The 57,671-nt window shown below is 67.4% G+C and carries 53 protein-coding genes and 2 pseudogenes (1 of these 55 only partly in view); 29 read left to right on the top strand and 26 right to left on the bottom strand.

All coding sequences use genetic code 11. The annotated features are described in order from the left end of the window. Window positions 1-550, bottom strand: partial view of a chromosomal replication initiator protein DnaA gene (gene dnaA / locus G6N07_RS18975; protein WP_085192548.1) — the 5' end (the start) only. Its footprint begins 938 nt before the window's first position; the window shows 550 of its 1,488 coding nt (coding positions 1-550); its start codon is at window positions 548-550; its stop codon lies beyond the left edge, outside the window. A gap of 550 nt (window positions 551-1,100) precedes the next feature. Between dnaA and rpmH the strand changes: the two genes are divergently transcribed. The 9 genes from rpmH (at window position 1,101) to G6N07_RS18930 (ending at window position 7,317) form a co-directional block, all read left to right on the top strand. Further along, window positions 1,101-1,244 (top strand): 50S ribosomal protein L34, encoded by a 144-nt coding sequence (gene rpmH / locus G6N07_RS18970; protein ID WP_005142265.1) that lies wholly within the window; start codon window positions 1,101-1,103, stop codon window positions 1,242-1,244. A gap of 21 nt (window positions 1,245-1,265) precedes the next feature. Continuing rightward, the gene (gene rnpA, locus G6N07_RS18965; protein ID WP_085192511.1) at window positions 1,266-1,622 is read left to right on the top strand and encodes a ribonuclease P protein component; all 357 of its coding nucleotides are present in this window, start codon (window positions 1,266-1,268) and stop codon (window positions 1,620-1,622) included. Window positions 1,623-1,702: 80 nt separating this feature from the next. Continuing rightward, window positions 1,703-1,957, top strand: coding sequence for a membrane protein insertion efficiency factor YidD (gene yidD / locus G6N07_RS18960; RefSeq protein ID WP_235849929.1), 255 nt, complete (start codon window positions 1,703-1,705; stop codon window positions 1,955-1,957). Then, window positions 1,950-3,044, top strand: a complete 1,095-nt coding sequence (gene yidC, locus G6N07_RS18955; RefSeq protein ID WP_085192509.1) for a membrane protein insertase YidC — start codon at window positions 1,950-1,952, stop codon at window positions 3,042-3,044. Before yidD ends, yidC begins: the two co-directional genes overlap by 8 nt. Before the next feature lie 35 nt (window positions 3,045-3,079). Continuing rightward, window positions 3,080-3,625: a Jag family protein gene (locus G6N07_RS18950; protein ID WP_085192547.1), complete on the top strand. Its 546-nt coding sequence runs from the start codon at window positions 3,080-3,082 to the stop codon at window positions 3,623-3,625. 61 nt (window positions 3,626-3,686) lie between these two features. Beyond that, complete coding sequence (rsmG, locus tag G6N07_RS18945) at window positions 3,687-4,364, top strand: 16S rRNA (guanine(527)-N(7))-methyltransferase RsmG (protein ID WP_085192546.1); 678 nt, start codon at window positions 3,687-3,689, stop codon at window positions 4,362-4,364. A gap of 2 nt (window positions 4,365-4,366) precedes the next feature. Beyond that, window positions 4,367-5,371, top strand: a complete 1,005-nt coding sequence (locus tag G6N07_RS18940) for a ParA family protein (RefSeq protein ID WP_372507553.1) — start codon at window positions 4,367-4,369, stop codon at window positions 5,369-5,371. 27 nt (window positions 5,372-5,398) lie between these two features. Next, window positions 5,399-6,391 (top strand): ParB/RepB/Spo0J family partition protein, encoded by a 993-nt coding sequence (locus tag G6N07_RS18935; RefSeq protein WP_085192545.1) that lies wholly within the window; start codon window positions 5,399-5,401, stop codon window positions 6,389-6,391. Window positions 6,392-6,567: 176 nt separating this feature from the next. Next, window positions 6,568-7,317: an acetyltransferase gene (locus G6N07_RS18930; RefSeq protein WP_085192507.1), complete on the top strand. Its 750-nt coding sequence runs from the start codon at window positions 6,568-6,570 to the stop codon at window positions 7,315-7,317. Between the two features lie 14 nt (window positions 7,318-7,331). Here G6N07_RS18930 and G6N07_RS18925 read toward each other — a convergent pair whose 3' ends face one another. The 7 genes from G6N07_RS18925 to G6N07_RS18895 all read right to left on the bottom strand — a co-directional run bounded on the left by G6N07_RS18925 (window position 7,332) and on the right by G6N07_RS18895 (window position 17,837). Next, window positions 7,332-8,528, bottom strand: coding sequence for an N-acetylmuramoyl-L-alanine amidase (locus G6N07_RS18925; protein WP_085192506.1), 1,197 nt, complete (start codon window positions 8,526-8,528; stop codon window positions 7,332-7,334). Window positions 8,529-8,671: 143 nt separating this feature from the next. After that, window positions 8,672-8,998 carry a thioredoxin gene (gene trxA, locus G6N07_RS18920; protein ID WP_085192505.1) on the bottom strand — a complete coding sequence of 109 codons (327 nt, stop codon included), beginning with the start codon at window positions 8,996-8,998 and terminating at the stop codon, window positions 8,672-8,674. A gap of 26 nt (window positions 8,999-9,024) precedes the next feature. Then, the gene (gene trxB / locus G6N07_RS18915) at window positions 9,025-9,996 is read right to left on the bottom strand and encodes a thioredoxin-disulfide reductase (protein WP_085192504.1); all 972 of its coding nucleotides are present in this window, start codon (window positions 9,994-9,996) and stop codon (window positions 9,025-9,027) included. A gap of 86 nt (window positions 9,997-10,082) precedes the next feature. Next, a complete protein-coding gene (gene sigM, locus G6N07_RS18910) occupies window positions 10,083-10,754 on the bottom strand; it encodes an RNA polymerase sigma factor SigM (protein ID WP_085192503.1) in 672 nt (223 codons plus the stop codon). Between the two features lie 98 nt (window positions 10,755-10,852). Then, entirely contained in the window at window positions 10,853-14,620 is a 3,768-nt protein-coding gene (gene murJ / locus G6N07_RS18905; protein ID WP_179960007.1) for a murein biosynthesis integral membrane protein MurJ, read from the bottom strand. Continuing rightward, window positions 14,617-17,058: a hypothetical protein gene (locus tag G6N07_RS18900; protein WP_235849925.1), complete on the bottom strand. Its 2,442-nt coding sequence runs from the start codon at window positions 17,056-17,058 to the stop codon at window positions 14,617-14,619. Before G6N07_RS18900 ends, murJ begins: the two co-directional genes overlap by 4 nt. Further along, window positions 17,040-17,837 (bottom strand): NUDIX hydrolase, encoded by a 798-nt coding sequence (locus tag G6N07_RS18895; RefSeq protein WP_179960006.1) that lies wholly within the window; start codon window positions 17,835-17,837, stop codon window positions 17,040-17,042. Before G6N07_RS18895 ends, G6N07_RS18900 begins: the two co-directional genes overlap by 19 nt. Before the next feature lie 85 nt (window positions 17,838-17,922). Between G6N07_RS18895 and G6N07_RS18890 the strand changes: the two genes are divergently transcribed. From G6N07_RS18890 to G6N07_RS18880, 3 genes are read left to right on the top strand one after another with little or no spacing between them, the layout of a single operon-like run. Beyond that, window positions 17,923-19,395, top strand: a complete 1,473-nt coding sequence (locus G6N07_RS18890; RefSeq protein ID WP_085192501.1) for a CCA tRNA nucleotidyltransferase — start codon at window positions 17,923-17,925, stop codon at window positions 19,393-19,395. Between the two features lie 18 nt (window positions 19,396-19,413). Next, window positions 19,414-19,911: a pullulanase gene (locus G6N07_RS18885; protein ID WP_085192500.1), complete on the top strand. Its 498-nt coding sequence runs from the start codon at window positions 19,414-19,416 to the stop codon at window positions 19,909-19,911. A gap of 51 nt (window positions 19,912-19,962) precedes the next feature. Beyond that, complete coding sequence (locus tag G6N07_RS18880; protein ID WP_085192499.1) at window positions 19,963-21,141, top strand: serine/threonine-protein kinase; 1,179 nt, start codon at window positions 19,963-19,965, stop codon at window positions 21,139-21,141. Between the two features lies 1 nt (window position 21,142). Here the strand turns inward: G6N07_RS18880 and G6N07_RS18875 are convergent, their stop codons facing one another. Then, window positions 21,143-22,411: an MFS transporter gene (locus G6N07_RS18875; protein WP_085192498.1), complete on the bottom strand. Its 1,269-nt coding sequence runs from the start codon at window positions 22,409-22,411 to the stop codon at window positions 21,143-21,145. A 137-nt stretch (window positions 22,412-22,548) separates the two neighbouring features. On the opposite strand from G6N07_RS18875, the gene G6N07_RS18870 reads away from it, so the two are divergent. Then, entirely contained in the window at window positions 22,549-23,163 is a 615-nt protein-coding gene (locus G6N07_RS18870; protein WP_179960054.1) for a YqgE/AlgH family protein, read from the top strand. Here G6N07_RS18870 and G6N07_RS18865 read toward each other — a convergent pair. Both G6N07_RS18865 and G6N07_RS18860 read right to left on the bottom strand, forming a co-directional pair. After that, entirely contained in the window at window positions 23,113-23,511 is a 399-nt protein-coding gene (locus tag G6N07_RS18865; protein WP_085192497.1) for a hypothetical protein, read from the bottom strand. The genes G6N07_RS18870 and G6N07_RS18865 overlap by 51 nt on opposite strands. Before the next feature lie 70 nt (window positions 23,512-23,581). After that, complete coding sequence (locus G6N07_RS18860) at window positions 23,582-24,484, bottom strand: LpqN/LpqT family lipoprotein (protein ID WP_085192496.1); 903 nt, start codon at window positions 24,482-24,484, stop codon at window positions 23,582-23,584. Window positions 24,485-24,705: 221 nt separating this feature from the next. Here G6N07_RS18860 and leuS point away from each other — a divergent pair, with 221 nt between their 5' ends. Next, complete coding sequence (gene leuS / locus G6N07_RS18855; protein WP_099050292.1) at window positions 24,706-27,561, top strand: leucine--tRNA ligase; 2,856 nt, start codon at window positions 24,706-24,708, stop codon at window positions 27,559-27,561. Between the two features lie 18 nt (window positions 27,562-27,579). Here leuS and G6N07_RS18850 read toward each other — a convergent pair whose 3' ends face one another. Then, window positions 27,580-28,248: an SDR family oxidoreductase gene (locus G6N07_RS18850; protein WP_085192494.1), complete on the bottom strand. Its 669-nt coding sequence runs from the start codon at window positions 28,246-28,248 to the stop codon at window positions 27,580-27,582. A gap of 54 nt (window positions 28,249-28,302) precedes the next feature. Here G6N07_RS18850 and ggh point away from each other — a divergent pair, with 54 nt between their 5' ends. Then, complete coding sequence (ggh, locus tag G6N07_RS18845; RefSeq protein ID WP_085192541.1) at window positions 28,303-29,643, top strand: glucosylglycerate hydrolase; 1,341 nt, start codon at window positions 28,303-28,305, stop codon at window positions 29,641-29,643. 2 nt (window positions 29,644-29,645) lie between these two features. On the opposite strand, the gene G6N07_RS18840 is transcribed toward ggh, so the two are convergent. The 8 genes and pseudogenes from G6N07_RS18840 to G6N07_RS18805 all read right to left on the bottom strand — a co-directional run bounded on the left by G6N07_RS18840 (window position 29,646) and on the right by G6N07_RS18805 (window position 37,811). Next, window positions 29,646-30,098: a MarR family winged helix-turn-helix transcriptional regulator gene (locus G6N07_RS18840; protein ID WP_085192493.1), complete on the bottom strand. Its 453-nt coding sequence runs from the start codon at window positions 30,096-30,098 to the stop codon at window positions 29,646-29,648. Between the two features lie 146 nt (window positions 30,099-30,244). Further along, complete coding sequence (locus G6N07_RS18835; protein ID WP_085192492.1) at window positions 30,245-31,039, bottom strand: LLM class F420-dependent oxidoreductase; 795 nt, start codon at window positions 31,037-31,039, stop codon at window positions 30,245-30,247. A 41-nt stretch (window positions 31,040-31,080) separates the two neighbouring features. Next, window positions 31,081-32,154 (bottom strand): hypothetical protein, encoded by a 1,074-nt coding sequence (locus tag G6N07_RS18830; protein WP_085192491.1) that lies wholly within the window; start codon window positions 32,152-32,154, stop codon window positions 31,081-31,083. A 31-nt stretch (window positions 32,155-32,185) separates the two neighbouring features. Beyond that, complete coding sequence (locus G6N07_RS18825; RefSeq protein WP_085192490.1) at window positions 32,186-34,255, bottom strand: PhoX family protein; 2,070 nt, start codon at window positions 34,253-34,255, stop codon at window positions 32,186-32,188. 128 nt (window positions 34,256-34,383) lie between these two features. After that, window positions 34,384-34,979 (bottom strand): annotated as a pseudogene (locus tag G6N07_RS18820) (alpha/beta fold hydrolase); the annotation flags it as partial. Window positions 34,980-35,099: 120 nt separating this feature from the next. Continuing rightward, window positions 35,100-36,179 carry an inositol-3-phosphate synthase gene (locus G6N07_RS18815; protein WP_085192489.1) on the bottom strand — a complete coding sequence of 360 codons (1,080 nt, stop codon included), beginning with the start codon at window positions 36,177-36,179 and terminating at the stop codon, window positions 35,100-35,102. A gap of 69 nt (window positions 36,180-36,248) precedes the next feature. After that, window positions 36,249-36,794, bottom strand: a complete 546-nt coding sequence (locus G6N07_RS18810; RefSeq protein ID WP_085192540.1) for a PadR family transcriptional regulator — start codon at window positions 36,792-36,794, stop codon at window positions 36,249-36,251. A gap of 135 nt (window positions 36,795-36,929) precedes the next feature. Then, window positions 36,930-37,811 (bottom strand): DUF1707 SHOCT-like domain-containing protein, encoded by an 882-nt coding sequence (locus G6N07_RS18805; RefSeq protein ID WP_085192488.1) that lies wholly within the window; start codon window positions 37,809-37,811, stop codon window positions 36,930-36,932. 111 nt (window positions 37,812-37,922) lie between these two features. Here G6N07_RS18805 and G6N07_RS18800 point away from each other — a divergent pair, with 111 nt between their 5' ends. The 9 genes from G6N07_RS18800 (at window position 37,923) to G6N07_RS18760 (ending at window position 47,998) form a co-directional block, all read left to right on the top strand. Continuing rightward, window positions 37,923-38,348 (top strand): DUF5318 domain-containing protein, encoded by a 426-nt coding sequence (locus G6N07_RS18800; protein ID WP_085192487.1) that lies wholly within the window; start codon window positions 37,923-37,925, stop codon window positions 38,346-38,348. After that, on the top strand, window positions 38,341-40,908 hold the full coding sequence (locus G6N07_RS18795) for a transglycosylase domain-containing protein (protein WP_085192486.1): 2,568 nt from the start codon (window positions 38,341-38,343) through the stop codon (window positions 40,906-40,908). The genes G6N07_RS18800 and G6N07_RS18795 overlap by 8 nt, the downstream gene beginning before the upstream one ends. 38 nt (window positions 40,909-40,946) lie before the next feature. Beyond that, window positions 40,947-42,566, top strand: a complete 1,620-nt coding sequence (locus tag G6N07_RS18790) for a glycosyltransferase family 87 protein (protein ID WP_085192539.1) — start codon at window positions 40,947-40,949, stop codon at window positions 42,564-42,566. A 121-nt stretch (window positions 42,567-42,687) separates the two neighbouring features. Beyond that, window positions 42,688-42,978 (top strand): 30S ribosomal protein S6, encoded by a 291-nt coding sequence (gene rpsF, locus G6N07_RS18785; RefSeq protein WP_085192485.1) that lies wholly within the window; start codon window positions 42,688-42,690, stop codon window positions 42,976-42,978. Between the two features lie 75 nt (window positions 42,979-43,053). Further along, complete coding sequence (locus tag G6N07_RS18780) at window positions 43,054-43,572, top strand: single-stranded DNA-binding protein (RefSeq protein WP_085192484.1); 519 nt, start codon at window positions 43,054-43,056, stop codon at window positions 43,570-43,572. A gap of 48 nt (window positions 43,573-43,620) precedes the next feature. Beyond that, window positions 43,621-43,881 carry a 30S ribosomal protein S18 gene (gene rpsR / locus G6N07_RS18775; RefSeq protein WP_085192483.1) on the top strand — a complete coding sequence of 87 codons (261 nt, stop codon included), beginning with the start codon at window positions 43,621-43,623 and terminating at the stop codon, window positions 43,879-43,881. Between the two features lie 30 nt (window positions 43,882-43,911). After that, window positions 43,912-44,370: a 50S ribosomal protein L9 gene (gene rplI / locus G6N07_RS18770; protein ID WP_085192482.1), complete on the top strand. Its 459-nt coding sequence runs from the start codon at window positions 43,912-43,914 to the stop codon at window positions 44,368-44,370. A gap of 449 nt (window positions 44,371-44,819) precedes the next feature. Further along, window positions 44,820-47,363: a replicative DNA helicase gene (locus tag G6N07_RS18765; RefSeq protein ID WP_085192481.1), complete on the top strand. Its 2,544-nt coding sequence runs from the start codon at window positions 44,820-44,822 to the stop codon at window positions 47,361-47,363. 320 nt (window positions 47,364-47,683) lie between these two features. Further along, window positions 47,684-47,998, top strand: a complete 315-nt coding sequence (locus G6N07_RS18760; protein ID WP_197913033.1) for a TIR domain-containing protein — start codon at window positions 47,684-47,686, stop codon at window positions 47,996-47,998. Here G6N07_RS18760 and G6N07_RS18755 read toward each other — a convergent pair. After that, on the bottom strand, window positions 47,962-49,107 hold the full coding sequence (locus G6N07_RS18755; protein WP_235849924.1) for an ISAs1 family transposase: 1,146 nt from the start codon (window positions 49,105-49,107) through the stop codon (window positions 47,962-47,964). The genes G6N07_RS18760 and G6N07_RS18755 overlap by 37 nt on opposite strands. Before the next feature lie 753 nt (window positions 49,108-49,860). On the opposite strand from G6N07_RS18755, the gene ltrA reads away from it, so the two are divergent. Then, window positions 49,861-51,138: a group II intron reverse transcriptase/maturase gene (gene ltrA, locus G6N07_RS18750; RefSeq protein ID WP_197913032.1), complete on the top strand. Its 1,278-nt coding sequence runs from the start codon at window positions 49,861-49,863 to the stop codon at window positions 51,136-51,138. A 589-nt stretch (window positions 51,139-51,727) separates the two neighbouring features. Beyond that, window positions 51,728-52,546, top strand: a complete 819-nt coding sequence (locus G6N07_RS18745) for a hypothetical protein (RefSeq protein WP_133055573.1) — start codon at window positions 51,728-51,730, stop codon at window positions 52,544-52,546. A 221-nt stretch (window positions 52,547-52,767) separates the two neighbouring features. Here G6N07_RS18745 and G6N07_RS18740 read toward each other — a convergent pair whose 3' ends face one another. Then, window positions 52,768-53,028, bottom strand: a complete 261-nt coding sequence (locus G6N07_RS18740) for a helix-turn-helix domain-containing protein (protein ID WP_085192478.1) — start codon at window positions 53,026-53,028, stop codon at window positions 52,768-52,770. 60 nt (window positions 53,029-53,088) lie between these two features. Here G6N07_RS18740 and G6N07_RS18735 point away from each other — a divergent pair, with 60 nt between their 5' ends. Further along, the gene (locus G6N07_RS18735) at window positions 53,089-53,445 is read left to right on the top strand and encodes a hypothetical protein (protein WP_085192477.1); all 357 of its coding nucleotides are present in this window, start codon (window positions 53,089-53,091) and stop codon (window positions 53,443-53,445) included. Window positions 53,446-53,771: 326 nt separating this feature from the next. On the opposite strand, the gene G6N07_RS18730 is transcribed toward G6N07_RS18735, so the two are convergent. The 4 genes and pseudogenes from G6N07_RS18730 to G6N07_RS21120 all read right to left on the bottom strand — a co-directional run. Then, complete coding sequence (locus G6N07_RS18730; protein ID WP_085192476.1) at window positions 53,772-54,515, bottom strand: ATP-binding protein; 744 nt, start codon at window positions 54,513-54,515, stop codon at window positions 53,772-53,774. Next, entirely contained in the window at window positions 54,512-55,615 is a 1,104-nt protein-coding gene (istA, locus tag G6N07_RS18725) for an IS21 family transposase (protein ID WP_170301067.1), read from the bottom strand. Before istA ends, G6N07_RS18730 begins: the two co-directional genes overlap by 4 nt. Further along, window positions 55,612-55,914, bottom strand: a complete 303-nt coding sequence (locus G6N07_RS20605) for a hypothetical protein (RefSeq protein ID WP_244949038.1) — start codon at window positions 55,912-55,914, stop codon at window positions 55,612-55,614. The genes istA and G6N07_RS20605 overlap by 4 nt, the downstream gene beginning before the upstream one ends. Before the next feature lie 50 nt (window positions 55,915-55,964). After that, window positions 55,965-56,054 (bottom strand): annotated as a pseudogene (locus tag G6N07_RS21120) (helix-turn-helix domain-containing protein); the annotation flags it as partial. Between the two features lie 432 nt (window positions 56,055-56,486). Between G6N07_RS21120 and G6N07_RS20820 the strand changes: the two are divergent. Next, window positions 56,487-56,888 carry a DUF2510 domain-containing protein gene (locus tag G6N07_RS20820; protein WP_109749312.1) on the top strand — a complete coding sequence of 134 codons (402 nt, stop codon included), beginning with the start codon at window positions 56,487-56,489 and terminating at the stop codon, window positions 56,886-56,888. A gap of 95 nt (window positions 56,889-56,983) precedes the next feature. Continuing rightward, complete coding sequence (locus tag G6N07_RS18710) at window positions 56,984-57,529, top strand: hypothetical protein (protein WP_085191666.1); 546 nt, start codon at window positions 56,984-56,986, stop codon at window positions 57,527-57,529. Window positions 57,530-57,671 lie beyond the last annotated feature (142 nt).

Raw genomic sequence — 57,671 nt, 5'->3', positions numbered from 1 at the left:
CCTCGGCGATGGCCAGCGTCGCCGCGTGGGCGAACCGGTTCGAGGCGCCGATGACGAACGTGTCGAACGTGTAGCGCCGATTGAGGCTGACCGCGTTCGGATCCTCGGCGGCCGGCGTCTCGGGCGGGCGGCTGAAGTACCGCGGCCATGTCTCCTCGGCGCTCGCACGCGCTTCGGTGTCCTCGTCGACTTCGTCGACTTCGGAGCTCACCGGGGACGGTGGTGGGTCGTCCTCCCCGGGGGACGGTGTGGCGATCCGCACGCCGAGTTCCACGCGTTGGCCGAGATGGCGGCTCAACGCTGTGATGATCGGTTCGCGAAGGTGACGCTCGATCTCGTTCTGGACGAATGGCGTGGGCACCGACAGCAGAGCAAACCCCTCGGTGATCACGAGAGGTTTGACGAGCTTGAGCCAGGCTCGTTGCTGAGGTGTCAGGGCTGGCAGCGCACGGTCGCCGTTGCGCGGTCCGGTGGCCGCGGCGGCGCCGTTGAGTTCGGCCACGACGTTGTTCCAGACGGCGACGAAAGGTGGGTCGGGGTCAGCGGTCAACACTGCTACCCCCTTGCGGTCCGTCCAGAGACGACCAATCGAACGAAGACAAACTGTCCACAAAGTTATCCACAACCTGTGGAGAGAGGACGGGCGTCGGTCGTTCTGTTGTCTACCGGTTGGGACGCCACCGGGACGAGGCTCGGCACAGCGGATGGTGGGGCTGTGGGCTCGCGGCCGGTGAATCGTCCTCGTTTCGTTGTCGGCGGCCGTTCCGGGTCCGAAACGGCATTGCCAGAAGCTAACAGTTTTCTCTCGGAGTGCCAACCGTTCGACAACATTGGGAGACTTCGTCTTTCTGTCCGTCGATAGCGGTGAAGAATGTGACGGATGTCAACGATCGGCCGCCTCAGCGGCGAGGTTTGACCCCGGGAAATCTCGTCAGTACCCTCGAACAGTCGCCCGCACGTGGCGATACGGCTGCGATCCGGGGACGGAGACCGCGCCGGCAAGCACGCAAGACGCACGAGCTCAACAACGGCGACCGCGTCCATCCGTGAGTGACATGCGGACGGAATGTGGATGCCACACGTAACGAGGAGATATTGCCGTGGCCAAGGGCAAGCGGACGTTCCAGCCCAACAACCGCCGACGTGCACGGGTGCACGGGTTCCGGCTGCGGATGCGCACCCGTGCCGGCCGGGCGATCGTGACGGGCCGCCGTCGTAAGGGCCGCCGTTCTCTGACTGCGTGAGTCGACGCAGAATCTCACGCGGTGCTTCCGGCTCGGTACCGGATGACCCGGTCGACGGAGTTCAGTACCACGGTCAGTAAAGGGGTGCGCTCGGCGCAACCCGATCTGGTGCTGCATATGGCGAAAGTCATCGACGATCCCAGCGGTCCGCGCGTCGGTCTGGTGGTGGGCAAGTCGGTGGGTAACGCCGTGGTGCGCCACCGGGTTTCCCGCCGGCTCCGACACATCCTGTACCCGATGCTCGCCCAACTGCAGCCCGGACACCGACTGGTGATCCGCGCGCTGCCGGGCGCGGGCACGGCGACATCTGCAAGCCTGGCGCACCAACTCTCCGTGGCGCTGCGCCGAGCCCGGGCGCGTGCCGAGGCCTCGGCGTGAATACCCGACGACGAGTGAGCATCTCGGCCACTTCCATCCCACTGAGGGCTGTTGTGTACGCCATCCAGCTCTACCGCCACATGATCTCTCCGCTTCGCTACCCGTCGTGCCGGTTCACGCCGACCTGCAGTCAGTACGCGGTGGAGGCGCTGACCGAGTACGGGTTGATACGAGGCGGGTGGCTCTCGGTCGTGCGGCTGGCGAAGTGCGGCCCGTGGCATCGGGGAGGATGGGATCCGATCCCCGAACGGCCGGACGCGGCGAGCGCGCCGCCCCAAGAACGACGCGGTGCAGATGTCACCGCCGACCCCGTCAGGAGCAAGTCGCGTGTTTAACTGGTTCAGCCTCGACATCATCTACTATCCGGTCTCGGCGATTATGTGGGTCTGGTACAAGGCGTTCGCCTTCCTCCTGGGTCCCGACAATTTCTTCGCTTGGGCACTGTCGGTGATGTTTCTGGTCTTCACCCTGCGCGCGATCCTCTACAAGCCGTTCGTTCGGCAGATCCGCACCACGCGACAGATGCAGGAACTGCAGCCGCAGATCAAGGCACTGCAGAAGAAGTACGGCAAGGACCGCCAGCGGATGGCGCTGGAGATGCAGAAGCTCCAGAAGGAGCACGGATTCAACCCGATCCTCGGGTGCTTGCCGATGCTCGCCCAGATCCCGGTGTTCCTCGGTCTCTACCACGTCCTCATGTCCTTCAACCGGACGCAGACGGGTATCGGACGGCTGGGCCTTTCGGTGGAGGAGAACCGCAGCCTCCCGAACTATGTGTTCAGCGCGACCGACGTTGCACACTTCCTGGACGCCAACCTTTTCGGGGCGCCGCTGGGCGCGACGATGATCCAGCAGCACGGTTTGGAGGCGTTCACGGAGTTCAACCGGGTAGCGGTGGTGGTCGTCGGTGTGCCGATCATGCTGCTGGCCGGCATCGCGACGCACTTCAACAGCCGCGCGTCGGTGGCTCGTCAGACGCCGGAGGCGGCGGCCAACCCGCAGACCGCGTTGATGAACAAGCTGGCGCTGTATGTCTTTCCGCTCGGCGTGGTCGTGGGCGGCCCGTTCCTGCCGCTCGCGGTGATCATGTACTGGCTCGCCAACAACATCTGGACCTACGGTCAGCAGCACTACGTGTTCGGCAAGATCGAGAAGGAAGAAGAGGCGAAGAAGGCCGAAGAGTTGGAGCGCCGCGCCGCGAACGCGCCCGCACCCGGTGCCAAGCCGAAGCGCGCGCGCAAGGCGCAGGCCGCGAGCGAGGCCGGCGCGGAGGCGGTCGAGGGTTTGGCGAGTGGTGCCGACGGTGCGGCGAGTGGGTCCGCGGCGAAGGCGAGCGGGAACGGGGCCGCGAATCCGACAGGTGGACAGGCGCAGAGCCGAACACCGAAGCCGGGAGCCCGGCCCAAGAAGCGCAAGCGTTGACCAGTCCGGCACTGGCGGAAGAGGAAGAGGCAGAGATGACCGACGCTGATACGACCGAGCTGACCGAGGACGTCGAGACGACGGAGGGCGTGGACCCCGCGGCTTCGGAGGACGAGCTCGAGGACCAGTTGGTGACCGAAGGCGAGATCGCCGGCGACTACCTGGAGGAGTTGCTCGATCTACTGGACTTCGACGGCGACATCGATCTGGACGTCGAAGGTGACCGCGCAGTGGTGAGCATCGACGGCGGGGCCGATCTGAACAAGTTGGTGGGTCGCAAGGGCGAGGTGCTCGACGCGCTACAGGAGCTGACGCGGTTGGCCGTTCACCAGAAGACGGGGGAGCGCAGCCGGCTCATGCTGGACATCGCTCGGTGGCGCCGCCGCCGCCGCGACGAGCTTGCCGCGTTGGGCGAGAAGGTCGCGCGCCGCGTCCTGGAGACCGGTGAGCGCGAGGAGCTCGCGCCGATGACGCCGTTCGAACGAAAGATCGTCCACGACGCCGTTGCGGCGGTGGACGGAGTGCACAGCGAGAGTCGGGGCGTGGAGCCGTCTCGCCGTGTAGTCGTGCTCGTCGACTGAACGAGTTACATCGATGTAGTTCAGCCGAAGCTGGTTCGCCGATAGGCAGGGGATGTTTCACGTGAAACACGTAACGCCGCCGCCGACCGCCGAGGCAGTCTTCGGGCATCGCCTACAGGCAGCACAGCGCTACGCCGACTTCTTGGTTACCGTCGGCGTCGACCGCGGGATGATCGGCCCACGGGAGACGGACCGCGTCTGGGATCGGCACATACTGAACAGCGCGGCGCTCGGCGAATTGATCTTGCCGGGCGAGCGGATCGCCGACATCGGCAGCGGAGCCGGACTACCCGGGATACCGTTGGCACTGGCCCGACCCGACGTCCAGGTCACACTTATCGAGTCGATGCAGCGCCGCTGCGAGTTTCTCACCGAGGTGGTGGACGTCCTCGGTCTCGCCGTCACGGTGGTACGGGGTCGGGCAGAGGATTCGGGAGTGCAGCGGGAAGTGGGGGAGATGGATGTCGTCACGTCCCGAGCGGTCGGATCACTCGACAAGCTGGCAACCTGGGGGATGGGCATGCTCCGCGACGGCGGCCGGATGTTGGCACTTAAGGGGGCCCGAGCCGAGGCGGAGGTCGAAGAAAGCCGTCGGGTACTTGCCCGGGTTGGTGTCGTCGATGTCAGGGTGTTGAGATGTGGGGCGGACTATTTGGACCCAGCAGCCATCGTCGTCGAGGCGCGACGGGCGATGCCGGTGAAGGGCCCCGGCCGGCCGAGGAGATCGGGCAGGAGATGAGCATGAGCGAGGGTCCTGGCGGGACGCGGGGAGCAACTGGCGGCGCGGGTGTTTCACGTGAAACATGGCCGGCGGTGCCCAAGGGTGTGGCGGCCGAGCCCCCCTCGGATTGGCAGAGCGATGCGGTGATCGACACTCCGATCGCAGCCGAGGCGGAGCGGGCGGTGCGCCTACTGCACTCGGCGTCGCGGGGCGGGCTGCCGCGTCCGACCCGCCAGCGGGTGTTCACCATCGCCAATCAGAAGGGCGGGGTCGGTAAGACGACCACCGCCGTCAACATCGCTGCGGCGCTCGCCCGGCAAGGCCTGAAGATTCTGGTCATCGACCTCGATCCGCAGGGCAATGCCAGCACGGCGCTCGGTATCGAACACCGACCCGGCACGGCTTCGTCGTACGAGGTGTTGATCGGGGACATCCCCGTACAGGAGGCTGTCCAGCAGAGTCCGCACAGCGAGCGGTTGTACTGCGTCCCGGCGACCATCGATCTCGCGGGGGCGGAGATCGAACTCGTCAGCATGGTCGCCCGGGAGGGCAGGCTGCGCACGGCGCTCGCAGAACTGAAGCAGTACGACTTCGACTACGTCTTCATCGACTGCCCTCCGTCGCTCGGGCTCCTCACTATCAACGCGTTGGTGGCCGCACCGGAGGTGCTGATCCCGATTCAATGCGAGTACTACGCGCTCGAGGGTGTAGGCCAGTTGCTCCGCAACATCGAGATGGTGAAGTCGCACCTCAATCCGGAACTCACCGTCTCGACCGTCATCCTCACGATGTACGACGGCCGCACGCGGTTGGCCGATCAGGTTGCCCAGGATGTGCGCGCCCACTTCGGCGAAAAGGTGCTGCGCACGGTCATCCCGCGCAGCGTGAAGATCTCGGAGGCACCCGGATACGGCATGACGATCCTCGACTACGACCCCGGTTCCCGGGGCGCAATGAGCTACCTCGACGCCAGCCGTGAGCTCGCGGAGCGGGGTGCACCCCATGACGACGGCGCCGCAAGATGACCGTCTGTGCGCGAAGGAGAGAAGGACATGACGCAGCCCACTCGTAAGCGCAGCGGTCTCGGCCGCGGCTTGGCCTCCCTCATCCCGACCGGACCCACCGAGGATGGCAACCACGGTGCGCTGGGCGGCCCTCGGATGGGCAGCGCCGCGGCCGATGTCGTCATCGGTGGCGGGCCGACGGCAGCGCCGCCCCGCGCCGACGTCGGCGCCGTCTACCGGGAGATCGACCCGTCGGCGATCGAACCGAACCCCCGACAGCCGCGACAGGTGTTCGACGACGAGGCGCTCTCCGAGCTCGTGCACTCGATTCGCGAGTTCGGCCTCATGCAGCCGATCGTCGTCCGCGCGCTCGAGGCCGGCGGTACCAGTCCTCGCTACCAACTCGTCATGGGGGAGCGGAGGTGGCGTGCCGCGCAGCAAGCCGGCCTCACCGCCATCCCGGCTATCGTGCGCGAGACCGCCGACGACAGCATGCTGCGCGACGCCCTGCTGGAGAACATCCACCGGGTTCAGCTCAACCCGCTGGAGGAAGCGGCGGCATATCAGCAGCTGCTCGACGAATTCGGCGTCACCCACGATGAACTGGCGTCGCGGATCGGCCGTTCACGGCCGTTGATCACCAACATGATCCGCTTACTCCGTCTGCCGATCGCGGTGCAGCGCCGCGTTGCCGCCGGCGTTCTCTCCGCCGGGCACGCCCGCGCGCTTCTTGCGCTGGAGGGGGGTCCAGAGCGCCAGGAAGAGCTCGCGGCCCGCATCGTCGCGGAGGGCCTGTCGGTCCGGGCGACCGAGGAGGCGGTCACGCTGGCCAACCGAAGCGACCCGGCGGCTCCACCGGCGGCTCGGCGAAAGCCGATCCAGATGCCCGGCCTTCAGGACGTTGCCGAGCAGCTCTCGACAGCGTTCGACACCAGGGTCACCGTGAGCCTCGGCAAACGCAAAGGGAAGATCGTCGTCGAGTTCGGGTCGGTCGACGATCTTCAACGAATTGTCGAGCTGATGAACTCGACGAAGCCCTGACCGAGAACACGAGGGCATTACGTCACTGTGACACCACGACTTTCGGCGGACGGAGTGCTCGCGCTGGCTGAGACAGAAACGGCAGGCGCCCAAGGCATTTCGCGTATCGGGGCCGCCCTGCCTATCCTGAAGCCCGAACGGCGGTCGTCCGCAGCGCACGAGAACCGGGGAGCGTAGTGCCCGCACGTATCACGCCCTTGCGCCTGGAAGCTTTCGATCAGCTCCCCAAGCATGCGCGCCGCTGTGTCTTCTGGGAGGTCGATCCGTCGACGCTGGGTCGTCACGACCATCTGTCCGACCCTGAGTTCGAGAAGGAAGCCTGGCTGTCGATGGTCATGCTCGAGTGGGGATCGTGTGGTCAGGTTGCCGTGCTGTGCCCGGAGGCGATGAGCGACGAAGCGGCGGCGACCGACCCGTCCGCCGAGGAGCCGTGTGTGGGATACGCGTTCTACGCACCGCCGCGTGCGGTTCCACGTGCACGCCTGTTTCCGACCGGGCCGGTCAGCGCGGATGCCGTGCTGCTGACGACCGTGGGCGCGGAGCCGGGCGATGATGCCGCCGGACTCCCGCACACTCTACTGACGTCGGTTGTCGGGGATCTCGTGCGCCGAGGTGTCCGTGCGCTCGAGGCCTTCGGACGTACCGAGGCGGCGGCCGAACTCATCGATCCGCGACTGGTTCCCGGCGAACTCACCCCGGTGGTCGAGGCGCTCGGCGACTGCTCGGTGCATCGGTGCATGGTGGACGACGACTTCCTGAAACAGGTGGGCTTCACGGTGGTGTCCCCGCACCGATACTTCCCGCGCCTGCGTCTGGAACTCGAGCAGGGCCTCGGGTGGAAGGCCGACGTGGAAGCGGCGCTGGAGCGGCTGTTGGAATCAGCGCAACTGCAGCAGCCGGTCGGGGCGGACAGCGGCCGCTGTTAGCGTGGTCGCACCGGTCAGTTCGACCTCAGCCGACCGGCCTGTTCGACGGACAGTTCGTGCGCCAGTAGTTCGGCGAAGGTGAATGTCCCTGTCGGGCGGTCGTTCTTGCCGAGGAGGTAGAGGCGCTTGACCGCGGCGAGGATGCCTTCGGCGATCGCATCGCGATTGCGGTTGGACACCAACAGTTCCCGGTCATGGGGATTGGTGATGTAGCCGACATCGACCTGCACCGTGGGCATCCGGGTCAGACGCAGCAGATCCCACGTCCGGCCGTGGGTGCGGCAGTCACGCAGCCCGGTGCGGGCGACGACCTCTCGCTGAATGAAGTCGGCGAGGCTGCGCCCGATCGTGGAGACCGACCCATGCGAATTGCCGAAGTGGAACGACGCCACTCCGTTGGCCGCCGGAGTGGGCTGCGCGGCGCAGCGCAAGCTGATCATCAGATCCGCGCCCACGGTGTTGGCGGTTGCGGCACGTTCGGCGTCGGAGGGGCTGCGGTTGGTCGGCCGGGACAGGAACGTGTCCATTCCGATGGCTGTCATCCGGCCTTCGAGCCGACTGGCCAAGTCCCACAGGACGTCCGCCTCGCTGACCGGTCCCTGGGGCCCGTTCATGATGAGCCCGTGGTCACTGCCGCCGCGGCCCGGATCGATGATCACCCTCTTGCCCGACAGTCGGGGACCGGAGCGGCGGACCAGCTCTTCCTCCCGGATTGCATGCGGAGACCCGCCGGTGACCCGCGAGCCGAGGAAGTACAGCGAGCGCAGCGTCTCCGGACCGCAGATCCCGTCGGGGTACAGCCCGTACTCGCGTTGGTAGCAGGTGAGCCCGTGGTGGGTCTGCAGTCCGAAGTGGCCGTCGACCAGACCGGTGTAGAACCCGAGATCCTGAAGGCGGGCCTGGAGCGTCGCGACGTCGTCGCCGTACATCGGGGCACCGAACTGGTGCATCAACGTGCGGGCACCGAGGCGGTAGGACGCCTCTCTCAGCGCCCGGGACGTGGCCTCTCCGACGATGCCGTCGACCAGGAGACCGCGGTGCTGCTGAAAGGCACGAACCGCGCGGTCGAGGTCGTCGTCGAACAGGTCGGCCACGACGTGTCTTCCAGTGGTGAGGTCGTCGTCGGGGCTCTCCAGTAGACCAAGACCGCAGAGCGCTGCGCGGATCTCGGTGACCGCAACCCCGCGATCACCGTGACGCAGACTCCACATACTCGCCCCTTCGGCAGGCCCCAGCTATGGCTGTCAGTACCCCCGCGGCACGGACATATGCACGACGGGCCCGGAAGGCATTCTCTCAGAAGATTCCGGCAATCCGGAAAACGCCAGGCGGACCGGAATCGAGCCGAGATCCGTCAAAGCAGGTCTGCGAGTTCCCGCAGCAGCGCGGCTTTCCCCTTGGCGCCGACGATCCGCTTGACCGGTTCACCGTCCTTGAACAGGATCATCGTCGGGATCGAGACCACCTGGAAGTCGCGTGCCGTGGTCGGATTCGCGTCGACGTCGAGTTTCGCGACAGTCAGCGCACCGGCCTTCTCGCTGGCGATCTCCTCGAGGACCGGGGCGACCATCTTGCACGGGCCGCACCAGGTGGCCCAGAAGTCGACGAGTACGGGGGTGCTGCTGGTCAGCACGTCGTTCGAGAACGAGTCGTCGGTGACGGTGACGCTGTTGCCGGCCATATCTGCTCCTGGTGGTAGGTGGTGTCTCAGATCGGTGTTGAAATCTCTTGATCGCTCGGGGCGACGCCGAGTTCGGCGAGCCAGCGTTCGGCGTCGATCGCCGCCGAACAGCCGCTGCCCGCGGCGGTGATCGCCTGCCGGTAGGTGCGGTCTACGAGATCGCCTGCGGCGAAGACACCTTCGACCGATGTGTTGGTGGTGCGACCCTCGACCAGGACGTAGCCGTCCTCGTCGACGTCGACCTGCCCGCGGACGATGTCCGAGCGCGGGACGTGGCCGATGGCGACGAACACGCCGGTCACCGCAAGCTTTGACTCCTCGCCGCTGATGTTGTCGCGCAAGCGGATTCCGGTCACCTTGGGGTCGCCCTCGATCTCGGTGACCGCCGTGTTGGTCAGGAACGCGATCTTCTCGTTCGCCCGGGCGCGTTCGAGCATGATTCGGGACGCGCGGAACTCGTCGCGGCGGTGGATCACCGTCACACTGCGGGCGAAGCGGGTGAGGAACGTCGCCTCCTCCATCGCCGAGTCGCCGCCGCCGATGACCGCGATGTCCTGATCGCGGAAGAAGAAGCCGTCACACGTGGCACAGGTGCTCACTCCCATGCCCAGCAGCGCTTCCTCACCGGGGACGCCAAGGTGGCGCGCGGCCGCGCCCATGGCGAGGATCACCGCGCGGGCCCGGTGGGTCTCGTCGCCGACGGTGACTGTCTTGACGGGACCGTCGAGGGAGACCTCGTCGACGTCTTCCATCCGCAGGTCGGCGCCAAAGCGCAGCGCCTGCTCACGCATCTCGTCCATCAGTTCGGGCCCGGTGATGCCGTTGCGGAAACCGGGGTAGTTCTCCACCTCGGTGGTGGTCATCAGGGCGCCGCCGAACTGGCTGCCCTCGAAGACGAGCGGCTTGAGCTGTGCGCGCGCAGCGTACACGGCAGCCGTGTAGCCGGCCGGTCCTGAGCCGACGATGATCACGTCGTGAACCGTGGATGAGGTGGTCATGTGAGCCTTTCTGCCGTTTCGCGCCGGCACGGGTACAACACCAGCCTAGGTCCGGGTGTTCCCGCACGCCCGTTGCAGGGGCCACGCTAGGGCCGGTCGACCGGCGACCGGCCACTCGTGTGGCCTACGGTGCGGCCGGTCGCTGCGTGGCGGCGGCTGCGCGCGGACTGCGGCACCGTATGGCAGCCGCGTGCGGCGGGCAGCCGCGGTGTCATGTCGTCGAGGCCCTGCAGCGTGCCGGCCAGCTTCGCCCGCCCCCGGCTGCACCGGCTCTTGACCGTGCCTTCCGCCACACCGAGCATGCGGGCCGTCTCGGCGACCGAATAGCCCTGCATGTCGACGGCCACGATCGCGGCACGCTGTTCCACCGGCAACCGCAGCAGGGCCCGTTCGACCACGATCGCGGTGTCCACCCGAGTTGTCGGATCACCTGCCGGGCCGATGTCGTCCACAAGGGCGATGGTGACGTGGTTGCGGTTGTTGCGCAGCCGGTCCAGGCAGGCGTTGACGACGATGCGGTACAGCCAACTGCTCACCGCGGAATCGAAGCGGAAGTTCGCGGCCTTGCGGTGGGCCGAGAGCATCGCGTCCTGGAGGGCGTCGGCGGCGTCCTCGCGGTTGCTGCTGGTGATGCGGGCGAGCCGCTCGAGTTGTCGCTGGTGGCGGGAGAACAATTCGGCGAACGCGTAGCGGTCGCCAGCGACGTGATCGGCCAGTAGCTGGGCGTCGGACCGGCCGACGGTGTCGAAGCTCACCACAGCCGAAGACTAAGCGGGCGCGGAGGTGGTCGCGGACACCTAGATCGCCGACGGTGCGTCCGCACAGGTCGGAGCTCGCGACCCCTGTGGATAACCGGCTAGGTGGTGCCCCTGAGCGTGATCTCGGAGACGTCGGTGCGGCTCTCGCCGTCGACCGTGCCGAGCTTGTCGATCCACACCAACACATACGAGGTGGGGGAGGCGCCGCTGACGGTGATCGTGTTCTTGCCGCGCCGCAGCGGCGTCGACGGGGTCATCTCGGTGGTGCTGTCGAGCGAGGACGGTTCGGCCGACGGCGACGACCGGATCTGCACGGAGGTGCCGGTCGAGGAGACGTTTACGTCCACCGCGGTGATCGTGGTCGGCTCAGGCAGCTCCAGCATCAACCCGACGCCGTTCTTGAAGTTCGGGAACGGGATCGGATCGGAGTAGGTGTCGGTAGGCCACACCGTCGTCGAACTGCCGTCGATGGCGTTACCCGCCAGATCGGGGGAGTCGGCTCCGCCGTCGGGAGAGAACACCGTCGCCCGGACCGGACGCACCACGTTACCCGGGGCCGTCGTTCCGCCCTCGGACTCCGCCGAGGTGCTCGGGGCGTTGAGTCCGAGTTCGTCACCGTCGAAGCCTCCGTCGACGTCGCCGAAGACTCGGCTGAGCACGGTCGCCAGCACGACGAGCGCGACGACGACGATCGCACCGCCGACCGTGAGGCCGACCACCAGACCCCGCCTCCGGCGGGCCTGTGCCTCGGCGTCGTCGGGCCCGCCGTGGAACGGTGCCGGAGCGGCGCCGCCGTCGGGCCGGTCGACGGGTGAGATCAGGTCGGTGCGGTCGGCCACGGCGGTGGCCTGCTGCAGCAGATTCAGCAGCGTCGGTGCGCTGCGGATGCCGCCGTCGGGTTGCACGGCGCGCACCGCCGCAGCGGAGATCTGGAACGGGATCGCGCGGTCCACAGCGCGTGGTTCGACGGGATTGCCTGCGGGATCCTGGTCGGCTGGGGCGAGCCGGCTGGGCACACCGGTCTCGGGTAGCGGCCACCGGTTGACCAGCAGGGCGTAGAGCGCGGCGCCGATACCGCGGATGTCGTCCTCGGGTGTGGCGTCGGGCATCGTGGCGGGGAAGGCCAGCGCGACGTCGCCTTCGATGCTGACCCGCACGCGGCTCGGGTGGTCGATCGACAGCGCCACCCCGGAGCGGTGCGCCGCCTCGGCGGCCGCGGCCAGTGACTGCATCGCCCGCGCGCCGCCGATCGGGGAGGGGGCCGTCTCGGCGACCTCGGCCAGCGAGCCGCCGCGGATCCACTCGGAGACGATCAGGCCACCGGATCCGGTGTTGGCGACGTCGAGGACGCGGGCCACCCCCGGCATGTCGAGGCGGCTGAGCTTGAGGGTGCGCGACAGGATGTCCTGCACGCTTTCATCGGGCAGGGTGCCGTCCGGGTCGACGAAGGTCAACGCGACCTGGCGGTCGAGCGCGGTGTCGAGTGCCTGCCAAAATTGCAGGTCGGGTGGTCCGCCGTGAAACACCAGCAGCCGGTAGCGGCCGCCGCCGATTGTCGCGCCGGGGATCAGGTGGACGTCCTCGTCGGAGGTGGCCGCCTCGACCGGCGGTTCGCGCGGCGCGTCGAAGGGCAGCGATTCCCGGGTGGGGTCGCCCCCGTAGTCCGCGGGTGGACGACCGGACATGGGCATCTCGGTGGTCGCGGACTCGACGACGTCGGGATGGAAGTCGTCCGCGGCGGGCCGCGCAGGGTGATCCGCGGCGGGCCGCGCAGGGTGATCCGCGGCGGGCCGCGAGATCTTGGTGGTCGAAGCGCTGTCGGGCGCCGCTACGGAATCACCCGCGGAGTCGTCGCTCACCGCTGGTCCTCTCCACCTATCTGCCTCGGTCCCACGCACCGGAGTTCCCCGAACCGGAGACTCGTAGCGGCCGGTCGCGGGGCCCCGACTCCGCCGGACCGGACGCGCACTCCTGCCGTCAGAGTACGGGAAGGCATCGGGGAACAGCGGTTGGTGGGGACGAGATATTGACGCGGCGGGCACCGGGGCGGGCCTACCGAGACGCCTGCGCAGGAACGCGACGGCGGCTTCGGCTTCGGGAACTCGGGCCGCGAGCAACACCCCCGCGATGACCGGGATCATGATCAGGCCCATCACCGCCAGCCGTACGAGCGAGCCGGCGCCGCCGCCGGCGGCCGTCAGCGACTCCAGCCCGAGCAACTGGTCGGCGACGTGGGCGAGCAGACCAGCCAGCAGAGAAGCGGCCGTGGTCACCAAGATCGTGCGGATCACCTCGACGTCGAGCATCCGGCCGCCGGGAGGGCGCAGGCTCGACTTCAGCAGGAAGTGGCCGACCACCGCACCCGCGAGGAATCCGAGGCCGTTCGCCAGGCCGAGGTATCCGGCCACCAGTTCGGGGTCGTCGGCCAGCGCCGGCGCCGCGACCGAGGCGATCACCTTCACCATGGTGACGACGACGATCACGATGGTCGGCGTCCACGGGCGCTCACGCGCGTAGAAGACCCGAAGCTGCAGGAGCACGAGCGCGTACGGGATCAGTGTGAACGCCGACAGCGTGATCGCCATGCCCAGATACCCGGCGTCCGTCTCGCCGAAGTTGCCGTAGGCGAACAGCGCGGTGCCGATCGCCGGACCGCCCACGGTCATCACCGCGACGATCGGGATCAGCGTCACCATGGTCAGCCGGGTGGCCAACGAGAAGTCGCCGAGGACGGCACGAATGTTGTCGGCGGCGGCGTTGCGGGACAGCCGGGGCATCACCACCGTGAGGACCGTGACGCCGATGACCCCGAACGGCAACTGCAGAACCAGCCACGTGTAGTTGTAGATCGCCGGACCGGAGGCCGCCGCTCCGCTGGCGATCTGGTTACCGACGATCAGGCCGACCTGGCTGATGAGTACGTACAGCACCATCGCCGCGGCCATCGTGCCGAACTTCTTGAGGCGGTCGTCGATCCCCCACAGCGGGCGCAGGCTGATCCGCTCACGCCGAATCGCGACGAGCAGAACCGCCGTCTGTGCGAACACGCCGAGGGTGGTGCCGATTCCGAGTACCAGGAGTTTGGCGTTGCCCATCTCGACCGGGTCGATCGAGAGTTCGCCCGGCACGATGAGATACAGCCCGAGGGTGGCGATGGCGACCACGTTGTTGACCACCGGCGCCCACGCCGGCGGCCCGAACACGTTGCGCGTATTGAGGATCGCCGAGAACACCGACGCCAGGCCGTAGAAGAGCACCTGCGGTAAGAGCAGATAGGCGAACGCCGTCGTCAGCGGATTGTTGACCCGCGGGTCGTCGCCGAGCATCAGGTGGACGAGCAGAGGCGCACCCGCCACCGACAGGACCGTGGCGACCAGCAGCAGCGTGCTGGCCAAAGTCACCAGGCGGCGGACGAAGGCGGTGCCGCCGTCCGGGTCGTCGCGTTCGGCGCGGGCCAGCACCGGCACGAAGATCGCGGTGAAGGTGGCTTCGAGCACCAGCGCCGCGACGAGGTTCGGCAGCTGGTTCGCCACGGTGAACGAACTGGCGAGGGCGGCGCCGAGGATCGCGGCGAGCAGCACGACCCGCAGGAATCCGGTGATCCGGCTGACCAGCGTCGCGACCGCCATACCCCAGGAGCGGGATACGACGGCCGCGTCGGACAGTTCGGGCCGGCCCGCCCGGCGGCGGGGGGCCGGGCCCCGCGGAATGCGCTGCCGGGGCGGTGGTGGAGGTCGGCGGCGGGCCGGGTTCGGGCGTGCGGCGCCGGGCGGCGGCGGGATACGGCGTGGGGCGGGGAACGGCTGCGGCGGGGGGTCGGACGGCCGGTTCGGCGGTGGAGCCGATTCCCACCCGGTGGTGCTCATCTCTGGTCGCCGACGGGTTGGTCGCCGGGCGCGTACCGGATGGCGGTGTCGAGTGGGTCGGTCTGCAGGTGTGCTTCAGCGGCTGCTCGGTTGGGCCGGTCGAGGTCGGCCGGATCGGGTTGCCCGCGGAATCGGTGCCACAGCCGGCGGCCGGCCAGCAGCACCAGCACCGCGCCCGCGCTCATCGTGATGATGAACAGCACCTTGCCGTACGCGTTCGAGTGCACCGAGAGCCGCACCGGTTCACCCAACGGCAGCCCGTCGGCGGTGCGCAGTGCCACGTCGACCGCCACGCGCTGGGTGAAGTGCACCTCGATCGGGACCCGCAGCGGCAGGTAGCCGGGCGGCAGGCTGATCTCGCCCATCTCGTCGACCGTCATGCCAGGGGGTGCGTCGACCGCCAGGCGCACCCGGATCGGGACCGGGAGGTCGTTGCGCAGGGCGAGGGGCAGCGGACTGCGTTCGGTGGCCAGCGTGTATGCGCCGCCGGGATTCACCACCCGCACCCCGCCGAACATGTCGCCGACGGTGTCGGTGACCACCGAGAGGCGCTGCTCGGCCAGCCCGTTGCGGGCCGACGGCGGCGTGGACTGGCTCAGCGCGCGCAGCATGTCCTCGCGCAGCGGGGCGGTGTACCCGATCCCGGTCAGCCCCGTCCTTACGTCGACGCCGAGGGCGGCGGTCAGCCCGGAGAGGCGTCCGTTGGTGGCGGCGATGCCCGAGGTGACCGCATCGTCGATCCGGCCACGCGGGTTGCCGGTGTCGTCGGCCGGCCAGCCGACATCCGGCTGCGGCGGCACAGCGTCACCCTCGGCGATCACCTTGCGCAGCGGGTGGGGAAGCGCGAGACCGGCCCGGATGGCCATGCCCATCGAGGTCAGGATGGCCTGGGCGTCGTCGGGATGCGGGCTCCACACCAGCGGCGGCACGACGATCTGTGTACGCGGCTCGGTGTCGGGTTGCAGAGCCCGCCACAGCAGGGATCCGATTGCGTTCTGGCGCCGGGCCACCGGCGAGTCCTGCCGCAGCGGGATGTCGAGCGAGGGATCGAGGTAGCTGGGCGCGGTGGGGTCCGTGCCGGCCCCGGCCAGCGCCGCACCGACGGCCGGGTCGAACGGCATCGCGACGAGGTTGGGGGAGTACCGGGTGGGGGTCAGCTCGGCCATCGCGCCGAGCCCGGTGGCGTCGTCGCGGGCGCCAAGTGTCGCCGCGGTGACGGCTACCGTGCGGGCCTGCGTGGACAGCAGCCGAGCAGCCGCACCGGTGAGCGGACCGTCGCCGGTCAGTGTGATGCCGCGGGTGGAGGCGATGCCGAGGATCTGGTCGACGATGTCGGCGGCGCCGGTGGTGGCGATCGTGGTGAGCCGCGGATCACCCACCCGCTGCAGCGCGTCGAGATCGGCCTGGGCGTACGGCGTGGAGGTCACACACATCCGCTGGGCCAGCGCCTTGAGCCGGTTCAGCCAGCTGACGGCCGCCTCCTGCCCGGTGCCGGGGCGCGTCGGCGTGGTCGGGCCGGCGTCGGGCCCGTCGTTCACGGCGTATCCGGCCGTCATCGCGTTGACGGTCACCAGCAGGTCCGGGTCGACCGCCAGGCACAGGGCCCGGCCGACCTCGCCGCCCGGGTCGACGGGCGGGCTGGTCGCGAAGTCGGCCGCGGCGAGCAGCGTCTCCAGTCGGCCGCCGGATGCCAGCGAGGCGGCGAGCTCGTCGTCCACCAGCCGCGCCGGCGCCGTCCCGCCCGGAATGCCCGCAGCCAGCCGGGGTTTGTCGGCCAGCGGCCACAACATGGTCAGCCGCACCGGTCTGGACGTGTCGGGGGCGACGACGGAGGTGAGCATCTCGGCGGCCGACTCGGCGCCGGGCTCCGACGGCACTCCCAGCACCGGGAGCAGGAACCGCGCGTCGTCGAGCCGGGCCGGCGCCCCGTAGTCCGGCGTTCCGTTGACGTTGACCAGCATGGGATACACCCCGGGCTGTTCGATGCGCAGCGACGGCCCGTCCGCACCGCGGATCGGGTAGGCGAGGGTGAACGGCACCTCCTTCCCCCGGTCGAGATCGGGAGCGACGGTGATGAAGTCGGCGACCGGTTCGAACTGGTCGAGGTTGCCGGTCAGGTCGGTACGCAGACCCGACGACGAGTCGACGGCCGCTGCGTGCTCCAGGCGCAGCACCACATCGCGGACCGTGCGGTCCCCGACATTGCGCACGACACCGGACACCGTGACGACCGGATCGCTGGCAGTGGTGACGACATCGGGGGTGACCCGGTCGATGCGCAGCTGTAGGAACGGGGCGGCGCCGGGCTCACCGGCGGCGGCCTGCGGCAGTGCGGTCGAGATGGTGGTCAGCAGCAGCAGGATCAGTGCGGCCAGCAGGCGCGGCACCGCCGCCTTCGTGCGTGGCACCGCCACGGTCCTCACTGGCCTTGTCCGCATCCGTTCGTCCGCCGGCCGGGAGGGGTTTGGCTGGACTCGTCACGATGACCGTTGCGGGCGTGCGAATGGGTTTGCGGGCGTCGACGGGGCGCCGAGCGCGGCAGCGGGGGCAGGGCGGCCGGACCGTCGCGGTGCAGTTTGTCGATGAGTTCGTGGGCGACCTCAGCCAGGCGGCGTTCGTCGGCGTAGGCCAGCCGGTGCGGCAGTTCCTTCAGCGGCACCCAGGCCACCTCGGTGACCTCGACGTCCTCGTCGGACAGTTCACCACCGAGGAATCGCATCAGATAATGGTGCACGGTCTTGTGCACCCGGCGGCCCTCGGTGACGAACCAGTAGTCGATGCTGCCCAGCGCGGCGAGCACGTCGCCGCGGATGCCGGTCTCCTCGGCGACCTCACGGATCGCGGTCTGCTCGGCGGTCTCACCCATCTCGATGTGACCCTTGGGTAGCGACCACAGCATCCGGCCACGCCGGTCGACACGGCCGATCAGTGCCGCGACCTGACTGTCCTTCGGTCCGTCGATTCCGTCGATGACCAGGCCGCCCGCCGAGGTCTCGTGCACGGTGCGCAGCCGCTCCGAGGGGCGGCGAGGCCGGGTCTTGCGGGCGTGATCGGTGGGTTTGACCGTCGCCTCGGGGGTATCGGCGGTCCTGACCCCTTCGGTCGGCTCGGTGGCGGCGGTGGATCGAGCTTCGGCCGCCTGCGGGGGTCCGGCCGCGCGTCGGCCACGACGTCGCCCGCGGCGGCGTCGTGGTTTGGGCAGCTCGCCTTCCGACACCCAAGCGATAGTAGCTGCCACCCGGTTTCACTCCCGCCACACTCGCCGGTCGCTGCCGGACCGTTACCCTCTAGGCTCAACGAACGTGCCGGACGACCTAGACGCCGCCGAAGACGACACGGCAACCGACGCCGAACTGCTGGCCCGTGCCGCGGTGGCGCTCAATCGCGATGGCGAAGTCCTGCGCGATATCGGCGCGGTGTTCGCTGCGGCCGGCCATACCTTGTATCTGGTCGGTGGCAGCGTGCGGGATGCGCTGCTCGGCAGGTTGGGCAGCGACCTCGACTTCACCACCGATGCCCGCCCCGAGGAGATGCAGGCCTTCCTCCGGCCGTGGGCCGACGCGCTGTGGGATACCGGCATCGAGTTCGGCACGGTGGGCGTCGGCAAGGGCGGCCACCGCCTGGAGATCACAACGTTCCGGGCCGACCGCTACGACCAGGTGTCGCGCAATCCCGTGGTCCGCTACGGCGACCGGCTCGAAGACGATCTGGTGCGCCGGGATTTCACGGTCAACGCCATGGCGGTGGCGGTCACGGCGACCGGCCCCGGCGAGTTCCACGACCCCCTGGGCGGTTTGGCCGCGCTGCGGGCCAGGGTGCTTGACACCCCGGCGGAGCCGGCGGTGTCGTTCGGCGACGATCCGCTGCGGATGTTGCGCGCCGCGCGCTTCGCCTCGCAGCTGGGGTTCGACGTCGCGCCGCGGGTACGGACCGCGGTGACGGAGATGGCGCCGCAGCTGGCCCGCATCACCGTGGAGCGTGTCGCGGCAGAACTGGACAAGCTGCTGCTCGGTGCCGATCCGGTGACGGGGATCGACCTGATGGTGCAGACCGGACTGGGAGACGTGGTGCTGCCCGAGGTCGGGGGAATGCGGATGGCCATCGACGAACACCACCAGCACAAGGACGTCTACTGGCATTCGCTGACGGTGCTGCGCCAGGCCATCGACCTCGAGGACGACGGCCCCGATCTGGTGTTGCGCTGGGCGGCGCTGTTGCACGACATCGGCAAGCCGGCGACGCGGCGCCACGAACCCGACGGCGGGGTGAGCTTCCACCACCACGAGGTGGTCGGGGCGAAGATGGCCCGCAAGCGCCTGCGCGCGCTGAAGTACTCCAAGCAGATGGTCGACGACGTCTCGCAGCTGGTGTTCTTGCATCTGCGGTTCCATGGTTACGCGGATCAGAACGGGGCGGGCAAGTGGACCGATTCGGCGGTGCGCCGCTATGTCACCGACGCAGGTCCGCTGCTGACCCGGTTGCACAAGCTCGTCCGCGCCGACTGCACGACCCGCAACAAGCGGCGCGCCGCCCGTCTGCAGGCCAACTACGACGACCTGGAACGCCGGATCAGCGAACTGGCCGAGAGGGAGGATCTGCAGCGGGTGCGGCCGGACCTCGACGGCAATGAGATCATGACGATCCTCGGCATCCCGGCGGGTCCGCAGGTGGGGGAGGCGTGGCGTCACCTCAAAGAGCTACGTCTCGACCGGGGCCCACTGTCACACGAGGAGGCGGTCGACGAACTGGTCAAGTGGTGGAACGCGAAGCAGTGATCCGGCGTCTGAACCGGTATGGAGTACTGCCTGGGTGATGCCGACGGATCGGCGACGATGTGGACGGCGGAACCGGACACCGACACCGACGGCGACGGGGTGTTCGACGCCGTGGGTCTGGACCTCGACGGTGACGGTCGGCTCGACGACGCGCTGGCCGACCGCGACGGCGACGGGCTGGCCGAACTCGCCGCGCGCGACCTTGACGACGACGATGCCGCCGAGGCCTTCTTCGGCGACGACGGGACGGGAACCTGGATGCTGAGCGTCGACCGCACCGGTCAGGTCCGCTGGTTCGGCCTCGACGGCGTCGAGCAGACCGGCGGTCCGCTGGTCGATCTCGACGCCGACGGGCAGGTCGACGACCGGCTCGTCGACAGTGACGGCGACGGGCTGGCCGATCGGGCGCTCGGTGGCGACACCGCCCATGTGGACACCGACGGCGACGGGCGCTGGGACGTCCGGTTGTCCGACGGGGACGGAGACGGTCGCGCCGACGCGGCGGCCGAAATGTAGCGCCGACCAGCACACCGTTTACGCGACGGTGTACCGGGCTACCGCTTGCGTATGACCGGCCCCGAAGTGCTCGCCGGCCGCTACGAATTGCGCGGGGTGCTGGGCCTCGGCGGGATGGCCGAGGTCCGCGACGGATGGGATGCTCGCCTCGACCGTGCGGTCGCGATCAAGTTGCTGCACCCGGCGATGCGGGCTCAACCGGACGTGCGCAGCCGCTTTGAAGCCGAAGCCCGCTCGGCGGCCGCTCTCACACACCCGAACATCGTCGCGGTGCACGACTACGGCGAGGATGACGGCACGCCCTTCATCGTCATGGAGCGGCTGCCCGGCCGCACCCTGGGTGACGTCATCGCTGCGGGCCCAATGTCGCCCGCCCAGGTGCGCTCGATGCTCGACGAGGTGCTCGCCGCCCTTGAGGTCGCCCACGCCGCGGGCGTGCTGCACCGCGACATCAAACCGGGCAACATCCTGCTGTCGGCCGACGCGAACACCCTCAAGGTCGCCGACTTCGGCATCGCCAAGACCGGCGGCGCCGCCCTCACGATGACCGGTCAGATCATCGGGACGCTCGCCTACATGAGCCCCGAGCGGGTCAGCGGGGCCCCGGCTTCGGTGGCCGACGATCTGTACGCCGTCGGGGTGATCGCATACGAGGCGCTGTTGGCTCGGCGCGCCTTCCCACAGGACAACCCCGCCGCAGTGGCCCGCGCGATCATGAGCGATCCACCGCCTCCGGTGACGGCGTTCCGTGCCGACGTCGACGTGATCCTCGCCGGTGTCATCGAGCGCGCGATGACGCGCGATCCCCGGCAGCGCTTCGGCAGCGCCACGCAGATGCGCGCCGCTCTCGCCGGGGATCAGAACGCCTTGTTCGGTGGGACGGCGCCGGTCACCCCGCCGCCGCGTCCCGCGACGCGGGTGCTCGCCGCGCCGCTGCCCCCCGCGACCGGCCCTGCACGCCATGGCCGATCACGGCGCACCCGCGCGCTGGCCGGTGGCGGTGCGGTGCTGGCCGCGTTCGCGATCGCGGCCGCTGCGCTGGCGATGGAACCGTTCTCGTCCCCGCCCGCGCCGACCCCGGTGAGCACCAGCACCAGCATCGCTGCGCCGCCGCCGCCGCCGACTCCGCCGCCGTCCCTGGTACCGGTCGTCGAAGAGCCCCAGGAGGGGTCGCCGAAGAAGCCGAAAAGCAACGGCAACGGCAACGGCAAGGGCAACGGCAGGGGCTAGCTCAGCTGCGGCCCAGCGCGGCGTGCAGCGCCAACCCGACGAGGTACACGCCGACCCCGGCGGCCGCCAGGCCCGGGGCGCGGCCGTCGGCGGGGACCACCGTCGCCGCCACCGCGATGGCGCCGATGAACGCCATCCAGAACAGCGAGTCCTGCACGGTGAAGACCTGGCCTCGCAGCGCATCATCGACGTCCACCTGCATCGCGGTGTCGGCGCACAGCTTGACGATCTGCCCGGCGGCGCCGAGCAGCGATCCGCAGATCACCATGACGGGCAGCCACAGCCCGACCGCCGCGAGTTGGAAGACGGCCGCCGCGACGAGTGCACCATTGGCGGTTCGGTATCGGCCCCAGCGGGTGATCAATGCCGGTGTCGCGACCGTCGCGAGGAACGAGCCGGCGCCCGTGGCGGCGACGAACAGCACCGCTGTGCCGAGCCCGGCGACGGCCGCGGTGTCGCTGTGCCGCACCAACATCAGCACGATCAGCGTGTTGAGCCCGAACACCACGCGGTGGGCGCCGAGGCCGGATAGCGTGGCCGCCACCGTGCGCACCGACAACACGGTCCGCGCGCCGTGTACCCACCCCGTCGCGACCGCGTAGGCGATCGAGCCGTGGACGGCGCGCACACCGTCGTCGGGGCCTAGGACGTGCGCGCTGAAGCGGACGGACAGCAGCAGCGCCAGTGCCACGGGCAGCGCGGCGATGAGGATGATCACCGAGGCCCCGGTGTCGTCGGCGCCGAATGCCCAGCGGGGTATCAGCATGAAGTTCGCGCCGACGAAGGCGGCGACCGCTCCGGTGGCCGCGGCGACGGAGTTCATCGCGACTACCTGATCACGTGGCACGACATGCGGCAGCGCCGCCGACAGTCCCGAGGACACGAAGCGGGTGAACCCGTTGACGATCAACGCACCCAACAGGATCGGCAGATCGCCGGCCCGCCCGGCGAGCAGTGCCGCCACCCCCAACACCAGAAGGAACCGCGCGGAGTTAGCCCCGATCAGGACCAGGCGGCGGTCCCACCGGTCGAGCAGCGCACCGGCGAACGGGCCCAGGACCGAGTACGGGAGGAACAGCACCGCGAAAGAGCCGGCGATCGCCCAGGGGTCGGCGGCCCGGTCCGGGTTGAACAGAATCGCCCCCGCCAGCCCGGCCTGGAACAGCCCGTCGCCGAACTGGCTCACGACGCGCAGTTCGAGCAGTCGCCAAAACTCGGGGAGCCTTCGTACCGACCGCCACACGGCGATGGGCGCACGAGCGTCGACCACGAGAGATCACGTCCTGTCCGGCACAAGGCTTCGCACAGCGGCGCCGGTCGCGCCGAGGTGCGCGGCACCGCACCCACAGTACAAATGTGACCGGGGACCGGGGTTGTCCGCCACATCGGCAGGGCGCCGGTGACATGATGGTGAATGTGGCGCAGTCAGAGGATCCGGAGGACTTCATCGCCCCCGCGGCACAGCGGGTCCGCGCTGGAACGCTGTTGCTCGCCAACACCGATCTGCTCGAGCCGACGTTCCGGCGCAGCGTTATCTACATCGTCGAACACAACGACGGCGGAACCCTCGGCGTGGTCCTGAACCGGCCGAGTGAGACCGCCGTCTACAACGTCCTGCCGCGGTGGGCGAAGCTGGCCGCCAAACCCAAAACGATGTTCATCGGCGGCCCGGTGAAGCGTGACGCCGCGCTGTGCCTGGCGACGCTGCGGGCCGGCGTGGAGTCTGCCGGTGTGCCGGGGCTGCGGCACGTGCAGGGGCGCGTGGTGATGGTCGACCTCGACACCGACCCCGAACCGTTGGCACCGGTGCTCGAGGGGGTGCGGATCTTCGCCGGATACTCCGGGTGGACCATCGGCCAGCTTGAGGGCGAGATCGAGCGCGACGACTGGATCGTGTTGTCGGCGTTGCCTTCAGACGTGCTCATTGAACCGCGGGTAGATCTGTGGGCACGTGTGCTGCGGCGTCAGCCGCTACCGCTGTCGCTGTTGGCAACCCATCCGATCGACGTCAGCCGCAACTAGAACACCGCACGACAGCAGGCAGCCTGCGCACTGCGCGTCGGCAGTCACCGCAGCTGTGGTGGCTTCGGTGCGGGCCACCACCTTCGCGCTCTGCCAGCAGCCGGCAGCGACTGTCGCGACGGCCCCGACACCGCAGGCGACGACCGCGAACCCACCCGTCTCCGGCGTAGCGGCCAACGCCACCACGCCACCGGCCGCCAACATCACCGCGGCCGCAACTTGGGTCGGCGCTACCGCCCGCAGGATCTGCTGACGGGGATCGGCAGAAGGCGGCCGCATCAGCAGCCACAGCCCGAGGGCGCTGACCGCGACGGCGGCACACAGGCACAGCACCCCAACGAAGACCATGACCCACAAGAATACGAGGCGGGATTTGTGGGCGCCCCCCGGGCGCCAGGCACGCCCGGGGGACGTCGTCTCAGGGCAGCCCGACGGGCTGCGGCAGCGGGGCCAATCCGGGTGCCGGCGGTACCGCGGGGGCCGGCGGGGGCGGCGCCACCGCGGGTTGCGCGGTGGGTGCGGTGACCTCGAACCCGGTGACGATCGCGTCGGTGGCGGCAGCGGCCGGGACCACCTGGTCGACGGTGGTCGTCACCGCCAATGACACCAGATAGCGGTCCGGTCCGGAGGACGCGATGACGTGCCTGCGGGAGGTGTTCAGCGTCATCGAGTTCTCCCGGTAGGTTCCCTCGATGAGCGAGGATGCCATCCCGTTGTGCGGGGCCAGCGACGCGTCGGTGGACCGCCACGCCGGCAGCATCTGGCTATCGATGAACCCGTGGCTGATCGCCTCGTCGGGATTGAAATCGCCGATCAGCTTGTAAACCTTGAGTTGTGCGTTCGACGAGTACAGCCCGTTACCGCCGACCCGGTCGGCGATCACCGCGAACGCCTCGGGGACGTTGGGATCGGGGACGTAGGCCCAGCCCCGCGGCATCGGCAGCGTGATGTTGAGCGCTTTGAAGTCGCGGGCCACCTGTGGCTGCATGGTGACGCCCTTGTCACGTAGGAACTCGGCGATCGTGCCGGACGAGGCCGGCATGATCGACGGGGCCGGGGCTGCCGGCGCTGCGATGGCGGCGGGCACCGTGCCCGCACTCGGGCTGATCACGGCACCGGTGATGCCAGGGGTCTTCGCCGACTCCGGAGCCGCCGTAGCCGCTGCGGCGGGACTGACGCCCACCGTGGTGGGCCCGGGTACCGGGGGTTGTGGGAAGACGGGTTCTGCCGTGGCGGTCGCACCGGCGAAGCCGACCAGTCCGGCCACGCCCGCGGCCACACCTCCTGCCAGAACCCGCCAGCGGCGGGCTTTCTCCATCATCGCCGCAATCCTTCTCCCGTGGTGGTTGGGCTCGTCACGCTCTGAGGTCAGGCGCCGACTGTATCCACGCGTCGATGGCGGTGACCAGGGCTGGAACCGACCTGGGACCAAGCCCTGACTTCGGCGCAACGCAACCGATACCGAGCCGTGTCGTGCGGGGGCCTCGACGGTGGCCGTGTGGGCACGCAAATGCCGCAAAAGTCTCCTTATACCCTGGTGCGGTGACCGAACCCCCGACTGCCCAGCCCGACGGGGCCGCCGCCGCCGCCGCCGCCCCGCAGCACCGGTACACCGCTGAACTCGCCGGGCAGATCGAAGGCGCGTGGCAGCGGACGTGGGCGGCTCAGGGCACCTTCAACGTGCCCAATCCGGTCGGTGAACTAGCCCCGCCGAACGGGACGGTCCCCGCCGACAAGATGTTCGTACAGGACATGTTCCCGTACCCGTCTGGTGAAGGTTTGCACGTCGGGCATCCTCTGGGCTACATCGCCACCGACGTCTACGCCCGCTACTACCGTATGACTGGCCGCAACGTGTTGCACGCGTTGGGGTTCGACGCGTTCGGTCTGCCCGCCGAGCAGTACGCGGTGCAGACCGGCACCCATCCGCGGACCCGCACCGAGGCCAACATCGTCAACTTCCGGCGCCAGCTGGGCCGGCTCGGACTGGGCCACGACACCCGGCGCAGCTTTTCCACGACCGACGTCGACTTCTACACATGGACCCAGTGGATCTTCCTGCAGATCTACAACGCCTGGTTCGACCGTGACGCCAAGAAGGCGCGCCCGATCGCCGAGCTGATCGGTGAATTCTCCTCCGGCGCCCGCACACTCGACGACGGCAGGCAATGGTCGGAACTGAGCGCCGGCGAGCGCGCCGACGTCGTCGACTCCTACCGGCTGGTCTACCGCGCGGACTCGATGGTCAACTGGTGTCCCGGCCTGGGTACCGTGCTGGCCAACGAAGAGGTCACCGCCGACGGGCGCAGCGACCGCGGCAACTTCCCGGTATTCCGCAAGCGGTTGCGGCAGTGGATGATGCGCATCACCGCCTACTCCGACCGTCTGCTGGAGGATCTCGACGTCCTCGACTGGCCGGACAAGGTCAAGACGATGCAGCGCAACTGGATCGGCCGCTCGACTGGTGCCAGCGTCAAATTCGACACCGTTGCCGGCGACATCGAGGTGTTCACCACTCGTCCCGACACGCTGTTCGGTGCGACGTATCTGGTGCTGGCGCCCGAGCATCCGCTGGTCGAGAAGTTGACGGCACAGCAGTGGCCCGAGGGTGTGGACAGCCGCTGGACGTTCGGCGCGGCGTCCCCGGTTGATGCGGTGACCGCCTATCGCGCGTCGATCGCCGCGAAGAGCGACCTGGAGCGTCAGGAGAACAAGACCAAGACCGGGGCGTTCCTGGGCGTATACGCGACCAATCCGGCCAACAGGCAGCAGGTTCCGATCTTCATCGCCGACTACGTGCTGGTCGGCTACGGCACCGGCGCCATCATGGGCGTGCCCGGTCACGATCAGCGGGACTGGGAGTTCGCGCGCGAATTCGGGCTGCCGGTCGTCGAGGTGATCTCCGGTGGAGACGTCACCGAGGCGGCCTACACCGGGGACGGCTCACTGGTGAACTCCGACTACCTCGATGGGATGGATGTGACCTCCGCGAAGGCGGCCATCACCGAGCGGTTGGCCGCCGACGGCCGCGGCCGGGCGCGCGTCGAGTACAAGCTGCGTGACTGGCTCTTCGCGCGGCAGCGATACTGGGGTGAACCGTTCCCGATCGTCTACGACAGCGAGGGCCGTCCGCATCCGCTTCCCGAGTCGGCGCTGCCGGTGGAACTGCCCGACGTCCCGGACTACTCGCCGGTGCTGTTCGACCCGGACGACGCCGACAGCGAACCGAATCCGCCGTTGAACAAGGCCACCGACTGGGTGCACGTGGAACTCGATCTCGGCGACGGTCTGCAGACCTACACCCGTGACACCAACGTCATGCCGCAGTGGGCGGGCAGTTCCTGGTACGAGCTGCGCTACACCGACCCGCTCAACAGGGAGGCGTTCTGCGCCAAGGAGAACGAGGCGTACTGGATGGGCCCGCGCCCGGCCGAGCACGGTCCGGACGATCCGGGCGGAGTTGACCTGTACGTCGGCGGGGTGGAGCACGCGGTGTTGCACCTGCTGTATTCGCGCTTCTGGCACAAGGTGCTCTACGACCTGGGCCACGTGAGCTCTCGGGAGCCCTACCGGCGGCTGGTCAACCAGGGCTACATCCAGGCCTTCGCCTACACCGACTCGCGCGGTTCGTACGTGCCGGCCGCCGAGGTCGTCGAGCGCGACGGGAAGTTCTTCTACGACGGCGCTGAGGTGTTCCAGGAGTTCGGCAAGATCGGTAAGAGCCTGAAGAACTCGGTGTCGCCGGACGAGATCTGCGACAACTACGGCGCCGACACGCTGCGGGTCTACGAGATGTCGATGGGCCCGCTGGAGGCGTCGCGGCCGTGGGCGACCAAGGATGTCGTGGGGGCGCACCGGTTCCTGCAGCGCGTGTGGCGGCTGGTGGTCGACGAACAGAGCGGTGCGGTTCGGGTGGCCAATCACGAGGCGCTCGACACCGACACGACGAGGATGTTGCACCGCACCGTGGCCGGCGTCTCCGAAGACTATGCCGCCCTTCGCAACAACACCGCCGCAGCCAAGCTGATCGAGTACACCAACCACCTCACGAAGAAGGGGGTTACGGCACGCGCGGCGATCGAGCCGCTGGTGTTGATGGTCGCGCCGCTGGCCCCGCATCTGGCCGAGGAACTGTGGCGACGGATGGGTAATGACACGTCGCTGGCGCACGGTCCGTTCCCGGTGGCCGACCCGCAGTATCTGGTGACCGACACGGTCGAATACCCGGTGCAGGTCAACGGCAAGGTGCGCAGCCGGATCACGGTCGCCGCCGACGCGGACGAGGACACGCTCCAGGCGGCGGCGCTGGCCGACGAGAAAGTGCAGGCGTTCCTGAACGGGGCGACGCCGAGGAAGGTGATCGTCGTCCCCGGCCGCCTGGTCAACCTCGTCGTCTAAGAGTTGACCCGTAACTAGCTAGCGCGGGCGGACGATCACCTCGTGGATGTGCGCATCGGCCGGCGCGTTGATCGCATCCGCGGTCACCCGAGCGACCGTCTCGGGGTTGAGGAAATCGGCGGCGTTGTACTCGCGGCGTTCGTAGGCCCGTAGGCCCTGCTGCATTTCGGTGGCGATCCGGCCGGGGTGCACGGACGTCACCCGCAGGCCGCCCTCGTCGTTGCGCAGCGAGTCGGCGAACGACCGCAGCGCGAACTTGCTCGCCGAGTACGACGCCAGGCCCGGTGAGGCGTTGATCCCCGACCCGGAGTTGATGAACACCACCTGACCGTCCGTCGCCGCGCGCAGGGCAGGCAGCACCGCCAAGGTGAGCGCGACGGCGCCGATCACGTTGACGTTCATGGTGGACCGCCACTCCTCGACGGTGGATTCGGCGACACGCGCCGGATACGCCACACCGGCGTTGTGGACGAGCACGTCGAGCTCGACGATCGGTTCGACGGCCGCCGGAATCGCATCGATGTCGTCGAAGTCGACCTCCCAGGTGGTGGCACCGAGCCGCTGCGCGACCTCGTCGAGTTGCGCCGACGGCCGCCCGGCCAGGAACAGGGTGTGGCTGGGTGCCAGAGCGGCCGCGATGGCCGCCCCCAGGCCGCGTCCGGCGCCTGTGATCATCGCGGTCGGCATTTCGCCAACCCTACCGACCTGCACGAAACGCCAAGAAGTCGCATGATTGGACGGATGCCCCTCGACCCGAGCTTCGCGCCCACACAACTGGCGGCCCGCGCCGCGTACCTGCTGCGCGGCAACGATCTGGGCACCATGACCACCGCGGCGCCTTTGCTGTACCCGCACATGTGGAGCTGGGACGCGGCGTTCGTGTCGATCGGGCTGGCGCCGTTGAGCGTCGAGCGCGCCGTCGTCGAACTCGACACGCTGCTCTCCGCGCAGTGGCGCAACGGGATGATCCCGCACATCGTGTTCGCCAACGGGGTGGACGGCTACTTCCCCGGCCCTGCCCGCTGGGCGACGTCCGCCCTGGCGGCCGACGCGCCACGCACGCGGCACACCTCGGGCATCACCCAGCCACCCGTGCACGCGATCGCGGTGCAGCGCATCCTCGACCACGCCCGCACCCGGGGACGGTCGACGCGCGCGGTGGCCGAGGCGTTCCTGGACCGCCGCTGGGGCGATCTGGTGCGCTGGCACCGCTGGCTGGCCGAGTGCCGCGACCAGGACGGACGCGGCCGCATCACGCTCTACCACGGCTGGGAGTCCGGCATGGACAACTCCCCGCGGTGGGATGCCGCCTACGCCAGCGTCGTCCCGGGTGCGGTGCCGGAGTACCAGCGCGAGGACAACGCGATCATTACCGACTCCACCCAGCGGCCATCGGACCTCGAGTACGACCGGTATCTGTGGCTGCTGGAGGAGATGAAATCCGCGCACTACGACGACCGTCTGCTGCCGAAGGTGATGAGCTTCGCCGTGGAGGACGTGTTCGTGTCGGCGATCTTCTCGGTGGCGTGTCAGGTGCTCGCCGAGATCGGTGAGGACCACAAGCGCCCGAACGCCGACGTGCGGGATCTCTACTCGTGGGCCGAGCGGTTCCGCGCCGGCGTCATCGAGACAACCAACGAGCGGACTGGCGCCGCAAGGGATTTCGACGTCCGCGCGGAGAGGTGGGTGGCCACCGAGACCGTCGCGCAGTTCGCCCCGCTGCTGTGCGGCGGCCTGCCGCATGACCGGGAACGGGCACTGCTGCGGCTGCTGGATGGCCCGCGCTTCTGCGGGCATCCCGACCTGAAGTATGCGTGCATCCCGTCGACGTCGCCGGTGTCGCGCGACTTCCGGTCCCGGGAGTACTGGCGCGGCCCGGTCTGGCCGGTGGTGACGTGGCTGTTCGCCTGGTGTTTCGCCCGGCGCGGGTGGGCCGAGCGCACCCGGTTGTTGCGGCACGAGGGGTTGCGCCAGGCCAGCGACGGTTCGTTCGCCGAATACTACGAACCCTTCACGGGGGAACCGCTGGGCAGCATGCAGCAGTCGTGGACCGCCGCGGCGGTGCTGGACTGGCTGGGTTGAGCCTAGCCCTCGTGCTGTTCGGCGAGGCGTTCCAACGGCGCCAACGCCTTGGCGAGCGTGTCGAGTTCCTCGTCGCTTAGTTTCGACAGCAGCGTGGCCAGGTGGGCGCGGCGGGTGGCGAGGGCCTCGCGGTGCTGAACCAGCCCCTCCGGGGTGAGCTCGACCAGCACCGCCCGCAGATCCGAGGGGTCGCGCGAACGTTTGACCAGTCCGAGCTTCTCGAGCCGGCGGATCGCGACGGTGGTGGTGGGTGTGCGGACACGTTCATGGGCGGCCAGCTCGGTCATCCGGATCGGGCCGCAGTCCAGCAAGGTCAACAGGATGGAGAGCTGGGCCAGCGTGAGGTCGCCGCCTTCGGTACCCCGATGCGCGTCGCCTCGCCGCACGACGGAGAACAGTCTCGACAGCACCCGCTGGAGATCACCTGCGAGCTCGGTGACCTGCGTATCTGCCATAGTTCGTCAGTCTAACGTGTCGGGGCCTGCCGGTTCGGCTTTGGCACTGATTCACAGCGCCCCTGCGACAGGAACCGCCGCAACCCTGGTCGGTCTGGGCGGCATCGAAGATCCTGCTCCGGCAATCCCGCCTCGCCGGCGGAACGCTACCGGCTGTCTCGCCAGCGGCACAGCGCCTCGGCCGCCGTCAGATCGTAGTCCGGGCCGTTGACGCCGACGGTCAGCAGGCTCACCCCGAGTCCGACAAGGCCCTCCGCCTCGGCGAGCATCGCCTCTTCGCCCATCTCGGTCACGCCGGAGGAGCGTTCGACGGCCGAGGGATCGCGCCCGACGTCGGCGCAGTGCCGGTCGAGGACCGCCGCCTTGCCGGGGTAGGTGCTGCGATCGGTGAAGCCGTGCCAGATGTCGGCGTACTGGGCGACCAGACGCAGCGTCTTGCGCTCACCCTGACCACCGATGAGGATCGGGATCTCACGCGTCGGTGCAGGATTGAGCTTCGCCAGCCTCGACTTGATTCGCGGCAGGGCCTGCGCCAGATCGTCGAGGCGGCTTCCGGCCGTGCCGAAGTCGTAGCCGTACTCGTCGTAGTCCTTCTGCTTCCAGCCCGATCCGATTCCGAGGATCAGCCGGCCGTCGCTGATGTGGTCGACCGTGCGAGCCATGTCGGCCAGCAGCTCGGGGTTGCGGTAGGAGTTACAGGTCACCAGTGCGCCGATCTCGATCCGGGAGGTCTGCTCGGCCCACGCGGCCAGCATGGTCCAGCATTCGTAGTGGGCGCCGTCCGGGTCGCCGTACAGGGGGAAGAAGTGGTCCCAGTTGAAGGCGATGTCGACGCCGATGTCCTCGCAGCGGTGCACCGCGTCACGGATGTGTCGGTACTGCCGTGAGTGCTGGGGCTGCAGCTGAACCCCGATGCGGACCGGATGTGTGGCAGAGGTCATCTCGCCACGGTAACTGCCGGGCCGGGACGGCGCCGGAACGCTCAGCCGAACCGCAGCTGAATGCGATGGTCCTCGTCGGTGACGTAGAAGGTCTGCGCGGACTCGACGGACAAGCCCTCGACGTTGCGCAGGCCGGGGAAGTCGCGGACCAGCTCCGCCTTCAATTGGGCGTCGGCGGCGTCGGCCGGCAGCGTGAACCGCCAGTGTGAACAGTGCGCGACCGCTCCCCCGGGATGGTCGTCGAGCAGCACCGAACCCTTGTCGGTCGCGTCGATCGAGCCGAGGATCGCGTCGTAGACGTCGTCGCCCGAATGCGACAGGGCACGGAATCCGACGAGCGCGTCGGACGGGGACACGCCCGCCAGTTCCCACACCCGCTCGACAGTCGGCGATGCGACCTCCCCGTCGAACATGGCGGGGACGCCGGACAACTCGACGAGAATCGGCTCGCCCGCTGCGGTCGTCGGGAAGCGCAGTGCCAGCAGGAGATTGCTGTTCGGGCGGAATGCCGCGCCCTCGATGTTGATCGGCACGTCACGTTCGGTCAGCCGGTCGACCCACGACTTGCTGCGCTGCGTTCCTCGTTCGATCGTGCGGGCGATGAACCGGGTGCGCACGGTGTCGCCCGGCGTGATCGCGACGACGCGGGAGGCGTCTAGTGCGTCGTTGATCAGCCGATGCAGTTTGAACCTGTTGCGTTGCACGACTATCGGTAGCTCGGACTCGGGCACCGCGCGGTCGATCGACTGTTCGTCGAAGCGGGCCAGGAACGCGCGCTTGGCCTGCAGCGGCCCCGCCTTGGATCCGTAGTGCGACCCGACCACGTAGACCCAGCCGTCGTGGCGTGCCACCGCCTCGGCGTCCTCGGTGCGGCCCTTCTCCTCGCCGGCGACAGCAGGCAACTGGTAGATCTCCCACCCGCTGTCGGGTGCCGCGCCGCGGGCGTGACCGAGCACCGCGACGCAGTCCTCGACCGAACCCTCGTCGAGCACGGTCCAGAATCCGAGATCCCATCCGTGGGCGTCGAGCAGCGCCTCGTTGTCGACGTGGACGAGGTCGGAGGCCTCGTTGCCCTCGTGGGCGAGGTCCACGGTGACAAGGCGGGTCGACGTCATCCGCCGAATGGTAGTCCGGCGGTGCGTGCGGCTACACGCCGATCTGGCCGTCGGCCTTCCACACCGCCACCATCGACGGCCGCGCGGTGCCGTTCCCGCCTTCCGGCCACCGTGAGAGCGGGTTGTCGATGCTGTTGTCGTCGTTCTCGCCCGGATGCTGGACGGCGACCATCACCAAGTCATCCATGACGATCGGCCCACAGGTCTCCGCCCCCAACGGCACGGTGAGGAACTGCTTGGTCTCGCCGCGGTTCGGGCCCTCCAGCGCCACGGCGAACAGGCCGTCGTTGGAGTCCAGCGCGTTGCCGTCGGTGGAGATCCACAGGTTGCCGTAGTTGTCGAAGGCGAGGTTGTCCGGGCACGAGATCGGGCTGACCTTGCTCTTGTCGAAGCCGCCGAAGTACGTGTCGGCCGCGGCGGGATCGCCGCAGACCAGCAGCAGGTTCCAGCTGAAGTCGGTGCCGGCGTGGTTGTCGGTGATCTCGAGGACCTGGCCGTTCTTGTTGTCGTTGCGCGGGTTGGCCGCATCGGGCGGCGCCTCGCCCTCCGCGCCGCGTTCGTCGTTGTTGGTGAGTGCGACGTAGACCTTGCCGGTCTTGGGGTTGGCCTCGAAGTCCTCCGGCCGGTCCATCTTGGTGGCACCGGCCTTGTCGGCGGCCATGCGGGTGAACACGGCGGCCTCCTGGGCAGAGATCCCGTCGACCAGCGACTCGGCCTGACCCCCAGGAGCCGAGCGCAGCAGCGGGATCCAGGTGCCGCTGCCGCTGAACGAGCCCTTCGACGGGAGCTTGCCCGAGCCGTCGATCTCGTCGGCCGGGATGTCGCTGGTCAACTTGGCGACGTACAGCGTGCCTTCGTCCAAGAGGGTCATGTTGTGCGCCATCGCCGCCGGGTCGCGTCCCGGTTGCATCTTCTTGCTGGAGACGAATTTGTACATGTAGTCGAAGCGCTCGTCGTCACCTGTGTAGGCGACCACCGTGCCGTCGTCGGTGACGTAGATGTTCGCGCCCTCGTGCTTGAGCCGGCCCATCGCGGAGTGCTTGACCGGGGTCGAGTTCGGGTCCCACGGATTGAGCTCCACAATGTAGCCGAACCGGTTCGGCTCGTTGGGTGTCTGCGTCAGGTCGAAGCGAGGGTCGAAGGTCTCCCAGAGAAGGGCGGTCGGTTCCAGCGAGACACCGTAGCGGTCGAGCCGGTCGGCGTCCACCGGGTTCGGCGTCGGCGCGCCCTCGGCGGCACCGAAGTAGTCCTGGAAGTTCTCTTCACCCGAGAGTACGGTGCCCCACGGGGTGACGCCGCCGGCGCAGTTGGCGAACGTTCCCGCAATCGTGCGGCCGTCCGGATCCGCGGCGGTCTTGACGAAGTCGGTGCCCGCGGCGGGACCCGTCAGCGTGTGCGGGGTGTCGGCGGTGATGCGGCGGTTGTAGCGGCCCATGACCGGCCTCAGCCCCTGCGGCGTGCGCTCCACCTCGACGACACCCATGCCGACCGCGGCGATCTCGACATCGAAGTGCTCGCGGGTGGGGGCGTCGGGGTTGTAGCCGGGGAACATGAACACCGGGTCCACGTACTCGAAATTGGTCACCAGCAGGAAGCGGTTTTGCTGACCCTCGATCGGTAGCAGCCCGGCGAAGTCGTTGTTGAAGCCGAACTGACCGCGCTGCGCAGCGCCGGTCTGGTTGGTGACGTCGAATCTCGGCGCGTTCGGCAGGATTGGGTCGCCCCAGCTGATGACGACTGCCTGCTGGTAGCCCTCGGCGACGACGACCGCGTCCTCGCTGTTGGGCGCCACCGAGGTGAACTTCATACCCGCCGGGGACTCCGGCGCTGCGTCCGAGGTCGTGGGACTGGCGGCGGGTTGCTCGTCACTCCCGCATGCGGCGAGCACCGATCCAGCGCCGACGGCCAACACGGTGACGCCGGTCGCCTGCAGCATCGACCGGCGACGCACCGCCTTGACGATGTCGCCGAAGTACGCGTTGTCGCTGGTGTTGGGAACGGGCTTCCAGCAGGCGTCACCGCACTTGTAGCGGCAGGTGATGTGCTGCCGTTTCGACTTACCGTCGTGGGAGACAAACAGGTTCAGCGGTATCAACGCCATGCCGGCAGAGTCCTTCCATCTTTACGGCCGCGGGCTGAGCGGCCGGTCGCGCGGAAACCTACGGCAGCCGGACGTGCAGTAGGCGATCAACAGGTGAACAGCAGGTGAGACGCCGCGACGCCCGTCGCTCAGCTCTGACCGGTGAGCACTGCGCGCAGGATGTCGACCAGGGCCTGCGGTTGCTCACCCTGCACGGCGTGCCCGGCGTCCTCGACCACGTGGGTGCGCCGGAAACCGGGCGCCTCGGCGAATGCGTCGGCGTCGCTGACGAAGAACGACTTGGCGCCGCGCGCCAGCGTCGTAGGCATGGTTATCGCGGGGACGTCGTCCCACAGCCCTTCAAGCCGTCACCCTTGCGCAACGAGTTGCGGTCCCGGTGCGGGGAGGCGGCGACGGTTAGGTCGAGCATCGCCTCGAAAGACGGGAAGGTGCGGTCACCCTGGACCAGCGCGCCGCCGCCGAGCTGCGCCTTGGTCATCTGCTCATGGCGTGCCGGGGCCGAGGTGTGACGTCGACGAGTACCAGTTCGGGCACCAGCGCCGGTTCGGTGGCCGCGATCCGCAACGCGGTCAACCCTGCCCAGCGACGTACCGACGACCAGTCGCGGTTCCGGCGCCCATTCGCGCAGCACGGCCCGCAGCGTCTCGGCGTTGAGCTTCGGCCCGTAGTCGGCGTCCTCCCGCCACGCCGAGCGACCGTGCCCCGGTAGGCCCACCGCGAGCGACCCTAACGCCGCCGCCGAGATCGACGTAATGGTGAAATCTCCCCGCACTTTCGCGCCCAAACGTTCGTTTGGGCGCGAAAGGCGCGAAAGGCAGAAAGGCGCGAAAGGCAGAAAGGCGGGTCAGCCCTCGATGAAGGTTTCCAGATGCGTGCGGGCGACGTCGTCGGGCAGCTGCTGCGGCGGGCTCTTCATCAGGTAGGCCGAGGCGGCGACGACGGGTCCACCGATGCCCCGGTCCTTGGCGATCTTCGCGGCGCGGACCGCGTCGATGATGACGCCGGCGGAGTTCGGAGAATCCCACACCTCCAGCTTGTACTCCAGGTTCAGCGGCACGTCACCGAAGGCGCGGCCTTCGAGGCGGACGTAGGCCCACTTGCGGTCGTCGAGCCAGCCGACGTGGTCGGACGGGCCGATGTGCACGTCTTTGGTGTTGAACTCGCGCTGCAGGTTGCTGGTGACGGCCTGGGTCTTGGAGATCTTCTTGGACTCCAGCCGGGAACGCTCGAGCATGTTGAGGAAATCCATGTTGCCGCCGACGTTGAGCTGCATGGTGCGGTCGAGCTGCACACCGCGGTCCTCGAACAGCTTCGCCATCACGCGGTGGGTGATGGTGGCGCCGACCTGGCTCTTGATGTCGTCGCCGACGATCGGCACGCCGGCATCCTCGAACTTCTTCGCCCACACCGGATCGCTGGCGATGAACACCGGCAGCGCGTTGACGAACGCCACGCCGGCGTCGATCGCGCATTGCGCGTAGAACTTGTCGGCCTCCTCGGAGCCCACCGGCAGGTAGGACACCAGCACGTCGACCTGCGCGTCCTTGAGCGCCTTGACCACGTCGACGGCCTCGGCGTCGGACACCTCGATGGTGTCGGCGTAGTACTTGCCGATGCCGTCGAGGGTCGGGCCGCGCTGCACGGCGACGTCGGTCGGCGGCACGTCGGCGATCTTGATGGTGTTGTTCTCCGACGCGAAGATCGCCTCGGACAGGTCGAAGCCGACCTTCTTGGCGTCGACGTCGAAGGCGGCGACGAACTTGACGTCGCGGACGTGGTAGGGCCCGAAGCGAACGTGCATTAGACCGGGCACGGTCGCGTTCTCGTCCGCGTCTTTGTAGTACTGCACGCCCTGCACAAGCGAGGACGCGCAGTTTCCAACGCCGACAATGGCGACCCGGATGTCTCCTGCGTGCTCAGTCATGGCCGATCTCTCCCTCTCCTACTGAAATACGGTGGTGCTGTCTGTGGTCGCCCCGGTTCAAGGCTGTGCTCACGAGTTGTCCGGACTGCCCTGCCCGAGGCGTTCCGCCGCGATGAGTTCGTTGAGCCACTTCACTTCTCGCTCGCTGGACTCCAACCCCAACTGGTGCAACTGCCGGGTGTAGCGGTCGAATGAGGTGCTGGCCCGCGCAACTGCTTCACGCAGACCTTCGCGACGTTCCTCCACCTGACGACGGCGACCTTCCAGGATCCGCATTCGGGCTTCCGCCGGGGTGCGGTTGAAGAAGGCCAGATGCACACCGAATCCGTCGTCGGAATAGTTCTGCGGACCGGTGTCGGCCACGAGCTCGGTGAAGCGCTGCTTGCCGGCGTCGGTGAGCTGGTAGACCCGCCGGGCTCGTCGACGCGTCACCGTGCCCGCAGGCGCGGCGTCCTCGACGATCAGTCCGTCGATCTGCATGCGACGCAGCGCGGGGTACAGCGAACCGTATGAGAAGGCGCGGAACGCACCGAGCAGACCGGTGAGGCGTTTACGCAGTTCGTAGCCGTGCATGGGCGATTCCAGCAACAGACCCAGGATGGCGAGTTCGAGCACTGTGAACCACCTCCTCACGATCTGCACCGTCGCTACGACGCATCGACATCTCGCAAGATACTATCGCGTCGATATACTCGACGCCACACCGGGGTGTTGCCTTGTGTTCGCCTGCCGGTCACCTGGACCGGCTGCTCAGCTGCGCGGTGACCAGATCGCCTTGGTGGCGCCGTCCGGGTACAGCTCGATGCGCCCGGTCCCGAAGTCGCTGTTGGCGATGATCTCGACGTTGACGATGTCGGGGGTGGCCGGGTCGGCGGACGGCCCGATCCGCACCCAGGTGTCGGTGATGTCGGCGCGGCTCATCCCGAGGGTGTCGGGTGCTCCGCGCAGCACCGCGAGCGTCTTCTCGTAGTCGAACCTGGCCAGGTCGACGAGCCGATCGTCGCTAGTGAGAGTGCTGGGCGAGCCCCACGGATCGCCCCATCCGCCGCGATAGTCGTAGTTCTGCCGGCGCCGGTGGTCCGTCGGGTCCGGCCGGTCCAGCGACGCGTGGTCGGAGTGGATGTCGAGTTCGTATCCCATAGTGCTGCCGAACCGCCGCCGCATCTGCTCGAAAAGCCCGCTGAGCCCGTTGAGGGACTGCAGCTGTCGCGGCGGGGTGAGCACTGCGGGTTCGATGCCGTCGGAATTGGCGCCCGGGTCGCTCTGGAAGTTCAACGGCGAACTGGTGTTGCCGTACAGCCCCCAGCCGATGCACATGCCGAGGACGACGAGGGCGACGGCCATCGCCGCCTTCAGCCCCCAGCCGGTCGACGACCAGACGCGGCGCGGGGTTTTGGGCTTGCCCAGATCCGGCAACTGGACCGGCGCGTTGCCGGTCTGCAGATCGGACACCAGCGCCTGCAGATCACCCAGCGTCGCGGCGTGGGTGGCGGCCTTTACGCGCGCGCCGTGCTCAGCCATCGACAGCTGCCCCTCGCTGAGCGCGGTGTCGAGCACCTGGCAGGTGTCGTTGCGGTCGCTGTCTTTTGCCCGGGTCCCCGCCGTCTGCCGCCCTGAGCTGCTCACCGCCACGCCGAGATCGTAAGAGTTCGGTAGGCAATACCGCAGGCCCGACGCGGAATCGGAGGTTACGTTGCGGCGTCTCACGCTCGGCCCCGAACGGGCCGACGTACTCTGGTCACCGTGCGATTGCAGAGACAGGTGGTGGACTACGCGCTGAGGCGCCGGTCCCTGCTGGCCGAGGTCTACTCGGGACGCACCGGCGTCTCGGAGGTCTGCGACGCCAACCCCTACCTGCTGCGCGCCGCGAAGTTCCATGGCAAGCCGAGTTCGGTGATGTGCCCGATCTGCCGTAAAGAGCAGTTGACCCTGGTCTCGTGGGTGTTCGGGGATCACCTCGGCCCGGTGTCGGGTTCGGCGCGCACTGCCGAGGAGCTGGTCCTGCTGGCCACCAAGTTCGACGAGTTCTCCGTACACGTGGTGGAGGTATGCCGAACCTGTGAATGGAATCATCTGGTGAAGTCTTACGTGCTCGGCGCGGCGCGGCCGCCCAAGGCCCCGCGCGGGACCCGGTCGGCGCGTAAGAGCGCGCGTACGGCGAGTGAATAGCGAAGGGCACCACGAACGGTCGGTCGACGATGTCCGCAAGGGACACCCGGCGGACCGTGGCGGGGCGCCGCCTCCAGGAGACCGCGGCCCACGGCAGGCAGCTCGGGGCCGTCCGCCTCGTCCCGCCCAGGGCCCGTCCCGCCGGCCATCCGAACCGGCTGCCCGTAACCGTCCGCCGCGGGCGCCCGACGACAAGCGCACCGCGGTCCTGCCGCAGTTCCGTGACGAGCCGCCGGCTCATCTGCGTGATCCGATCGACGTGGTAAAGGCCGCTCTCGAGGGCACCCCTCCCCAGATGCCACCGCCGCCACGCGGCCCCGGCGGAGGCGGTGACGGTCCGTCTGGTCCGCCCGGCGGGCGTCGACATTGGCGTGAGCGCGTCAACGGGGGGTTGGTCAAGCGCGGGCTGATCGCCGCGGCCGTGGTGCTGATCGTGCTGCCGCTGGTGACATTCGGTATGGCGTACCTGATCGTCGACGTACCGAACCCGGGCGACATCCGGACGAATCAGGTGTCGACGATCCTTGCCAGCGACGGCAGCGAGATCGCGAAGATCGTCCCGCCCGAGGGCAACCGCGTCGACGTCAACATCGGCCAGATCCCGGTGCATGTGCGGGACGCCGTGATGGCCGCCGAGGATCGCGACTTCTACTCCAATCCGGGCTTCTCGTTCACCGGCTTCGCCCGCGCGTTCAAGAACAACCTGTTCGGCGGTGACCTGCAGGGCGGGTCGACGATCACCCAGCAGTACGTGAAGAACGCTCTGGTCGGCTCCGAGCGGGGCGGGTTGGGTGGCATCACGCGTAAGGCCAAGGAGCTGGTCATCTCGACGAAGATGTCCGGCGAGTGGTCCAAAGACCAGGTGTTGCAGTCGTATCTGAACATCATCTACTTCGGTCGCGGCGCCTACGGCGTGGCCGCGGCGTCGAAGGCCTACTTCAACAAGCCGGTCGAGGAGCTCACCGTCGCCGAGGGCGCGCTGCTGGCGACCCTGATCCAGCGTCCGTCGGCGCTCGACCCGGCCGTCGACCCCGAGGGTGCCGCCGACCGGTGGAACTGGGTGCTCGACGGGATGGTCGAGATCGGGGCGCTTTCGGACACCGACCGCGCCGCCCAGGTGTTCCCGCCGACGGTCCCGCCGGACGTCGCGCGCACCCAGAACCAGACGACCGGCCCGAACGGGCTCATCGAGCGTCAGGTGCAACGTGAACTGCTCGAGCTGTTCGACATCAGCGAGCAGCAACTCAACACCGAGGGGCTGCAGATCACCACGACGATCGACCCGAAGGCGCAGCGGGCGGCCGAGGAGGCGGTCGCGGAATACCTCGACGGTCAGGATCCCGACATGCGGACCGCGGTGGTGTCGATCGATCCGAAGACCGGCGGGGTCAAGGCCTACTACGGCGGCTCCGACGCCAACGGGTTCGACTTCGCCCAGGCCGGCCTGCCGACGGGTTCGTCGTTCAAGGTGTTCGCGCTCGTGGCCGCGCTGCAGCAGGGCATCGGCCTGGGATACCAGGTCGACAGCTCGCCGCTGGAGGTCGACGGCATCAAGATCAGCAACGTCGAGGGCAACAGCTGTGGCACCTGCAACATCGCCGAGGCGCTCAAGCGCTCGCTGAACACCAGCTACTACCGCCTGATGCTCGAACTGGACAACGGACCTCAGGACGTGGCCGACGCTGCTCACCAGGCCGGTATCCCCGAGAGCTTCCCCGGCGTCGAGCACACCCTCAGCGAGGACGGGCAGGGCGGACCGCCGAACAACGGCATCGTGCTCGGCCAGTACCAGTCCCGGGTGATCGACATGGCGTCGGCATACGCCACGCTGGCCGCCTCCGGGGTCTACCGCAAGCCGCACTTCGTCCAGAAGGTCGTCAACTCCCAGGGTGACGTGCTGTTCGACGCCTCGCAGGAGGACAACAGCGGAGAGCGCCGCATCGACAAGAGGGTGGCCGACAACGCCACCGCGGCCATGCAGCCGATCGCCGCGTACTCGAATGGTCACGCGCTGGCGGGTGGGCGGCCGTCGGCGGCCAAGACCGGTACCAACCAGCTCGGAGACACCGACGACAACCGCGACGCGTGGATGGTCGGGTTCACCCCGTCGCTGTCCACGGCGGTGTGGGTCGGCACCGTCGACGGCACCAAACCGCTCGAGAACAAGTGGGGCTCCCCGGTGTACGGGTCCGGTCTGCCGTCGGACATCTGGAAGGCCACGATGGACGGGGCGCTGGAGGGCACCGACAACGAGTCGTTCCCGAAGCCGGAGGAGATCGGCGGGTACGCCGGTGTGCCGCAGGCGCCGTCGCGGCCGACGGCCACGTCCACCTTGGTGCCCACCCCATCGGTGCCGACCCCATCGGAGACGGTGATCCAACCGACCCTCGAAGTCGCCCCGGGCATCACGATCCCGCTCGGCCCACCGACGACGGTTCCCGTCGGGCCGCCACCGCCGGTCGGCCAGCCGGTGCCCGCGCCGGTCGCACCCGCGCCGGTGGTTCCCCAGCCGGTCGTTCCCGGTGTGCCCGTACCGCCTGGGCCGCCGCCGCCTCCGTGACGAGGCCCGAGGGGCCCGGCGAACGGGAACCCCGGTGGGTGTCGCCGTCGCCGCTCGCGCAGGATCTGCGCAGCGCCGACGACCGGGATCTGCCCAGCCGCACCGACCGGATCGGGGCGGCCCTCGCGGACGTCATCGGCGGTCCGGTCGGCCGGCACGCACTGATCGGCAGGCAGCGCTTCATGACGCCGCTGCGCGTGATGCTGATCGTCGCGGTCGTGTTCCTGGCGCTGGGCTATTCGACGAAGGCAGCGTGTCTGCAGACCACCGGCAGCGGACCGGCCGATCAGCGGGTGGCGAATTGGGAGAACAACCGTGCGTACTACGAGCTGTGCTACTCCGACACCGTGCCGCTCTACACCGCGGAACTGCTGAATCAAGGCAAGTTCCCGTATAAGTCGAGTTGGATCGAGACCGACGGCAGCGGTGAGCCGCGCATCACCTACGACGGCGAGGTCGCAGTGCGGTACATGGAGTACCCGGTGCTGACCGGGCTGTACCAGTACGCGTCGATGGCGCTGGCCAAGACGTACTCCGCAGTCACACGGGCGGCGTCGATCCCGGTGGTCGCCGAGGTGGTGATGTTCTTCAACATCGCCGCGTTCGGTCTGGCGCTGGCGTGGCTGGCGACCGTGTGGGCGACGGCGATGCTGGCCGGCCGACGCGTGTGGGATGCCGCGCTGGTCGCCGCGTCACCGTTGGTGATCTTTCAGATCTTCACCAACTTCGATGCGCTGGCAACGGCTTTCGCGGTCGGCGCGATGCTGGCGTGGGCTCGACGAAGACCGGTGCCGGCCGGTGCGCTGATCGGCCTCGGGGTGGCGGCCAAACTGTATCCGCTGCTGCTGCTGGTGCCCTTGGTGCTGTTGGCGCTGCGGACCGGACGGCTGCGCGAGGTGGCGAAGACAGCGGCGACGGCGTTCGCCACCTGGCTGCTGGTCAACCTGCCGATCATGGCGCTGTTCCCCCGCGGGTGGTCGGAGTTCTTCCGCCTCAACACCCGTCGCGGTGACGACATGGACTCGCTCTACAACGTCGTCAAGTCGTTCACGGGGTGGCAGGGGTTCGACACCGACCTCGGTTTCTGGCAGCCGCCGACGATCCTCAACGCCGTCACCGCGGTGCTGTTCGCCTCGTGTTGCATCGCCATCGGATACATCGCGCTGACGGCGCGGCAGCGGCCGAGGGTGGCGCAGCTGGCGTTTCTCGTGGTGGCCGCGTTCTTGCTGACCAACAAGGTGTGGAGTCCGCAGTTCTCGCTGTGGCTGGTCCCGTTGGCCGTGCTGGCACTGCCGCACCGGCGAATCCTGTTGGCGTGGATGACCCTCGACGCACTGGTCTGGGTGCCGCGCATGCTCTACCTCTACGGCGAGTCCAACCGCGGTCTGCCCGAACAGTGGTTCACCGCCACCGTGCTTCTGCGCGATGTCGCGGTCATCACGTTGTGCGCGTTGGTGATCAGGCAGATCTACCGCCCAGAGCTCGACCTGGTCCGCTACGGCGGACGCGTCGACGACCCGACCGGCGGCGTCTTCGACCGGGCTTCCGACGATCCGCCGCGCTGGTTGCCCGACTGGTTGCGGCCAGAGGCTCATCGGATCCGAGTGACTCCGCCCCGACCTACCCATGACGAGGCGCCGGCCGGCGTCCGGCGATGACGACCGATTTCGCAGCTCAGACCCGTCTCCTGTAGCCTGGGCGGGTTGCCGACGCAGGCGACCCTCCTGCCACGGAATCCGCCGTGGCCGCACTACGACCATAGGAGGTGATGAGGTTCTAATGCGTCCATACGAAATCATGGTCATCCTCGACCCCACACTTGACGAGCGCACGGTGGCTCCCTCGCTGGAGACGTTCCTGAACGTCGTCCGCAAGGACGGCGGAAGCGTTGATAAGGTGGACATCTGGGGCCGTCGCCGGCTCGCGTACGAGATCGCCAAGCATGCCGAGGGCATCTACGCGGTGATCGACGTGAAGGCCGCCCCCGCCACGGTGACCGAACTCGACCGTCAGCTCAGTCTGAACGAGTCGGTGCTTCGCACCAAGGTCATGCGGACCGACAAGCACTGATCACCGAACGGCTCCGGGTGTCATGCGCCTTGCGTAGGCTCGCGCCCAGTATGCCGTCCATCTCAGGAGGACCCAGTGGCTGGTGACACCACCATCACCGTCGTCGGAAACCTGACCGCCGATCCGGAATTGCGGTTCACGCCGTCCGGAGCGGCTGTCGCCAACTTCACCGTGGCGTCGACTCCGCGGATCTACGACCGTCAGGCCGGGGAGTGGAAGGACGGCGAAGCGCTGTTCCTGCGCTGCAACATCTGGCGCGAGGCCGCCGAGAACGTCGCCGAAAGCCTGACCCGCGGGTCTCGCGTCATCGTGACCGGTCGGCTCAAGCAGCGGTCCTTCGAAACCCGTGAGGGCGAGAAGCGCACCGTCATGGAGGTCGAGGTCGACGAGATCGGCCCATCGCTGCGGTATGCCACGGCCAAGGTCAACAAGGCCAGCCGTGGTGGCGGTGGTGGCGGCGGCTTCGGTGGTGGCGGTGGCGGGGGATCCCGTGGCGGCAGCGGTGGTGGGCAGGCGGCCGCGGCCGAGGACCCGTGGGGCAGTGCCCCGGCGTCGGGTTCCTTCAGCGGCGCCGACGACGAGCCTCCCTTCTGAGTGACTCCACGAGCACTCCCGAAAGAACATTGAGAAAGAGATAGCGATATGGCCAAGTCCAACAAGCGGCGGCCGGCACCGGAAAAGCCGGTCAAGACCCGCAAATGCGTGTTCTGCTCCAAGAAAGGCAAGGGGCAGGACATCGACTACAAGGACACCGCACTGCTGCGTACCTACATCAGCGAACGCGGCAAGATCCGTGCCCGCCGGGTGACGGGCAACTGCGTGCAGCACCAGCGTGACATTGCGGTCGCAGTGAAGAACGCCCGTGAGGTGGCCCTGCTGCCGTTCGGTTCGTCCACGCGGTAGACCACCACCGGAAACGAAAGATCAACGAAGATGAAACTGATTCTCACCGCCGAGGTGGATCACCTGGGGGAGCCCGGTGACACCGTGGAAGTCAAGGACGGCTACGGCCGCAACTACCTGCTGCCGCGCGGGTTGGCGATCGTCGCCAGCCGCGGCGCCCAGCGTCAGGCCGACGACATCCGTCGGGCCCGCGAGCTCAAGACCGTCCGCGGTCAGGAGCACGCCAAGGAGATCAAGGCCGCGTTGGAGGCGCTCGACGCCGTCGAGCTGGCGGTGAACGCCTCGGCCGACACCGGTAAGCTGTTCGGCTCGGTGACAGCCAGCGATGTGGTCGCCGCAATCAAGAAGGCCGGCGGCCCCAACCTCGACAAGCGGACCGTCCAGCTGCCGAAGGCACACATCAAGAGCCTCGGTGCGCATTCGGTATCGGTGCGGCTGCATCCGGGCGTGGAAGCCTCGGTGTCGCTGAACGTCGTCGCCGAGGGCTGACACCAGCGTCAATACGCCCGGGTGGGAACTGTTTGCGGTTCCTATCCGGGCGTTGTGCTTCCCCGGCGAACATCCTTTGGCTCAAATCCCCGTAGCGAACGTTATCGGGTGTTAACCTGCACGGCGCTCCGGCGTAGCTCAACACGCCCGAGTCGTCAACCGCGCACGACACGCCGGAAAAGTTTCTATCCACAACCAGTTAGAGCCTCTACGGTGCGCTTATCTGCGGTGATATCCCGATGACGAACGGCCATCCACAGGTTCTCCCCAAGGGCTCAACACGCTCGTCCTGATGTATCCACACTGCGTCCACAGGTTCATGAACAGGCCTGCTCCCGCGCCGCCGTAGCAACGTCTAGGGTTGGCGCTCGCGCGGTGTTGTCGGCGGTCGGACTTAAAGTCGCAGCGAGCACAAAACGAACGGGCGTTCGATCGATGGAGGGGGTCTCGTGGCTGTCGTGGACGACCGTGGTTATGCCGACATGGACGCCGCACCGCCGAGCGAGGAGTTCGGCCGTCAGCCGCCGCACGACGCGGCGGCCGAGCAGGCCGTCCTCGGCGGGATGCTGCTGAGTAAGGACGCCATCGCCGACGTCCTCGAGCGGCTACGGCCCAACGATTTCTACCGGCCGGCACACCAGAACGTCTACGACTCGATCCTCGAACTGTACGGTCGCGGTGAGCCCGCGGACGCGGTGACGGTGGCGGCCGAGTTGGACCGGCGTGGACTGCTGCGTCGCATCGGCGGTGCGCCGTATCTGCATACCTTGATCTCCACTGTGCCGACGGCGGCGAACGCCGGCTTCTATGCCGGGATCGTGGCCGAGAAGGCGCTGCTGCGCCGCCTGGTGGAAGCGGGGACCCGCGTCGTGCAGTACGGCTATGCGGGCGCCGACGGGGCGGACGTGTCGGATGTGGTCGACCGCGCCCAAGCCGAGATCTACGACGTCACCGAGCGCCGTGCGACCGAGGATTTCGTGATCCTCGAGGACCTGCTGCAGCCGACGATGGACGAGATCGACGCGATCGCGTCTCGGGGCGGAATCTCGCGCGGTGTGCCGACGGGGTTCATCGAACTCGACGAGGTGACCAACGGTCTGCACGCCGGGCAGATGATCATCATCGCGGCCCGTCCTGGAGTCGGGAAATCGACGCTGGCACTCGATATCCTGCGGTCCTGCTCGATCAAGCATCAGCTGCCGAGCGTGATCTTCTCGCTGGAGATGAGCAAGTCCGAGATCGTCATGCGCCTGCTGTCGGCCGAAGCGAAGATCAAGCTCGCCGATATGCGCTCGGGCCGGATGAGCGACGACGACTGGACGAAGCTGGCTCGCCGGATGAGCGAGATCAGCGAGGCCCCCCTGTACATCGACGACTCGCCGAACTTGACGATGATGGAGATCCGCGCGAAGGCTCGCCGGCTGTCGCAGAGGGCCGGCTTGCGGCTGATCGTCGTCGATTACATGCAGCTGATGACGTCGGGCAAGAAGTACGAGTCGCGTCAGCAAGAGGTGTCGGACTTTTCCCGCAGCATCAAGCTGATGGCCAAGGAACTCGACGTGCCGGTGGTGGCGATCAGCCAGCTGAACCGCGGCCCGGAACAGCGCACCGATAAGAGGCCCCAGGTCTCGGACCTCCGCGAGTCGGGCTGTCTGACGGCGAACACGCGAATCCTACGGGCCGACAATGGCGCCGAGGTCACCTTCGGTGAGCTGATGCGTACGGGCGAGCGCCCACTGGTGTGGTCGCTGGACGAGCGCATGCGCATGGTGGCGCGACCGATGACCAACGTCTTCGCCAGCGGTCGCAAAGAGGCGTTCCGGGTGCGGTTGGCGTCCGGTCGGACGGTTGAGGCGACGGGCAACCATCCGTTCATGACGGTGGACGGCTGGATCCCGCTCGAGGAGCTGAAGGTCGGTGACCGGGTGGGCGCGCCGCGTAAAGTTCCCGAGCCGGTACGCACGGGGCGAATGGCCGATGCCGAGGTCGTCATGCTGGGGCGCATGATCGGGGACGGATCAGGCGTGAAGCGCCAGCCGATCAGGTACGCGAGCATCGAGGCGCAGAGCCTGTCGGGGGTTACCGACGCTGCCAAGCACTTCGGCGTGACGGCGGTGCGTGGCGAGTATCCGGCGGATCAGGTCACCAAGTTACGCATGCCGGCCCCCTACCGGTTGACCCACGGTAGGTGCGATCCGGTCGCGGCCCGGCTCGACGGCATGGGCGTGTCCGGAACGGGGAGCCACGAGAAATCCGTGCCTGGAAGGGTTTTCGCGCTACCTAACGATCAGGTCGCACTGTTCCTGCGGCATCTGTGGGCGACGGATGGGTCGGTCACGTGGGACCAACGTGCCAAGGCGGGATGCATCTACTATTCGTCGACCAGTCGGTGCCTGGTCGACGACGTCGCCCAGTTGTTGTTGCGCTGCGGCGTATACGGCCACATCAAGCCCGTGCTGAATGACCGCTATCGGGAAGGCTGGCACCTGTACGTCTACGGTGCTGACAACCAGGCACGCTTCCTGACCAATGTCGGCGTGCCCGGTGCTGGGGGAATGGCGGCGCAGCGGGTGCTGGAGAGCCTCGAAAGCGTTGTGTTTAGCCGCAATTCGGATACGGTTCCGAAGGAGGTGTGCGCTCAGATGCGGGTATCCGAAATCCTCGCCGACGAGCACATCGCCATGTCGGCGACCAACGACGTGTTCTGGGACGAGATCGTCGAGGTCACCAGCATCGGTGAACAGGACGTGTACGACGGAACCGTCGATGGCACACACAACTTCGTCGCAAACCAGATCAGTCTTCACAATAGCCTCGAGCAGGATGCGGACATGGTCATCCTGTTGCACAGGCCCGACGCATTTGACCGTGACGATCCGCGTGGCGGCGAAGCGGACCTGATCCTGGGTAAGCACCGTAACGGCCCGACGAAGACGATTACCGTTGCGCACCAACTGCATTTGTCCAAGTTCGCGAACATGGCGCATTCTTAGTGTAGGCTTGTAGGTTCTCAAACCCGCGTGTCATTTTCTCAGTGCGCTTGTCATGCGCCTGTCATGCGTGTCTCAAACCTTGTCATGTTGTCCGTTCCGGTCTTGGAGTTCGTCAGCGTCGGCACGTGATGTGATGCAGACCCCCTTCGCCGGAGCCATGGATGACTCTCGTGGGGCCGCGACACGGGATCCGGGCCACAGTGGCGGAATGCTGCAGTGTCGGTCACCTCGGCAATAATTGACGTTGACGTTCGGTGGCGATGGACGCTCGGACAGTGGAGATGGTGGCTGCATAAGCCACCAAGATGGGGGTATTCGCGATGAGCTATCGGAACAAGATTCACGTGGCTTTCGCCAGTGAGGACATCCGCTACTACCGGCTGATGGAAGCGTGGCGGGACAACAAGCGCATCGACTTCAACTTCTTCGACGCCCATGACCTCTGTCAGGCGCGGGACACCAGGCAGCCCGAAACGATCAAGCGCAACCTGCGTGAACGGATGAAGAACGCCAAACAGACCGCGTTATTGGGAAGCGTCGACGGGCGGGCGGAAGGCCAGAGACGGCAACTGAGACACGGTGTCGGCAAAGTCGTATTTCACCAGTTCAGCAGTAGTTTGACGGGTCGGAGATGATTGCGCGCGTGGTGTCGAAGCGCGGCGGCGATGTTGGTATGGCCGTTGAGCCGCAGGACACTGATGGCTGTATTCCTCAGGGTTGCCATGACCTGGGGTCCGCCGCCGGTGCGGATCTGCGAGTGGTCCTCGGCGTAGGTGACGTCGCGGACCCAGTGCAGCTTGTTCTCGATCGCCCAGTGTCCGCGCAGCCAGGCGGCGATCTGGGCGGGCTTGGCGTCGGCGATCGACAGGGAGGTGACGGCGTAGACGACTTCGGTGTGACGCTTGCTGGTCTTGCGGTCGGTGACCGTGCGGGTCAGTTGCAGCACCTGCACGGCGCCGGGGAACCCGATTCCCTCGGTGATCTCGGTAGCTTTGAGTACGCGTTTGGCGGTGCGGCCGTGATCGTGCTCGATGCTGGTGTCGAGGATCGGGATCTGTTTCCACGGCAGGTTTTTGAGCTGCCTGCGCAGCGTCGGCTGATTGTCTTTGACGGTGAAGATGTAGTGGCCGCTGCGGCCGATGATGTGTTCGGCGGTGTCGCGCTGACAGTGCAGGGCGTCGGCCGTGATGACCGCCCCGGTGATGTCGAACGTGTCGAGAAGCTTTCTCAGCATGGGGATTTCGTTGGTCTTGACATCGACCGCCAGTTGCGCGAGCACGGTGCCGGTCTGTTGGCACAGCCCGGCCAGCAGGTGCACCAGGCTGCCGGTCTGGCCGCGGGCGCCGCGCAGCGTCTTGTCATCGAAGGCGATCACCCGGCGACCGGCGATCGTGCTGGTGTGCAACCACATCCACGCCCCGATCAGCTGGTCAAGTTCGTCCGGGGCGAGCCGTTGCAGGCAGCGCCGGATCGTCGACTCGCACGGCGCAACGCCGGTGACACCGAGCCGCGCCAGCACCTCCGGAGCGGAATCGGCGGCCCATTCGGCGATCGCCACGAACGACTGTGCCCCGGCGAGCACCGCCGACAGCGCCACCGCCAGCACCCCGGTCAGACCGTGCCGAATCCCGCGCCGCTGGCGCGGGTCGGGCACCCGCGCCAGCAGATCCAACAACCCCTCTGGTGCGGGCGGAATCTCGGCCAACTCGCCCAGCAGCGGGTCGGAGTCGTCGACAACGGACAAGATGGGCGATGATGGCACAGCGGGCACGGCAGCGCTTTCTGGGATGTGGCTGGTGTGGAAACTGTGATCATCCCGTGCTCTGCCGTGCCCGTCCTGTAACCACACCAGTCCCGCCTGTCACGCCTGCAACGCTGCAGGCCAAACGCTCAGGCCACGACTTTGCCGACACGTGTGCCACGAACGATGAAGGAGGTCCCTATGGGTAGGTAGGGAGATCACCCGAGTCGATGCTGTGCCAGAGATGAAGGTGTGGCCCTTCGACGTCGCCCTTCGGGGGGTGGCGTCAAACCACCGCATGCTGCGTTGGCTGAAGACCGTCGTGGTGAGCGATGCGGAAAAGGCGTCCCGGAGGCGTCAGGTGGGGACCAGGAAGATGAGTAAACCCGAACCGCTGTTGACGTGTCGTTACAAAGGGAAGAGACATCCAAACCGTGGCCATGTGTCGGGCTGCGGGAGCAGGGCCTGGCGGGTGCCCGATTACTGGCCAGGTGGTGTCCGGCATGGAGGCGGCATGAGCCTGGTCTGCGGCTCTGGCAGGGAACGTGGGAAGGCATGCGCCGATACCCCCCTCCGATGGGGTGAGAGGGAGTAGCCGAGCGGTGGTGACCGCGAGGTGTGAGTACCGTCGCGGCGCGTGCTGGCGGACCGGCCCGTAGTAGTGCCGAAGCCCCTGTAATGGGGGTGGAGCGAAGGGGCCGGGCCATCTGTGGCTGTGTTTGTCCGGTCAACCCGGCATGGTCGGGGAGGAGCTTGGTGAGCGAGCTGAAATCGTCAGCGAAACCGTTTGAGATTTCGAAATGGGAGGTTTGGCAGGCATACGAGAAGGTCAAGGCCAACAAGGGTGCGCCGGGGGCGGATGGGGTGGATCTGGCGGCATTCGAGGCTGATCTACAGGACAACCTGTACAAGATCTGGAATCGGATGTCGTCGGGGTCCTACTTTCCGCCGCCGGTCAAGGCGGTGGAGATACCCAAACCGCACGGCGGTGGGACCAGGGTGCTCGGTGTCCCCACGGTCGCGGACAGGATCGCCCAGACGGTAGTGGCAGCGAGGCTGGAAGCAAGGGTCGAGCCGATCTTTCATCCGGACTCCTATGGCTACCGCCCGAAGCGGTCGGCGCTGGACGCGGTCGGGGTATGCCGGCGGCGCTGTTGGAAATACGACTGGGTCATCGATTTGGATGTGCAGAAGTTCTTCGACAGCGTGCCGTGGGACCTCGTCGTCAAGGCGGTGGCGGCACACACTGACCAGCCCTGGGTGCTGCTGTATGTGAAGCGGTGGCTGGCCGCACCGATACAACAGCCCGATGGAACCTTGCAGCAGCGAGACCGCGGAACCCCACAGGGCTCGGCGATCTCGCCGGTGTTGGCGAATCTGTTTCTGCATTACGCGTTCGATGCGTGGATGGCTCGGGAGTTCCCGACGATCCCGTTCGAGCGCTATGCAGACGATGCGGTCGTGCACTGTGTCAGCGAGCGTCAAGCTCGCCACGTACAGGCGGCGATCGCAGACAGGTTGGAAACTGTCGGGTTGCGACTGCATCCCGATAAGACCCGGATCGTGTACTGCCAGGACAACAATCGGCGCGGCTCGGCAGAGCACACGTCGTTTACATTCCTGGGCTTCACGTTCCGCGCCCGCGGCGCGCGGGACAGACACGGGGTGGTGTTCACCTCGTTTCTGCCCGCGGTCAGCAAGGACGCCTTGAAGAAGATGAGCTGCGTGGTGCGGCGGTGGCGCCTGCATCGGCGCACCGAGCTCGCCTTCGCTGACCTGGCCCGGATGATTAATCCGATCGTTGGGGGCTGGATGCGCTACTACGGGGCTTTCTACCCGTCAGCACTGTATGGCCTGCTGGGCCGCATCAACACCTACCTGGTGCGGTGGGTCCGCAAGAAATACAAACGATTCCGTGCCCGGCGCCAGGCCAGAGCAGCGTGGGAGCGCGTAACTGCGCAGTACCCGCGTTACTTCGCGCACTGGGCGTGGGTCACATACCCGCTGATGATCAAGATGGCAAGAGCGGAGTGACGGGAGACCGTCACGCTCCGTTCCGTGGGAGCCCGGGGGGCGCAATTCCCCCCGGGCCACCCGACCGTGCGCCACCCCGGGCGAGCTTGAAGCCATCATTCCAGCCGATCTGCTGCAGTTCTATGAGCGAGATCATCCACAGCTACCGACGCCCCAAACTCGAAGCACAACAAAGCAGCTCACTATTCGGTCACCTAGACCCGCAAGCTTGACGGCCGTCGGGGTTGTCGCCGCCTTGCATTGCCTTCAACGTGATGACGTGCAATCAGCCGGAGAGGCGATGCGATGGCTGATCACTGCGATGCGGAAACGGAAAGCGCAGCCCTGCACCACAAATCTGCTGTGGAGCGGAGGTGTGACGAAGGCCGTACAACTCGCCGCACTTGGCCCTACCCTCAAGCCAAGTGACCAGCTGCGGTACCGCACCGCCACATCTTCGCCAGCTGTTCCAACGCGGAAATCGGCCGATATCAGGCGGTTAGCCAGACGGATGCCGGCCTCCTTGTGGCAGGCATGGTCGTTACCGTTGTCCATTCCGGGCTGTCATCACCGTCAACTCCGCTCGGCGCTAGCCGTGGTAGTCCTGCTCGTGGGCACCCGCGCGACTCTCGACTTCTGCGTTCGGACCATTCGCAGCCCGATCGATGGCCATGGTGTTTCCCGAATACTTCAACTACTGGAAAGGCATGCAGATTGGCATGACATCAACTGCGCCATCAACGCTGTCGCCGACCACCTGAGCGACGTTGAGGTTCCGATTGACTACCACCGACGGCGCGAGCTGGACTATGGGTCCCTGTTGCCTGACAAGACATGGCGGCGCATCTGCCGAGACACTGACACCGCAGCCCAAGGTCCCGCCCGTGCGACGGTCGCCCGTCACTACTTGTATGAGCGCGTATCCGGGTCAACAGTGGAAAGCCAAGCCATCAGCGCAGCTCTACGCACCAAGATTGCAAACTTCCCCTATCACCTGACCCCAGAATTAGCCGATGCACTCGATGAACACGCTGTGGAATTCCTGGCTAGTCAAGGGGTGCGGGGGGAGCCCATCCACTATCAGCCATCGAGCGAGTGCTTTCGGGGCCTACAGTTGCCGGGCGGCAACCCCGACGACACCGATATCGACGGCCTGCATCACCACGTTAGGAACGGACTGACCCTTGGTGATGCCGCGACACAGATCGGCGTCGATCTCGAAGTCGCACGCTATCTCTTGACCCGTTTTCCCGCACCAGTGGCACCGAACCGGGAGTACGGAGCCTACTACCGCGCGAAGCACGCCTATCCGCGGCAGCGATTCATCAAGCAGTACCAAACGCAAGGAAAGAGCTTGCGGGACGTGGCCAAACGAGTTGGGCGTAAGCAGACAAACGATGGTCCGCCTCGCAGAGGAGTACGGTCTTGATCTTCGCAAACCTGGAAGGTCACCCAAAACGACCATCGAACGTGAATGGTTCTACACCGAGTACGTCACTCACGGTCGACCGCTTCCCGACCTCGCACGCGAACAGGGGGTGAGCACCTCAACGATGGCGCGATGGGCCCAAACGCACGCGATACCACTGCGACCTCGCGGTGGTGCCAGGGGTCGCGCACGCCAATCAACCTAACGAGTAGTGGGCTCAATCAGTCTGGGGCACTGAGAAGCTCACTGACCGGTACCCCGAGCGCATCTGCTATGTCAAATAGGCGCTCGTAGAGCAGACCGCGCCGGCCATGTTCGACGTCGATGAGAACGTTGCGGCTGACGCCGGAGGCGAGGGCAAGGCCCTCCTGGGTCATTCCGCGTTGCACCCGTAGGGCTCGGATGCGGCCTCCGACGAGGAGCCGGACGGTCGCCCAATATGCATAGCGGTGTGGGTCTGTTTGCTCTGGACGCGTCGGCACGTCGTCTAGTCAGGGCGAGTCGACCCAGGAAGTCTGCCCTACTAGTAGTACGTTCCAGGAATGGATGTGCTGGAATCCAACTTTGACGGTGAAGAGCACGTCACGGCCTACGCTCTGGATTTACTTGATGAGTTGCGCCTCAACGTGTCGCAATGTCTTCTGGTACTGCGCATCGTGTCCGAGCAGGCGGACCTGGGCTTCGGAGAACTGCAGCAAGCGCTTATATGCGCTCGTGAGGAGGCTAAGCAAGCTTTCGAGGCCGCGAGTGTCGTCCGTCAGGGTGCGAAGTTGAGTGAGAGTTGGGGCAGGGCTTTGTCACGGCCGAAGGCGATCTTCGCTCGCCACAGCGCAGCCGTGCGCGACGGTGCTCCGCGAGTGCAGCCGCTCCGCGGGCTAAGTGATCGTTTCGAGCGCTAGGTATGGCAACTGCCAGCCCTCGATCGTTCTCAAGATTTCGTCGGGAGCCGTCCTATGTGTCAGGCCGCGATCCGGGCCACCGGCTCGCGATGCTCCAGCGCCGTGATCTACCTAGGGGCCGGGGCCTTTGCCACCCACTGCTATTCGCACGCAACCGCATTCGTGGATATCACGCTCAGTGAAGGCCACTGTTCCGTTGGTCGGTGAGCCATCGCGCCGCTGATTGGTGGGCCGCTGCTCCGGTGTGGGGCGAGCCGCGTGCGTCTTGGGCTTGGGGTAGTGCCGGTGGGACGGGCCAGCTGGTGGTCCGCCCCACCGGCGGCTGGTCAGCCGGGCAGGCCGAAGTGCTTGCGCATTGATTCGTCGCAGGTCAGCACGGTGGCATGGGCGTTGGTGGTGATGCGATCGATAATCGCGTCGGCGAGGATCTTCTCCTCCATGCGGTCGTGCCACTGGCCGGGCGGCAGCTGGGTGCAGTAGATCGTCGATGCCGTCTTATGCCGTCGATCGATCAAGGTGTGCAGCTGCTGAATCTGCTGGCGGCTCGGCGTGGTGAGGAACCAGTCATCGATGATCAACAACTCCACCTTGACCAGGGTGTCCAGGCAGCGTTTGCGCTCCCCGGTGCGTTCGGCGATGGTGAGCCGGTCGAACAGTTCACCGGCCGGCAAGTACAGCACACTGCGGTATTGCTGGCAGGCCTTGTTGCCCAGCGCGCAGGCTACATAGGTCTTCCCGGCGCCGGTCGGGCCCTGCAGGATGACGTCCTGACGGTTTTGCAGGTAGTTGCCGACGGCGAGGCGGGCGATCAGCTCGGCATCCACGTTGCGGCCGGGCATGGCTTTGATGTCAGCGATGTCGGCGGCGGGTTGGGCCAGTGCTGCGTGTCGGCGCAGTCGGTGCAGCTTGCTGTTGCGGCGGCGTTCGTATTCCCAGTCGACGGCCATCTTGACCATCTCCGGGCCGGTGGGCGGTTGCGCACCGGTGACGGCGGCGAGGTTCTCGAAGTACTCGGCCATGCCTGACAGGCGCATCGCCTTGAGCCTGTCCAAGGTCTGCACGTCGATCATGATTGGCCCCCGCCCTGGCCGTAGTAGTCGGCGCCGCGCACGAAGCCGGCGTCACCGAGGGACGCCACCGGTGGTGGATCGGCAGGTTCCCACGTGGCCCATAGCTTCTTGATCAGCGTGTAGGACGGTGCCGGTGTCGCGCCCAGCGCCCGGCCACAGGTGTCTTCGAGCCGAGCCGCACCGCCTTGGCGTTTGGCCAATGCCATCACCCCCAAACACGACCGGTAGGACTGCTCGACGATCGTGCGGGAGGCCAGGATCGCCTGGATCGACGCCATGGTGTTCGGGCCGATGGTTGCCGCCCACTGCTCGAAGCGGGCCGGGCTCCAGTCGGCCAGTCGGTGTCGATGCCCGGCAGGCATGTGCTCGGCCACGGTGGCATACCGGCCGCGAACACCTTTGAACCGGACATGGCAGGCCACGCGTTCGGTGCCGACGAAGACCTCCACGGTGCCTGAGGTCAGGCGCACATCCAGACTCTGCCCGATCAGCGTCGATGGCACTGAGTAGAAATTGCGGTCCACTTGAATGTGATAGTTCGGTCCTGCCTTGGCTTTTCGTAGATCCGCTAACTCGAACCGCACCGGCGGCAAGGGATGCAGCAGTGGCTGCTCGTCTCGTAGGAATACGATCTGCCTGGAGTCCTCCCGCTTCTGAAATGGCCGCGCATTGATCGCCTCGACCACATCGAAGAGGGCCTCGTTCAACTCGGCCAGGCCCACGAACCTGCGATCACGCAGCACCGCGGCGACCTGGTTGGCGACGAACCGCACGCTGCCTTCCACGACCGGCTTGTCGCGCGGCCGCTTGACCCTGGCCGGGATGATCGCGGTGCCGTAATGCTCGGCCAGCCCGGCATAAGCCGGGTTCAGCGCCGGTTCGTAGCGGTCGGCCCGCGATACGCCGGTGCGAAGGTTGTCCGGGACCAGCAGTCGGGCCGTGCCGCCAAAAGCCTCGAATGCGTGCACATGCGCATCGATCCACGACACCAGCGTCATATCGGTGAACGCCTCCACATACGTGAAAGCCGAAAACGACAGCGCGGCCACGAACAGCCACGCCTCGGTCGCCGCACCGGTCAGCGGGTCGGCGAAGCTCATCGCATCACCGGCCCAGTCGACCTCGATGGATTCGCCCGGGTGCGCACGATGCGCATCGATGCCCCCGTCGCGGCCACCCAGCGGCGGTACTGTTCGTTGAAGAACGAGTACCGATACGGCACTCCACCGCTGGCCCGGCACGCCGCGACGTACTCATTCCACAACAGCAACAGCGTCACCGACGGGCGCCCGAGTTCGCGGTGCACATGCTCGAAATCCGGCGCCACACGGTCTGAGTCCGGCCTGATCGGTGCGGGCAACAACCGGTGGCGGACCTCGTCAGCAGCGAGGTCCGCCACCTCCCGAAGCCCACGCCGGCCGCAGTTGCGGCTGCGAACACCGACGCCACGGTGTTGCGCGAGCAGCCCAGCACATCGGCGATACCGCGCTGACTCACCCCTTCTGCACGTAGCCGCAGGATCTGTTTGTAGTCGACCATCGAAGGCGACCCCTTTCGTCACGTCCGCGTCCCAATGACGCGGACCGACGAACGGTCGCACCCACAACATCAGCGGCACCACGGCTCATCCGCCACCGGCATAGTGGCTCACCCCGCAACGGAACGATGGCTCACCCAACCCCGGAACAATGGCCCTAACCAGCCGTAATATCCACATTCGAACGGGAGAAGTACCGGGCTCATGCCCAGACTGTCGATGCGCGCCAGTCCACGTCGCATCAGGAGTTACTCGACATCCAGCAACGCGTTGGGGAGGTGATTGCCGACTGTTGGACTCAACGTCGAGAACGCCGGCAGGCGCACCTCGAGGAACTTGCTCGCCTTCCGGTCAAAACCGGGCAGCCATCCGACCTGGGGCGATCATCAACCCCCTGATGCCGCTGCGACTCTGGGTCCCAGATAACGGAGCCCATGCGCGGACGCCAGAAGTTCGCGGCCGTGATCGGGCGCTATCACCAGTGGCCGGCGGCCGTGGGGCGCAATGACAAGCACTCGCTGTCTCCGTGGCATACATTGTCCTGCCAACCGCGTACCAACTACGCGGCGGTCCTGCCAGAATGCGTGAATGATTCCCAGCTGTGGTGCCGCGGTCGTCAACTGGCTGAGGCGTGGAGCAAGTTGCCGATGAAGACACCGGCTGGCTGGTATCCCAATCCAGACGGCTCGCCGAGCGAGCGCTATTGGGACGGTGGCAGGTGGACCAACGATCAACGAACACCCCGGACTTCAGCCCCAGGGGCTCACACGAGATACTCCGACCCGCCTCACGCCCGGGTGAATCATCACCCCCGTACGCAGGCAATCCACACGTAGGGGGACCACACGACCGACGCCAGACCGTCGGCTCCGGACATCTGGGACACTGGCCGCCGCAGCCTGGACCTGTTGAGCGGGGAAGTAATCGGTGGATGATCGGAGTGGCGATTTTCGCTGTTGCCCTATGCCTGGCGTTGACGTCGTTTGCCGAGTGGGGGCGGCTGAGCTACGCAGCCTCTGACGGCGGGTATGGGTCGCTCAAGGTGTCCGCGACCTTGTCGGGCTTCGGTGGAGTATCGGTAGACGTGCCGGGCATCAAGGATTCGACCGAGCGCGGGTTTGTGGAACATCGAGAAGCATCTGCGCTGGAGGCTGAAGGGCCTAATGCGCCAGGAGTTGCAGCGTTGGCCTTGGGTTTGCTGATGGCGGGATCGGCGTGGCTGTTTCTACAGAACCGACATCGGTTGCGGGCCATGATCGTGATCGTTGTAGCGGCCGCAACAAGCTTGATCAACGGCCTCTGGCGAATGGTAGATGTGCGCGGCATGTTCAACGATCCAGCGGACTGGTCTACTGCTCACTACTCGGCAGGGTTCGGGCTTGTGGCGGCGACGGTCGCTGCATTCGCGCTTATGGGACTTGGTATTACAGCGGTTGTCTTGGAACGACGCAGCGACTCTTCTCCGCGCGCCGAGTAGCCAGATGAACCGACGATCGCCGCGGCATAGACCTGCGGTCCGCCGTTCGGAAATCGTTACCGGTTGCATTCCGGCGCCAAGAAGCTCGCCACAGCTGGCCAGTGACGTAGGGCGTTTCCACCGCGTCCCGCTGTGCCCTCCT

This window comes from Mycolicibacterium doricum (genome assembly GCF_010728155.1).
Taxonomy (GTDB): Bacteria; Actinomycetota; Actinomycetes; order Mycobacteriales; family Mycobacteriaceae; genus Mycobacterium; species Mycobacterium doricum.
Note: the sequence above shows the minus strand (reverse complement) of the source record. Positions and strands in the feature narration are given on the sequence as shown.

Excerpts from the sequence above, each read along its gene's own strand:
- G6N07_RS18865 (WP_085192497.1), bottom strand. The coding sequence starts at position 23,511 with ATGGTCTTCGTTGGGGTGCTGTGCCTGTGTGCCGCCGTCGCGGTCAGC.
- G6N07_RS18835 (WP_085192492.1), bottom strand. The coding sequence starts at position 31,039 with ATGACCTCTGCCACACATCCGGTCCGCATCGGGGTTCAGCTGCAGCCC.
- trxB (WP_085192504.1), bottom strand. The coding sequence starts at position 9,996 with ATGACCACCTCATCCACGGTTCACGACGTGATCATCGTCGGCTCAGGA.
- istA (WP_170301067.1), bottom strand. The coding sequence starts at position 55,615 with ATGAGCTTCGCCGACCCGCTGACCGGTGCGGCGACCGAGGCGTGGCTG.
- G6N07_RS18935 (WP_085192545.1), top strand. The coding sequence starts at position 5,399 with ATGACGCAGCCCACTCGTAAGCGCAGCGGTCTCGGCCGCGGCTTGGCC.
- G6N07_RS18815 (WP_085192489.1), bottom strand. The coding sequence starts at position 36,179 with ATGACTGAGCACGCAGGAGACATCCGGGTCGCCATTGTCGGCGTTGGA.
- G6N07_RS18840 (WP_085192493.1), bottom strand. The coding sequence starts at position 30,098 with ATGGCAGATACGCAGGTCACCGAGCTCGCAGGTGATCTCCAGCGGGTG.
- G6N07_RS18885 (WP_085192500.1), top strand. The coding sequence starts at position 19,414 with ATGGAGTACTGCCTGGGTGATGCCGACGGATCGGCGACGATGTGGACG.
- G6N07_RS18730 (WP_085192476.1), bottom strand. The coding sequence starts at position 54,515 with ATGATCGACGTGCAGACCTTGGACAGGCTCAAGGCGATGCGCCTGTCA.
- G6N07_RS18925 (WP_085192506.1), bottom strand. The coding sequence starts at position 8,528 with ATGTGGAGTCTGCGTCACGGTGATCGCGGGGTTGCGGTCACCGAGATC.
- G6N07_RS18830 (WP_085192491.1), bottom strand. The coding sequence starts at position 32,154 with ATGACGTCGACCCGCCTTGTCACCGTGGACCTCGCCCACGAGGGCAAC.
- rpsF (WP_085192485.1), top strand. The coding sequence starts at position 42,688 with ATGCGTCCATACGAAATCATGGTCATCCTCGACCCCACACTTGACGAG.
- yidD (WP_235849929.1), top strand. The coding sequence starts at position 1,703 with ATGATCTCTCCGCTTCGCTACCCGTCGTGCCGGTTCACGCCGACCTGC.
- G6N07_RS18850 (WP_085192494.1), bottom strand. The coding sequence starts at position 28,248 with ATGCCGACCGCGATGATCACAGGCGCCGGACGCGGCCTGGGGGCGGCC.
- G6N07_RS18870 (WP_179960054.1), top strand. The coding sequence starts at position 22,549 with ATGGTGAATGTGGCGCAGTCAGAGGATCCGGAGGACTTCATCGCCCCC.
- murJ (WP_179960007.1), bottom strand. The coding sequence starts at position 14,620 with ATGAGCACCACCGGGTGGGAATCGGCTCCACCGCCGAACCGGCCGTCC.
- G6N07_RS18940 (WP_372507553.1), top strand. The coding sequence starts at position 4,367 with ATGAGCGAGGGTCCTGGCGGGACGCGGGGAGCAACTGGCGGCGCGGGT.
- ggh (WP_085192541.1), top strand. The coding sequence starts at position 28,303 with ATGCCCCTCGACCCGAGCTTCGCGCCCACACAACTGGCGGCCCGCGCC.
- G6N07_RS20820 (WP_109749312.1), top strand. The coding sequence starts at position 56,487 with ATGCGCGGACGCCAGAAGTTCGCGGCCGTGATCGGGCGCTATCACCAG.
- G6N07_RS18710 (WP_085191666.1), top strand. The coding sequence starts at position 56,984 with ATGATCGGAGTGGCGATTTTCGCTGTTGCCCTATGCCTGGCGTTGACG.
- G6N07_RS18880 (WP_085192499.1), top strand. The coding sequence starts at position 19,963 with ATGACCGGCCCCGAAGTGCTCGCCGGCCGCTACGAATTGCGCGGGGTG.
- rpsR (WP_085192483.1), top strand. The coding sequence starts at position 43,621 with ATGGCCAAGTCCAACAAGCGGCGGCCGGCACCGGAAAAGCCGGTCAAG.
- G6N07_RS18735 (WP_085192477.1), top strand. The coding sequence starts at position 53,089 with ATGGATGTGCTGGAATCCAACTTTGACGGTGAAGAGCACGTCACGGCC.
- G6N07_RS18760 (WP_197913033.1), top strand. The coding sequence starts at position 47,684 with ATGAGCTATCGGAACAAGATTCACGTGGCTTTCGCCAGTGAGGACATC.
- trxA (WP_085192505.1), bottom strand. The coding sequence starts at position 8,998 with ATGGCCGGCAACAGCGTCACCGTCACCGACGACTCGTTCTCGAACGAC.
- G6N07_RS18825 (WP_085192490.1), bottom strand. The coding sequence starts at position 34,255 with ATGGCGTTGATACCGCTGAACCTGTTTGTCTCCCACGACGGTAAGTCG.
- G6N07_RS18900 (WP_235849925.1), bottom strand. The coding sequence starts at position 17,058 with ATGCGGACAAGGCCAGTGAGGACCGTGGCGGTGCCACGCACGAAGGCG.
- G6N07_RS18860 (WP_085192496.1), bottom strand. The coding sequence starts at position 24,484 with ATGATGGAGAAAGCCCGCCGCTGGCGGGTTCTGGCAGGAGGTGTGGCC.
- rplI (WP_085192482.1), top strand. The coding sequence starts at position 43,912 with ATGAAACTGATTCTCACCGCCGAGGTGGATCACCTGGGGGAGCCCGGT.
- G6N07_RS18950 (WP_085192547.1), top strand. The coding sequence starts at position 3,080 with ATGACCGACGCTGATACGACCGAGCTGACCGAGGACGTCGAGACGACG.